36 protein-coding genes and 1 tRNA gene are annotated in these 43,826 nt (G+C 71.9%); 21 read left to right on the top strand and 16 right to left on the bottom strand.

Features of this window, described 5'->3' with window-relative positions; translation table 11 throughout:
• The 4 genes from KOV94_RS20850 to KOV94_RS18235 all read right to left on the bottom strand — a co-directional run.
• Positions 1 to 778, bottom strand: a 778-nt coding sequence (locus KOV94_RS20850) for an SLC13 family permease (protein ID WP_225916967.1), incomplete at its 3' end; no start/stop codon positions are given.
• A gap of 28 nt (positions 779 to 806) precedes the next feature.
• Complete coding sequence (locus KOV94_RS18225; RefSeq protein WP_124343160.1) at positions 807 to 2,015, bottom strand: hypothetical protein; 1,209 nt, start codon at positions 2,013 to 2,015, stop codon at positions 807 to 809.
• A gap of 49 nt (positions 2,016 to 2,064) precedes the next feature.
• Positions 2,065 to 3,528 carry a leucyl aminopeptidase family protein gene (locus KOV94_RS18230; protein ID WP_124343161.1) on the bottom strand — a complete coding sequence of 488 codons (1,464 nt, stop codon included), beginning with the start codon at positions 3,526 to 3,528 and terminating at the stop codon, positions 2,065 to 2,067.
• Between the two features lie 219 nt (positions 3,529 to 3,747).
• Positions 3,748 to 4,656, bottom strand: a complete 909-nt coding sequence (locus KOV94_RS18235; RefSeq protein ID WP_218052818.1) for a cation efflux transmembrane domain-containing protein — start codon at positions 4,654 to 4,656, stop codon at positions 3,748 to 3,750.
• Between the two features lie 205 nt (positions 4,657 to 4,861).
• On the opposite strand from KOV94_RS18235, the gene KOV94_RS18240 reads away from it, so the two are divergent.
• The gene (locus tag KOV94_RS18240) at positions 4,862 to 5,356 is read left to right on the top strand and encodes a hypothetical protein (protein ID WP_124342086.1); all 495 of its coding nucleotides are present in this window, start codon (positions 4,862 to 4,864) and stop codon (positions 5,354 to 5,356) included.
• 364 nt (positions 5,357 to 5,720) lie between these two features.
• Here KOV94_RS18240 and KOV94_RS18245 read toward each other — a convergent pair.
• A tRNA-Leu gene (locus tag KOV94_RS18245) sits at positions 5,721 to 5,797 on the bottom strand.
• 207 nt (positions 5,798 to 6,004) lie between these two features.
• On the opposite strand from KOV94_RS18245, the gene KOV94_RS18250 reads away from it, so the two are divergent.
• Together KOV94_RS18250 and KOV94_RS18255 are read left to right on the top strand one after the other, a co-directional pair.
• Positions 6,005 to 6,697: an ANTAR domain-containing response regulator gene (locus tag KOV94_RS18250; protein ID WP_124342085.1), complete on the top strand. Its 693-nt coding sequence runs from the start codon at positions 6,005 to 6,007 to the stop codon at positions 6,695 to 6,697.
• A gap of 197 nt (positions 6,698 to 6,894) precedes the next feature.
• Positions 6,895 to 8,163, top strand: coding sequence for an ABC transporter substrate-binding protein (locus KOV94_RS18255; protein ID WP_124342084.1), 1,269 nt, complete (start codon positions 6,895 to 6,897; stop codon positions 8,161 to 8,163).
• Between the two features lie 246 nt (positions 8,164 to 8,409).
• Here the strand turns inward: KOV94_RS18255 and KOV94_RS18260 are convergent, their stop codons facing one another.
• Positions 8,410 to 9,177 (bottom strand): endonuclease/exonuclease/phosphatase family protein, encoded by a 768-nt coding sequence (locus tag KOV94_RS18260; RefSeq protein WP_124342083.1) that lies wholly within the window; start codon positions 9,175 to 9,177, stop codon positions 8,410 to 8,412.
• A 57-nt stretch (positions 9,178 to 9,234) separates the two neighbouring features.
• Between KOV94_RS18260 and KOV94_RS18265 the strand changes: the two genes are divergently transcribed.
• The gene (locus tag KOV94_RS18265) at positions 9,235 to 9,876 is read left to right on the top strand and encodes a nucleotidyltransferase family protein (RefSeq protein WP_124342082.1); all 642 of its coding nucleotides are present in this window, start codon (positions 9,235 to 9,237) and stop codon (positions 9,874 to 9,876) included.
• Positions 9,877 to 9,950: 74 nt separating this feature from the next.
• Positions 9,951 to 11,342, top strand: coding sequence for a cellulose-binding domain-containing protein (locus KOV94_RS18270; RefSeq protein ID WP_218052819.1), 1,392 nt, complete (start codon positions 9,951 to 9,953; stop codon positions 11,340 to 11,342).
• A 66-nt stretch (positions 11,343 to 11,408) separates the two neighbouring features.
• Here the strand turns inward: KOV94_RS18270 and KOV94_RS18275 are convergent, their stop codons facing one another.
• From KOV94_RS18275 to KOV94_RS18290, 4 genes are read right to left on the bottom strand one after another with little or no spacing between them, the layout of a single operon-like run.
• Positions 11,409 to 12,290: an ABC transporter ATP-binding protein gene (locus KOV94_RS18275; RefSeq protein WP_225916968.1), complete on the bottom strand. Its 882-nt coding sequence runs from the start codon at positions 12,288 to 12,290 to the stop codon at positions 11,409 to 11,411.
• Positions 12,287 to 13,243, bottom strand: a complete 957-nt coding sequence (locus KOV94_RS18280; RefSeq protein WP_225916969.1) for an ABC transporter ATP-binding protein — start codon at positions 13,241 to 13,243, stop codon at positions 12,287 to 12,289. Before KOV94_RS18280 ends, KOV94_RS18275 begins: the two co-directional genes overlap by 4 nt.
• Positions 13,233 to 14,219 (bottom strand): branched-chain amino acid ABC transporter permease, encoded by a 987-nt coding sequence (locus KOV94_RS18285; protein WP_124342080.1) that lies wholly within the window; start codon positions 14,217 to 14,219, stop codon positions 13,233 to 13,235. Before KOV94_RS18285 ends, KOV94_RS18280 begins: the two co-directional genes overlap by 11 nt.
• Positions 14,220 to 14,231: 12 nt before the next feature.
• Positions 14,232 to 15,665 (bottom strand): branched-chain amino acid ABC transporter permease, encoded by a 1,434-nt coding sequence (locus tag KOV94_RS18290; RefSeq protein ID WP_218052820.1) that lies wholly within the window; start codon positions 15,663 to 15,665, stop codon positions 14,232 to 14,234.
• Between the two features lie 312 nt (positions 15,666 to 15,977).
• Between KOV94_RS18290 and KOV94_RS18295 the strand changes: the two genes are divergently transcribed.
• Positions 15,978 to 16,706, top strand: a complete 729-nt coding sequence (locus KOV94_RS18295; protein ID WP_235843363.1) for a GNAT family N-acetyltransferase — start codon at positions 15,978 to 15,980, stop codon at positions 16,704 to 16,706.
• On the opposite strand, the gene KOV94_RS18300 is transcribed toward KOV94_RS18295, so the two are convergent.
• Positions 16,622 to 17,035 (bottom strand): PaaI family thioesterase, encoded by a 414-nt coding sequence (locus tag KOV94_RS18300; RefSeq protein ID WP_124342077.1) that lies wholly within the window; start codon positions 17,033 to 17,035, stop codon positions 16,622 to 16,624. The two genes, KOV94_RS18295 and KOV94_RS18300, sit on opposite strands and share 85 nt — an antisense overlap.
• Between KOV94_RS18300 and polA the strand changes: the two genes are divergently transcribed.
• Positions 17,034 to 19,802, top strand: a complete 2,769-nt coding sequence (gene polA / locus KOV94_RS18305) for a DNA polymerase I (protein WP_225916970.1) — start codon at positions 17,034 to 17,036, stop codon at positions 19,800 to 19,802. The genes KOV94_RS18300 and polA overlap by 2 nt on opposite strands.
• 99 nt (positions 19,803 to 19,901) lie before the next feature.
• On the opposite strand, the gene KOV94_RS18310 is transcribed toward polA, so the two are convergent.
• Complete coding sequence (locus KOV94_RS18310) at positions 19,902 to 21,179, bottom strand: acyltransferase family protein (protein WP_160142821.1); 1,278 nt, start codon at positions 21,177 to 21,179, stop codon at positions 19,902 to 19,904.
• Between the two features lie 292 nt (positions 21,180 to 21,471).
• Here KOV94_RS18310 and KOV94_RS18315 point away from each other — a divergent pair, with 292 nt between their 5' ends.
• Positions 21,472 to 21,825 (top strand): DUF485 domain-containing protein, encoded by a 354-nt coding sequence (locus KOV94_RS18315; RefSeq protein ID WP_124341750.1) that lies wholly within the window; start codon positions 21,472 to 21,474, stop codon positions 21,823 to 21,825.
• Positions 21,822 to 23,465 carry a monocarboxylic acid transporter gene (locus KOV94_RS18320; RefSeq protein ID WP_124341749.1) on the top strand — a complete coding sequence of 548 codons (1,644 nt, stop codon included), beginning with the start codon at positions 21,822 to 21,824 and terminating at the stop codon, positions 23,463 to 23,465. The genes KOV94_RS18315 and KOV94_RS18320 overlap by 4 nt, the downstream gene beginning before the upstream one ends.
• 60 nt (positions 23,466 to 23,525) lie before the next feature.
• Here the strand turns inward: KOV94_RS18320 and KOV94_RS18325 are convergent, their stop codons facing one another.
• Complete coding sequence (locus KOV94_RS18325) at positions 23,526 to 24,353, bottom strand: class I SAM-dependent methyltransferase (RefSeq protein ID WP_218052821.1); 828 nt, start codon at positions 24,351 to 24,353, stop codon at positions 23,526 to 23,528.
• Positions 24,354 to 24,500: 147 nt separating this feature from the next.
• Between KOV94_RS18325 and KOV94_RS18330 the strand changes: the two genes are divergently transcribed.
• From KOV94_RS18330 to KOV94_RS18375, 10 genes are all read left to right on the top strand, one after another.
• Positions 24,501 to 26,171 carry an ABC transporter substrate-binding protein gene (locus tag KOV94_RS18330; RefSeq protein WP_218052822.1) on the top strand — a complete coding sequence of 557 codons (1,671 nt, stop codon included), beginning with the start codon at positions 24,501 to 24,503 and terminating at the stop codon, positions 26,169 to 26,171.
• 18 nt (positions 26,172 to 26,189) lie between these two features.
• Positions 26,190 to 27,197, top strand: coding sequence for an ABC transporter permease (locus tag KOV94_RS18335; protein WP_124341746.1), 1,008 nt, complete (start codon positions 26,190 to 26,192; stop codon positions 27,195 to 27,197).
• Entirely contained in the window at positions 27,194 to 28,135 is a 942-nt protein-coding gene (locus tag KOV94_RS18340; RefSeq protein WP_124341745.1) for an ABC transporter permease, read from the top strand. Before KOV94_RS18335 ends, KOV94_RS18340 begins: the two co-directional genes overlap by 4 nt.
• Positions 28,132 to 29,886: a dipeptide ABC transporter ATP-binding protein gene (locus KOV94_RS18345; protein ID WP_218052823.1), complete on the top strand. Its 1,755-nt coding sequence runs from the start codon at positions 28,132 to 28,134 to the stop codon at positions 29,884 to 29,886. The genes KOV94_RS18340 and KOV94_RS18345 overlap by 4 nt, the downstream gene beginning before the upstream one ends.
• A gap of 142 nt (positions 29,887 to 30,028) precedes the next feature.
• Positions 30,029 to 31,054, top strand: coding sequence for a 6-phosphofructokinase (locus tag KOV94_RS18350; protein WP_218052824.1), 1,026 nt, complete (start codon positions 30,029 to 30,031; stop codon positions 31,052 to 31,054).
• 239 nt (positions 31,055 to 31,293) lie between these two features.
• Complete coding sequence (gene rpsA / locus KOV94_RS18355) at positions 31,294 to 32,775, top strand: 30S ribosomal protein S1 (protein WP_162351936.1); 1,482 nt, start codon at positions 31,294 to 31,296, stop codon at positions 32,773 to 32,775.
• Between the two features lie 102 nt (positions 32,776 to 32,877).
• Positions 32,878 to 33,507, top strand: a complete 630-nt coding sequence (gene coaE, locus KOV94_RS18360) for a dephospho-CoA kinase (RefSeq protein WP_124341741.1) — start codon at positions 32,878 to 32,880, stop codon at positions 33,505 to 33,507.
• On the top strand, positions 33,504 to 34,142 hold the full coding sequence (pcp, locus tag KOV94_RS18365; protein ID WP_218052825.1) for a pyroglutamyl-peptidase I: 639 nt from the start codon (positions 33,504 to 33,506) through the stop codon (positions 34,140 to 34,142). Before coaE ends, pcp begins: the two co-directional genes overlap by 4 nt.
• Positions 34,143 to 34,325: 183 nt before the next feature.
• Positions 34,326 to 36,431 (top strand): excinuclease ABC subunit UvrB, encoded by a 2,106-nt coding sequence (gene uvrB / locus KOV94_RS18370; RefSeq protein ID WP_124341739.1) that lies wholly within the window; start codon positions 34,326 to 34,328, stop codon positions 36,429 to 36,431.
• A gap of 249 nt (positions 36,432 to 36,680) precedes the next feature.
• Entirely contained in the window at positions 36,681 to 37,688 is a 1,008-nt protein-coding gene (locus KOV94_RS18375; protein WP_124341738.1) for a TerC family protein, read from the top strand.
• Positions 37,689 to 37,778: 90 nt separating this feature from the next.
• Here KOV94_RS18375 and KOV94_RS18380 read toward each other — a convergent pair whose 3' ends face one another.
• A complete protein-coding gene (locus KOV94_RS18380; protein ID WP_124341737.1) occupies positions 37,779 to 38,066 on the bottom strand; it encodes a YciI family protein in 288 nt (95 codons plus the stop codon).
• 68 nt (positions 38,067 to 38,134) lie between these two features.
• On the opposite strand from KOV94_RS18380, the gene KOV94_RS18385 reads away from it, so the two are divergent.
• Positions 38,135 to 39,298, top strand: coding sequence for an acyl-CoA dehydrogenase family protein (locus KOV94_RS18385; protein ID WP_124341736.1), 1,164 nt, complete (start codon positions 38,135 to 38,137; stop codon positions 39,296 to 39,298).
• A gap of 34 nt (positions 39,299 to 39,332) precedes the next feature.
• On the opposite strand, the gene KOV94_RS18390 is transcribed toward KOV94_RS18385, so the two are convergent.
• Entirely contained in the window at positions 39,333 to 40,040 is a 708-nt protein-coding gene (locus KOV94_RS18390; protein ID WP_218052826.1) for an MBL fold metallo-hydrolase, read from the bottom strand.
• Between the two features lie 94 nt (positions 40,041 to 40,134).
• Between KOV94_RS18390 and uvrA the strand changes: the two genes are divergently transcribed.
• Positions 40,135 to 43,008 carry an excinuclease ABC subunit UvrA gene (gene uvrA, locus KOV94_RS18395; protein WP_124341734.1) on the top strand — a complete coding sequence of 958 codons (2,874 nt, stop codon included), beginning with the start codon at positions 40,135 to 40,137 and terminating at the stop codon, positions 43,006 to 43,008.
• Positions 43,009 to 43,074: 66 nt separating this feature from the next.
• On the opposite strand, the gene KOV94_RS18400 is transcribed toward uvrA, so the two are convergent.
• Positions 43,075 to 43,632 carry an OsmC family protein gene (locus tag KOV94_RS18400; RefSeq protein ID WP_218052827.1) on the bottom strand — a complete coding sequence of 186 codons (558 nt, stop codon included), beginning with the start codon at positions 43,630 to 43,632 and terminating at the stop codon, positions 43,075 to 43,077.
• Between the last annotated feature and the right edge of the window lie 194 nt (positions 43,633 to 43,826).

Genomic DNA, 43,826 nt, shown 5'->3' on the forward strand with positions numbered 1-43,826 from the left:
GGAGGTCTCTCGCTACGTCAACAACGGTCGTGGTCAGTACACCTGGGCCGCTGGCGTGTGGCAGATGCTGCAGGGCTACCGCGCGCGTCACGCTGTCATTGCTCTTGGTCATGGCCGAAGCGGCGGGGCAGGTGGTCTTCCCGTTCGTGATCGGTCTCGCTCTGGACGACCACCTGGGTGGATCGAACCGCGGTCTGGTGATCGTCGTGGGTGTCGGCCTGATCACGATGGCCCTCGCTAGACGTCGTCGAGTTCTCGGCGACAGCGTCGCTGCTACCCATGTCCTGGCAAGAGTCGTTGCGACTCCGGGACGTCCTGCGGCGGTGCCACGACGCGCAGGACGAGCAGCCCTGGCACACCCTGGTAGCGGCACATAGCGGCACGACTGGCACCTCGCACGACTCATGCCCTCCAGATGACGGGAATGAGCGCGATGGCGACCACGAACCACGCCACGGTAGTGGCCAGCCCGAGCTTCCAGAAGTCCGAGAACTTGTAGTCGCCCGGCCCGGTCACCATGAGGCCCGGTCACCATGAGGTTTGCGGGGGTGGCGATCGGGGTGAGGAAAGACGCGGCCCCGGCGACTGCGACGAGCATGAGCACCGGAGCGAGCGGGACGCCCGCCTCGTCGGCCATGGCCACCGCGATCGGCACCACGATGAGCACGGTCGCCGTGTTGCTGACCACCAGGCCGAGCAGGAGCGTGAGCAGGAAGATCGCGGCCAGGAGACCGACGCACCCGGCCAGAACGAGGAGGCTGACCGTCGCGTCCGACATGCTTGTCCTTTCCGGCAGCGCTGCCGGGTCAGCGCCCGATGTGGCCCGCGATGATGCTCGTCACGATCACCGACGTGATGGTCACGGTGGAGAAACCCGCCACGATCATCTTCGGCAGGATCTGCCCCTCGATCGCGGCGACCTCTTCGGGCGACTCGCCGGCACCCCGTGCGGCCTCCTGGGACAGGATCATCGTGCCCGGGAAGCCGAACAGCGCCGTCAGGCCGATGGCGATCGACATCGAGACGCTGTACCCGACGAGCTTGCCGGTCACCGCCGCGAAGACCGCGATCCCCGCGAGCCCGCACACGAACGCGAGGAGCAGGGGCACCGCCAGGCTCGCCAGGTCGGACAGCTCGACCGTCGCGAGCGGCCCGAACACCAGGATGAGGATCGCGATCATCATGAGGCCGAGCGAGTCGATGCCCGCCAGGACCGACGGCTTGAAGATCCCCGTGGTGCGCAGCGCGATGCCGAAGATGAGGGCCACCACGAAGGTGTTGAGGACGCCGTCCGTGAGGTTGTTGATCCCGATGGCGGCCAGGACGACCACGCCGACGACGAAGAGCGTGCCGGCAGTGGTCCGGAACGCGTCCGGGAGCCGGCTCGTGCTCGCTGTCGCGGCCTCCTCTGCCTCGTCCACGCTGAGCTCGCCAGGACGGACCTGGGCCTTCACGCGTGACGCTTCCCGACGCAGGATGACCGAGGTCAGGGGGAAGCCGATGAGCCCTTGCAGCGCCACGATGAGCACCGGGAAGATCGCGACGGTGGTCAGGCCGACCCCGAGCGCCGCCTCCTGGATGATGATGACCGAGATCGTCCCGCCGCTGATCGCCCCGACCCCGGCGATCACGAAGTCGAGCGGCTGTGCCGCGACCTCGCCGTACTCGCCGGGTTGGACACCACCACCGAAGACGAGCCCGGCGACGAGCAGGAAGACGGCGATGCCGACGACTGCCGCGATTCCCACGAGCAGCGTCCGCCACTGCTTCTTGAAGTCGTCGAGGCTGATCATCGTGCCGAGGTGCACGATGATGAAGCCCACGACCACGCCCGCCAGCGCCAGGAGCGACGAGCTCGCGAGCAGGTCGTCGGGGAAGACGTTCGTCAGGAAGCCGATCAGGAAGATGATCGAGGCGACGAACAGCGACGAGAGCAGTGACTTCGTCTTCTTCGCGACGAAGTCACTGACGGTCCACACGAGCATGACGACGACGAACGCCACCACCGAGTTCATCGCCGCTCCTCGACCATGTCGGTTGCCTCGTGGGCGGGCCGTGGTGTGGTCACGCCGTGAACCCTGCGGCGGCCGCCAGGATGGTCCGCGCGCCCACACCGGTGCATCCGGGGGTCTGCCAGCCGGCGTCGACCGTGGACCAGGCGGTGCCGGCGATGTCGAGGTGCGCCCACGGAACGCCTTCGGTGAACTCGTGCAGGAACAGCGCCGAGATGATGCCGTCGGGCTGGCCGGTCGGTCCGAGGTTGCGCAGGTCGGCCACCTGCGAGGTCAGCTGCGGACGGTAGCGGTGCTCCAGCGGCACCCTGGCCACCGGCTCGCCGCTCGAGGTGGCGGCGGCTGCGACGGAGGCGACGAGGGCCTCGTCGGAGCCTGTGATGCCCGAGAGCAGCGAGCCGAACGCCCGTGCCACCGCCCCGGTCAGGGTGGCGATGTCCACGATCGCGTCGACGCCGTCCTCCACAGCCAGCGCGAGCCCGTCGCTCATGACGACCCTGCCCTCGGCGTCGGTGTTGACGATCTCGATGGTGCGACCGGAGCGACCGCGCACGACGTCTCCGAGTGCGGTGGCCGTCGCCGACGGCATGTTGTCGGTGCACATGAGGTAGCCGACGACCTCCGCAGTCCCATGCGCCGCGGGCAGGGCGAGCATCGCGGCGAGGATCGCTGCCGCGCCCGACATGTCGTTCTTCATCTGCGCGTGCGAGTCGTCGTTGGGCTTCAGCCCGATCCCGCCCGAGTCGTACATGATCCCCTTCCCGACCAGCCCGAGGCGGCCGGTGGGGGCGCCGGGCGGCACGTAGCGCAGGCGCACGAACCGAGCCTCCTGCTCGCTGCCCGCGTTGATCGCGAGGAGCCCGCCCAGCCGCTCGTCGCGGCACCGCTGCTGCTCCCACACCTCGACCTCGAGGTCTGCCTCGGCGCCCAGGTCGACCGCGATCCGGGCCAGCCGGGACGCGGTGAGGTGGTTGTGCGGGGTGTTGGCCAGGTCCCGGGCGAGCGCGGTCGCCCCGGCGGACGCGACCCCGAGCGCCGCGGCCGCGGCCGTCTCGTCGTGCGCGGCGCCGGTGACCAGTGCCAGGTGCGTCAGCCGGTGGCCCTGGGGCTCGGCGCGCAACGCGTCGTAGCGATAGCGCGCGAGCAAGATCCCTTCGACGACCGCGCGCACGACCTCGCCCGTGACGTCGTCGGGCAGCCGCACGGCCAGGTCGGTGTGCGGCGACGCGGCCCGTGACCCGAGCCCGGCCGCGTCGCGCCAGTCGTCGACCGTGGGTGCGGGACCGGTCCCGGCGAGGACGTGCGACGTCGGGGACGCGACGACGTGCACGCTGCGGACCGAGCCCGAGAAACCCGCTGCACGCAACTCCTCCCAGGACACGCCGTCGGGCAGGGGACCGTCGGGCGCGACCAGCCACACCTGAGGGCGGTCGGGGGGGTCCGCGGTGACGTCGAACCTGACCGACCCGAGCTCACGTGAGGGGCCGATGACGTCGAGGTGGTCGGAGAAGGCCATGCCAGTCCTCAGTCTCGTCGGGACAGACCGCTGCCAACTGGTTCCTGGACGCCCGGCGTGACTCGGTCCGGATCCCGCATCCGCCTCGAACGTAGACCCGGGGGCGCCCTTGTGCTGGTCAACTGGCTGGGCGTGCGCGCTCGGACGTTGATGGGGCCCGAATCGCCGACCGCGCGGGCGTCGGCCGCGGAGCGCAGAGCGCACCGCCGGCCGATCGCGCTAGGCCGCCAGCTCGGGGTCGGTAGTGAGTTCGACGTTGGCCCAGAGCTCGTAGCCGAGCGTCTCGAGTCGTCCGAGGAGTGCGCGGCGGACCCGGTCCTCACCGGAGACGTCCCACCCGCCGGCTGCCACGACGAAGTCGATCTCGACGTAGAGCCGCTCGCCGAGCTTGGTCGCGCGGACGACAGGACTGGGCAGGTCGAACTCGGCGCGAACCTCTTCGACAGCGCGGTCGATCCTGGTGGCGATCTCGGTGGGCGGGGCGGCCTCCATGAGCTCGAGCCCGGCCGCCCGCAACAGCCGCAGGGGGATCGGCACGAGCACCACGCAGGCCAGGAGCACGAGCCCCGGGTCGACGTAGCGCACGACGTCGTCGAGCGACCAGACGGCCAGGAGCAGGGCCACTCCCGCGCCCGCCGCATAGACGAGACTCAGCAGGGCTCCGGCGCGCCACTGGGCGACCTCGGCGACCACGAGGTCGGAGGCGGGCGCGGTGCGCCTGAGCCAGCGGACCAGGCCGATCGAGCAGACCATCGACAGCAGCCCGTAGGCGACGACAGTGGCGGCAGCGACGTCGGAGCCTCCGGCCAGGATGATCGCGACAGCGTCCGCGGCCGCGTAGACGAGCGTCCCGAGCAGCGCGGCGCCCTGGATCGCGATCGCGATCGGGGTCACCGCCTGCCGACCGAACGGGAAGCGGGCGCTCGGCGCGATCGCCGCAGCCCGGGACGCAGCGAGGGACAGCGCGGACAACACGATCCCGAGGAGGACGAAAGCGCCGTCGAAGAGCAGCACCCGGGACTGCGCCACGACGCCCCAGACGAGCGCCGCAGCCCCGATCACAGACGCGCCGACGATCGACCCGACCAGTGCTCGACGCTCGACCTTCTTGGCGTCGACGTCGGCCACGGGAGTCAGCGCCCGAACCGGACCACGGCCGGCGCCGAGGTCACCACCGTCGTCGCGACGACCAGTCGCCGGCCGATCCGCACGGTGCCCCCATCGATGCCTCCTGACCCGTCAACCTACCGATCTCGCCAGGTCGAGGCGGGCTCAACGCGCTACGGTCGATCACAGCGACAGGAACGGCACGGACCACCAGACCGGAGTCCCGATGAACGAGCTGCTCAGCGTCCTCAACTCCGAGGAGCGCGACCTGGTGCGGGAGACCGAACCGGCGCGGATGGATCACCTCGACGAGGACGAGCTGCTGACGCTGCACCAACGGGTCCGCCGCGCACGCAAGAAGTACCAGAAGAACTACCGCCGCCAGGCCGCCGCCGGGGTGCAGGACCACGGCGGCCGCGGGGCCGCACGACCCAAGAACACCCGGGCGGCGCAGAAAGCCGAGATCTTCGAGGACGTGCTCGCCCAGGTCAGCGACCGGTTGGCGGTGCTGGCCAGGGCAGCGGCCGAGGAGCTCAAGCAAGAGCGGCTGGCTGCCGCGCAGGCCGGCCGGTCCACCGGCCCCGCCAGCGAGGGGCCAATGGGCACAGGCTCCGGTCCGGGGGTCGCCCGCGATCATCAGCAGACGACCGGGGGCGCCAAGCGCGACGCCTCGTCCCAGGCCGCCGGCGCGCGACGCCAGGCGGCTCGCGACGGCCGTTGACGGCTGACCGAGGCGAAGGCCTGGCAGAGTGATCGTGCGCCAATGACCTCATGACCACCTCGCTGGACTGAGGGTCGGCTCTGCGACGCGTAGGTGGCAGCGGGTCTCAGGCGGCGAGTGCGACACGAGGGGTGTCGAGGTGTACCCGCCGGCTCACGTGCTCAGGGCTGCTGCCGCGCTCCATGTCTTGGAGACCCGGTGCGCTCGACCGAGTGGGACCCGCGTTGCTGCAGCGATGCGCGCGGCCACGCCTATCCGCCAGGGCCACGCACACGCGATGTGCTGACGGGCGGCCGTCCAGATGCCTCACAGGCCGCCCGGGACGCTCCGGGAGCGCCCTGATGGCTCTGGAGGTGTCCAGATGTGGTGCCCCGAGTGGGATTCGAACCCACACTGGATCGGGTTTGAGCCGAACGCCTCTGCCGGTTGGGCTATCGGGGCCAGGCCGCCAGGATAGACGCGAACCGCACCCGTCCGACCGGGCGTCACCAGCACGCGGACACCGCCGCGACACACGGGCCGACCGCGTCGCGACCCACGACGCACCGCCTCCGTGAGCACCGCCGCCGACGCGCCCACCTGCTGCGGCGTACGTCACAGCGCCGGTTGCCCGCAACCCGCCCACCCACGGCGACTACGCTGTGCACCGTGACCACGGACGAGACCCCCGAGCCCACCGAGGCGACCCCCCTCGACCTGCCGAGCGCGGCCCCGGCGGCGGAGCCCGCCCCCGAGCCCGCGAGCAGCACCACGGGGCGCCCGGCGCGCCGCGCGGTCGTCGCCGAGGACGAGGCCCTCATCCGCATGGACGTCGTCGAGACGCTGCGCGACGCGGGCTTCGACGTCGTCGGCGAGGCCGGTGACGGTGAGCAGGCGGTCGCCCTCGCGACGGAGCTCAAGCCCGACGTCGTCGTCATGGACGTGAAGATGCCGGTCCTCGACGGCATCTCGGCGGCCGAGCGCATCGGCAAGGCCCACCTCGCGCCCGTCGTGCTCCTCACCGCGTTCTCGCAGACCGAGCTCGTCGAGCGTGCGCGCGACGCCGGCGCGATGGCGTACGTCGTCAAGCCGTTCAGCCCGGCCGACCTGCTGCCCGCGGTCGAGATCGCCATCTCGCGGTACGCGCAGATCAGCGCGCTCGAGTCCGAGGTCGCCGACCTCGCCGAGCGGTTCGAGACCCGCAAGCGCGTGGACCGCGCGAAGGGCCTGCTCATGACCAAGATGGGCCTCACCGAGCCCGAGTCGTTCCGCTGGATCCAGAAGACGTCGATGGACCGCCGCCTCACCATGCGCGAGGTCGCCGACGCCGTCATCGAGCAGGTCGGCGGCGGCGCGTCCTGACGCCCGCCCCACGGTCACGAGGCCGGTCGAGCATCACGCTCGGCCGGCCTCGCTTTTGTCACAACTCTGCAACAAACATGCCCTGAGACAGAGACATTCACATCCCGGATACAAAGACTGGTTACCTTCGCGCCACACTGCACCGATCCTCACCAGGGATCGGCGGGACGCAGTACTCGACAAGAGGGGTACCACGCATGATTCGTTCGACACACGCAGTCAGGGCCGCAGCCCTGGCGGGCGCTGCCGCGCTGATCCTCGCCGCGTGCAGCGGCGGGGACGGCGACAGCGGCGACGACGCGACCGACGGCGGCTCCGACTCGGCCGCCGCGCTCAAGATCGGCACGCTGCTGCCGCAGACCGGCTCGCTCGCGCAGCTCGGCCCGCCCGAGATCGCCGGCGTCGACCTCGCGGTCAAGGACATCAACGAAGCAGGCGGGGTCCTCGGCTCGGACGTCGAGGCCGTGCACACCGACTCCTCGGACGCCGAGCACGCCGAGGTCGCCACCCAGTCGGTGCAGGACCTCATCAGCCAGGACGTCTCGGTCATCGTCGGTGCCGCGTCGTCCTCGGTGACGCGCAACGTCATCGACGACATCACCGGCGCCAAGATCGTGCAGATCTCGCCCGCCAACACGGCGACGGACCTGTCCGGCACGAACGACTTCTACTTCCGCACCGCCCCGCCGGACACCGTCCAGGGCTCTGCGCTCGCCAACCTGATCCTCGGGGACGGCGCCGTGAACCCCGGCATCCTCGTCTTCAACGACGACTACGGCACGTCGCTGCGCGACGTCGTCGAGAAGGTCGTCACGGACTCGGGCGCGACCCTCGCGTACGGCTCCGCCGGCCAGGAGTTCGACCCGAACGAGACGAACTACACCTCGATCGTCAGCAACGCGCTGGCGGCCGGGCCGGACGCGATCGCGATCATCGCGTTCACCACGCAGACGCCGCTCATCATCAGCGAGCTGGCCGCGCAGGGCTACGACATGTCGAAGGTCTACTTCGTCGACGGCAACCTCACGCAGTTCGGCGAGGAGTTCCAGGCCGGTCTGCTCGAGGGTGCCCAGGGCACCCTGCCCGGTGCGTTCCCGAGCGAGGAGTTCCAGGCCCGGCTCGCCGAGGTCAACGACTCGCTGAGCGACTACTCGTACGCCGCCGAGTCGTACGACGCCACGATCCTCGCCGCGCTCGCCGCGGTGAAGGGCGGCGACACCGACGGTGAGACCATCCAGGCCAACCTGGCCGCGGTCTCGGGTGCCGACGGTGGCGAGAAGTGCGACACGTTCGCCGACTGCGTCAAGCTGCTCGACGACGGCAAGGACATCGACTACGAGGCCGTCTCGGGCGTCGGTCCGTTCAACGCGGACAACGACCCGTCGTCCGCGTACATCGGTGTCTACACCTTCGGTGCGGACAACAAGTACACGTTCACGAAGTCGGAGTTCGGCGAGGTCGGCTGAACGCAGACCTGACGGGCGCTCGCCCGTCGGACGTGACCGAGGGGTCGGTGCGGCACGAGCCGCGCCGGCCCCTCGGCCGTTCCTCGCGCCCGCGCGTCCTGCTGGGCCGTCCTGTGCGCCCGGAGGCCGCCTCGCTCCGACCAGCACGCCCGGTGGCCTCGATGCGACCTCCAGCGCGTCCCGTGGGCCGTCAGGACCCGTCAGGACCCGTCAGGGCTCGTCAGGGCGGGCCAGGGTCCTCCCGGCTCAGGCGGGCAGCGCGACGTCCAGGACGAGGGCGCGGTGGTCGGAGAGGCCGGTGTCGACCGAGACGGCCGGCCGGGACACGTGGAGCGGCCCGTCGGCGAGCACGTGGTCGAGCTGGCGCTCCGGGACGCCCACGGGGTACGTCGGGACGGTCGCCAGCGGCCGCATGCCGGTCGCACGCTGCGGCCGGTCCGGCTCGAGGTTGAGGTCGCCCATGAGCACGAGAGGGCGGGGGAGCGGCTGCACCTGCCCCACGAGGTGCCGCAGCTGCCGGACGTTCCAGCCGGGGATGAACGTGAGGTGGGTCGCGACCACGGTCAGCGTGAACGCGGGCCCGTCGACGACCGCGGCGAGCGCCGCGCGCGGCTCGTCCCGCACGAGCGTCGGCCACCGTTCCCCGGGCCACCGCACGGGAGCGCGGCGACGCAGCGTGGGAAGCGTCAGGACGCGCCACTCGCGGACCGGGTGCCGGCTCAGCAGCGCGATGCCGTACCGGGCGGCCGACGGCTCGCGGTCGCCCGTCGCCGCCGTCCAGAGGCCCGGCTCGCCGTGCAGCGTCGCGACGAACCGGTGGTGGGGCGCTCCCATCGCGTCGGCCGCGACGACCGTGAGGTCGGCGCCGTGCGAGCGGGGCTGGTCGCGGTCGACCTCCTGGAGGGCGAGCACGTCGGCGTCGAGGCCGCGCACCGCGGCGGCGAACCGGTCGAGGTCGACCTCGCCGTCGACGGTGGACCGGCCGTGCAGGATGTTGAAGGTCGCGAGTCGCACCCTCGCGATTCTTGTCGTCGACCTGCGGGTCTGCGCGGCGGGATGAAGGATGGCCCGATGACGGTGCAGGGAGCCCTCGAGAACCCGCCGGACGACCGCACGGCGCTGCAGGACGGCCTGCGGCTCGTCGCGGTGGCGCTGACGGACGCGCAGATCCCGTTCGCGCTCGTCGGCGGGTACGCGTCGTGGGCGCGCGGCGCGCCCGAGCCGAGCCACGACGCGGACTTCGCCGTGACGGAGGAGGACGTCGACCGGGCCAAGGCCGCGATCGCGGCCGCGGGGCTGGTCGTCGAGCAGCCCGCGGAGAACTGGCTCTTCAAGGCGTTCCACCACGGGCAGCTGGTGGACGTGCTGTTCCGGATGGTCGGTCAGCCGGTGACGCGCGAGCTGCTGGAGCGCAGCGACGAGCTCGAGGTGCTGGCGGTGCGGATGCCGGTGCTGGGCGCCACCGACATCGTGTCGGCGAAGATGCGGGTGCTCGGCGAGCACGCGTGCGACTTCGGACGGCTGCTGGCGATCGTCCGCGCGCTGCGGGAGCAGATCGACTGGGACCGGGTCCGTCAGGACGTGCGCGACCACCCGTACGGCAAGGCGTTTCTGTTCCTCGCCGACGAGCTGGGCATCACCGGGCTGCCGCACGGAGACGTCGACGTCGAGCCCGGACGCACGGACGCGGCGGGGTCGTCCGACCCGGCATGACACGCGGGACGCGCCGACGAAAGCGGACCTGAAAGGGTTCAGGCCGGAGACGGAAGCGCTTCGACGTCACTAGCGTGCCGCTCCTGCACCCGCTGCGACCGCACGCGCGACGCCGGTCGCCCGACGTCTGGAGCGTCATGCCGCACCTTCGACCCACCCGCCCACGGGCCACCGCCCGCGCCGTCACGGCCGGGGCCGTCGCCCTGCTCGCCGCCGCAGGCGCCGTCGTGCCCGGCACCTCCGCCTCGGCCGTAGCGGGCTGCACCGCCCGCTACGCGGTCGCGTCGTCGTGGGGCACCGGCTTCACCGGCGACCTCGCCGTCACCGTCGACCGACCCGTCGACGGCTGGCAGCTCACCTGGACGTTCACCGCCGGGGAGAACCTCGTGCAGGGCTGGAACGCCGACCTCACGACGAGCGGCACGGCGGTCACCGCCCGCGCGCCCGCCTGGAAGCAGCGCCTCGCGGCGGGGGAGACGTGGACCGTCGGCTTCAACGCGACGCACAACGGCCGGACGCCGCCACCCGCGGACGTCCGGCTGAACGGGGTCGCGTGCACGGTGGCCGGCCAGCCCACCCCGACCACGTCACCCACCCCGACACCGACGCCGACAGCGACGCGCACCCCCACGCCCACGCCGACCGTCACGCCCGGCCCCACGCCCTCGCCGACCCGCACGCCGACGCCCACGCCCACCCCGACGACGGCGCCGACCGTCTGGAACCCGCCGGCCGCGCTCGTCACACCCCTCGACGAGGTGTGGCGGCACCAGGAGCAGACGTACAACAGCGGCAACCTCTACGGCTTCCGCAACTACGGCTGGGACCAGGTGGTCGCGAACGGCGGGTACCTCAACGTGTGCGTGCGGTGGGACTCCACGAGGACGGTCACGGCGGCGCAGCGCGACCGCATCCACGCGCAGTACGAGGCCCAGTACCGGAAGTGGTTCGCGACGCTCCTGAACGCCGACGGGACGCGCTGGAACGGCTGGCCGTACCCGGAGGTCGACATCCGGGTCGTCGGCTGGGCGGTGCGCGACCGGTCGCTGCTGCAGTGGACCGACGCGTCCGTCGACGTGTACGTCGGGGACATCCGCGAGAACGCCCCGCAGTGTCCGGAGTCGCTCGGGCGGTTCTTCCACCAGGACGGCCGGTACCCGGGCGGGGCGGAGCGGCACTACGACCAGTCGTTCTGGCTGACCGACGGGTTCGGCGGCGGCGCGGGCGGGGACTGGGGCCAGCGGATGGGCACCGAGTACTTCCTCGGTGCGCTCGACAGCCCGGACGTGACGATCCTGCAGCACGAGATCGGGCACACGTTCGGCCTGGACGACTTCTACGACTGGACCCCGACGGGCGTGCAGCGGTTCGTCATGCGCGCAGGGTCGGCCGCCGCCATCACGGAGTTCGACGCCTGGATGTTCCGCGACTGGTGGCGGCACCTGAAGCCGCGCTACGGGCTCTGACGCGCCGCGGCCCGCGGGGGAGGAGTCCCTGCCCCGCGGGCCGCGGACGTCGCGACGGGATGCCCGTCAGGCGGGCGTCGCGGGACCCGCGTCGTCCGTTCGGCGTGCCGCGCTCTCGACGTCCGTCGCGAGCGTGCCGAGGTACAGCTGGATGACCTTCGGGTCGTGCATGAGGTCCCGGCCGGGCCCGGAGTACGCGTTGCGGCCCTGGTCGAGCACGTACCCGCGGTCGCAGATCTGCAGCGCACGTCGGGCGTTCTGCTCGACGATGACCACGGACACGCCCGCCTTGTTGATGCGCCGCGTCCGCAGGAACGTCTCGTCCTGCTTGACGGGCGACAGGCCGGCGGACGGCTCGTCGAGCAGCAGGACCGTCGGCTCCATCATGAGCGCGCGCGCCATCGCGACCATCTGCCGCTCGCCGCCCGACAGGGACCCCGCCCGCTGCTTGCGGCGCTCGCCCAGGGTCGGGAACAGGTCGGCGACGAAGGCGAACCGCTCGTTGAACTTCCGGGGCGCCTGGTAGGCCCCCATCTGCAGGTTCTCCTCGATCGTGAGCGAGGGGAACACGTTGTTCGTCTGCGGCACGAACCCGACGCCGCGCCGCACCAGGTGGTCGGCGCGCAGGTTCGTGATGGCCTCGCCGCCGAGCGTGACCGACCCCGAGCGGACGGGCACGAGCCCGAACAGCGACTTGAGCAGCGTCGACTTGCCCGCGCCGTTCGGCCCGATGATGCCGACGAGCTCCCCGGGGTGCAGCACGAGGTTGCACCCGTTGAGGATGTCGACGCCCGGCAGGTACCCGGCGACGAGGTCCGTCGCCGCGAGCAAGGGCTCGCCGGGAGGCGCACCGCGGTGCAGCGCGGCCCGGTCGCCGACGGCGACCGCCGTGTCGGCCGGGGCGGCGTCGTGGTCGTCCCGGGTGACGGCGTCCATCGCGTCGCTCATCGCGACCCCTCCTCGTCCTCGGCCCGGAGCTGCTCGAGCACGGCGTCGTCGAGGAGCGCGTCGTCCCCGAGGTCGGTGTCGTGGTGCGCGCCGAGGTAGGCGTCGATCACGGCGGGGTTCTGCATGACCGACTCGGGCGGCCCCTCGGCGACGATGCGGCCTTCGGTCATGACGATCACCCAGTCGGAGATGTGCCGGACCATGTGCATGTCGTGCTCGACGAACAGCACGGTCGTGCCGTCGTCGCGCAGCGCCTGGATGTGCCCGAGCAGCGACTGGGTGAGCGCGGGGTTCACGCCCGCCATGGGCTCGTCGAGCATGATCATCCGGGGCTTCGCCATGAGGGCGCGCGCCATCTCGAGCAGCTTGCGCTGGCCGCCCGACAGGCTGCCGGCGAAGTCGTCGCGCTTGGTGTCGAGCTTGAACCGCGTGAGGAGCTCCTCGGCCTGCGCCGTGATCTCCTGCTCGCGGCCGCGCCACAGCGGCGCGACGAGCGCGGCGAACAGGTTCTCGCCGGGCTGCTGCGTGGCGCCCAGCCGCATGTTCTCGATGACGGTCATGCGGTTGAGGGCCTTGGTGAGCTGGAACGTGCGGACCATGCCGGCCCGCGCGACGCGTGCGGCGGGGACGCCGCCGAGCGACTTCCCGTCGAACGTCCAGCGCCCGCTGTTGGGCTTGTCGAAGCCGGTGAGCAGGTTGAACAGGGTCGTCTTGCCGGCGCCGTTCGGGCCGATGAGGGCCGTGATGGCACCGCGCTGGATCTCGACGTGGTCGACGTCGACGGCGTTGACGCCGCCGAAGTGCCGGCGGACGTCGTCGGCGACGAGGATCGGGTCGGGCTTGCGGGCGCCGGGCTCGTGCGGGACGTCGCGCAGCGCGGCGACGGCGGCGTCGCGCGCGGCGGTCGACGGCGTGGCGACGGGCGGCACGGCGGCAGAGGGCTCAGTGGGCATTGATCGCGAGCTCCTTCTTGTCGCCGAGGATGCCTTGTGGTCGGAAGATGATCAGCAGCATCAGCGTGACGCCGACGATGATCCAGCCGAACTGCTCGATCTGCTCGTTGCGCAGGACCGTCGTCGGGACGACCTCGCGCATCGTGATCTTGATGAACGCGAGCACGGCCCAGAAGATGATCGAGCCGAGCACGGGCCCGAACACCGTCGCGGCGCCGCCGAGCAGCAGGATCGTCCAGACGAAGAACGTCATGGAACGGCCCATCGAGTCGGGTTGGACGGCGCGTGGCAGCACGTACAGGATGCCCGCGACCGCACCGATCACGCCGCCGAGCACGAGCGACTGCATCTTGTAGCTGTAGACGTTCTTGCCGAGCGAGCGCACGGCGTCCTCGTCCTCACGGATGCCCTTGAGCACGCGGCCCCACGGGGAGCGGATGAGCAGCCACACCAGCAGGCAGGCGAGCAGGACGACGGCCCAGCCGACGATGCGCAGCCACCAGCTGTTCGACGCGTTGACCGCGTACTCGAACGGCCCGATCGCCCAGTTCCCGTCGGGGAACGGTGAGGCGTCCTGGAACGTGTGCTTGTACTGGTTGCCGCGCAGGCCGCTCGACGCGCCCGTGAGGTCCGTGAGGGCGGTGGAGCGCCCGACGAGGCGCACGATCTCGGCGGCCGCGATCGTGACGATCGCGAGGTAGTCGCCGCGGAGCTTCAGGGTGGGGATGCCGAGGATGAGCGCGAACACGGTCGCGGCGGCGATGGCGACGAGCACCGCGGCCCACAGCGGCCAGCCCGCGATCGTGGCGATCGCGAAGCCGTACGCGCCGAGGAGCATGAAGCCCGCCTGGCCCATGTTGAGCAGGCCGGTGAGGCCGAAGTGGATGTTGAGGCCGATCGCGGCGAGCGCGTACGCGGCGGTCGTCGGCGCGAAGAACTCGCCGAGGACGATCGGGAGGATGCGTGACCAGTCCATGGTGTGTCTCCGTTATCCGACGCGCGTCGCGCGGCCGAGGATGCCCTGCGGCCGGACCAGCAGGACGAGGATGAGGATCACGAGCGCCGACGCGTAGCGCATGTCGGTCGGGATCCAGAGGCTCGACAGCTCGACGACGAGGCCGATGACGATCGATCCGGCGAGCGCCCCGAACGCGGCACCGAGGCCGCCCAGGGTGACGGCCGCGAACATGAGCAGCAGCATCGCGCCGCCCGAGTACCACGACGTCGCGCCGAAGTAGAGGCCGACGAGCACGCCGCCGAGCGCCGCGAGCCCCGCGCCGATGACCCACACCAGGCGGATCGTGCGGTTGACGGAGATGCCGGACGCCGCGGACAGGGCCGGGTTGTCGGAGACGGCGCGCGTGGCACGCCCGGCCCGGGTCCGCAGCAGGAAGTACGCGACCCCGGCCAGCGCGATCACGGCGATGAGCATCGACCAGAGCGTGGTGACGGTGAGGCGCACCGGTCCGAGCGTCACGGACGTCGGGGTCTCGGTGACGATGCGCAGCGGACCGGCCCCGAAGAAGAACTGGTACACGTACGAGATCGCCATCGACAGACCGATCGTCACGATCATCTGCTGGATCATGCCGACGCCGCGCCGACGCAGCGGCCGCCACAGGATCGCGTCCTGCAGCCACCCCGACGCCGCACCGAGGAGCACCGCGATGATCGCCGAGGGGATCAGCGGGAGCCCGACGAGCTGCGTGCCGACGTACGCGAGGATGCCGCCGAGCGACACCTGCTCGCCGTGCGCGAAGTTGCTCAGGCCGGTCGTCCCGTAGATGAGCGAGAGGCCGACGCTCGCGAGCGCGAGCAGCGTGCCGAACACCAGCCCGTTGACGGTGAGCTGCGCGACGCGCGACGCGGTGATGCCGCCGCCTCCCGTCGAGGACGACTGCGTGCCGCCGTCGTCGGTGCCCGGGGTCGGCGTCGGGCCGTCGCTCGGCTCGTCACCGCCGCCGGACCCGCCCGCGGCGGGCTCCCCGAGCGGGAACAGCGCCGCCGCAGAGGCGCCGAGGCCCACCTGCACGGTGCGCGGGTTGTTGCCGGGGTCGCGCAGCACCTCGCCCGCGGGGATCGTGGCGACGTCGAGCGTGACGACGTACTCGCCGGGCTCCGTGACCGGGATGGACCAGCGTCCCGTGGCGTCCGACGTCGCGGTGAGCTCGCCGGCGGGGCCGACGGCCTGCACGACGGCACCCGTGACGGGGTCGCCCGCCGACGTGCGCAGCGTGCCGACGATGCAGCCGGTCGCCGCGTCGGCCACGCAGGCCTGCGTCGCGGCCGCGACGGGCGCGCCGCCCCGGGCGGGCGGGGCGACCAGGAGCATCGCCGCGGCGACGAGGAGCAGGAGCAGGGGGGCGGCGGTTCGCCGGGCTTGCAGCAAGAGGGCGCTGCGGTCCAGTGCGCGTGATCGCACCTGGGACCTCCGTCCAGTTCGGGTCGTGCGCGAGCAGTGGCTCGGCGGCGCTGTCGAGCGTGCGTCGTCCAGCCGGGTGGCAGGACGATAGGGAGGGATTGTGTCTTGTTCATTACGTGAACGCGAGAGCCGGTGCCGATCGAGTGATCCGTGTCGCGGTCGTGCTGGGCGTCCGTCCAGGTCCGGCTTCACCCGGGACCTCCGGGGACTAGGCAGGTGGCGACCCCCTGCGCCATGATCGGTTCCGGTGCCGCCTGGGCAGGACGGTACCGCCCGACCGGATCCCCTCGTCCCGTCTGGAGGCTCGCCGCCGTGCGCCCAGGAACCGACGTCCGTGCCGCCTGCCCGGACGACCTCGAGGATCTCGTCGCCGTCTGCCTGGCGGCGCGACGCGAGGCCGCCGTGGGCGCGCAGCTGTGCACCGACGACGCCGACCGCCTCCGCGACCAGCTGGGAGCGCTCCGAGGCGCACCCGGCGGGCTCGTCCTCCTCGGCTCCGTGGACGGCGTCCCGAGCGGGCTGCTCCTCGCCCGCGTCGTCGGCCCCGGACCGTTCACCGACGTCGTCAGCATGAACCTCGAGGCCGTCTACGTCCTGCCCGACGCGCGCCGCCGCGGCCTCGGCCACGCCCTGCTCGCCGAGGCCGTCGCGCACGCCGAGCAGGTCGGCGCGACCGAGCTCTACGCGCTCCCGCTGCCCGGCGCGCGCGGCATGCAGCGCTTCCTGGCCCGGCTCGGCTTCGCCCCCGCGGCCGCGCACCGCGTCGTCACGACCTCGGCGCTGCAGCGCCGCCTCGCGCACGACCTCGCGCCCGCGACCCACACCGGCGTGCCGCGCCGCGCAGGATCGCGCGGCATCGAGGACCTCATCGCGCGCCGCCGCCAGGGCCGCATCCGCGCGACCGGGTTCGTCGAGCCCGTGCCGTCCGTCCCGACGCCTCGCGTCGACGCCGCCGCTCAGCGCCGCGCGTCGATCAGCATGCAGGTCACGCGCGCGGTGCAGACGCGCCGCCCGTCGCCGTCCTCGACGACCACCTCGTAGCTCGCGAGGCTCGACCCGAGGTGCAGCGCGGTGGCCGTCCCGGTGACCACGCCCGACCGCGCCGACCGGTGGTGCGTCGCGTTGATCTCGATGCCCACCGCCGCGCGCCCCGCACCCGCGTGGACCTGCGCCGCGTAGGACGCGAGCGTCTCCGCCAGCACCGCCGACGCGCCACCGTGCAGCAACCCGTACGGCTGCGTGTTCCCCGCGACCGGCATCGCGCCGACCGTGCGGTCCGCGGACAGCTCGAGCACCTCGATCCCCATCCGCTCCAGCAGGGTCCCGGTGACGGGCGGCATCGCGGCGAGCGCGTCGGTGGTGTCGGACATGGCAGATAGGTTGGCACCCGTGAGCGACGCACAGCCAGCCGCCCTGTCCACGACCGCCCCGGCCGCACCCGCCGGGCCCGCGCGGCTCCTGCTCATCGACGGGCACTCGATGGCCTACCGCGCGTTCTTCGCGCTCCCCGTCGACAAGTTCGCGACCTCCACCGGCGACCCGACCAACGCCGTCTTCGGGTTCACCTCGATGCTCGCCAACCTCCTGCGCGACGAGGAGCCCACCCACGTCGCCGTCGCGTTCGACCTCGGCCGCACGACCTTCCGCACGCAGCAGTACGAGGCCTACAAGGGCAACCGCGACGCCACCCCCGAGCCCTTCCGCGGCCAGGTCGACGTGATCCGCCGCGTGCTCGACACCATGCACATCCCCGTCATCACCAAGCCCGACTACGAGGCCGACGACGTCCTCGCCACGCTCTCGCGGCAGGCCCGCGCGCAGGGCATGCAGGTCCTCGTCATCACCGGCGACCGCGACGCCTTCCAGCTCGTCAACGACGACGTCACCGTGCTCTACCCCGTCAAGGGCGTCTCCGAGCTCGCACGCATGACCCCCGCCGCCGTCGAGGCCAAGTACGGCGTCCCGCCCGAGCGCTACCCCGACCTCGCCGCCCTCGTCGGCGAGTCCAGCGACAACCTTCCCGGCATCCCCGGCGTCGGTCCCAAGACCGCCGCCAAGTGGATCGGCCAGTTCGACGGCCTCGAGGGCATCCTCGACAACGCCGACAAGGTCACCGGCAAGGCCGGTGAGGCACTGCGCGACAACCTCGACCAGGTCCGCCTCAACCGCCAGCTCAACCGCCTCGTCGACGACCTCGAGCTCCCGCTCGGCCCCGAGGACCTCGCCGCCCGCCCCTGGGACCGCCACGCCCTCCACACCATCCTCGACGAGCTCGAGTTCCGCACCCTGCGCGACCGCCTCTTCGCGATGCTCCCCGACGAGAGCGAGAAGCCCGCCGCCGTCGCCGCCGCAGCCCTCGACCTCGCCGTCCTCGGCGCCGGCGACCTCGCCGAGTGGCTCGCCGGACGCGCCGACCGGATGCTCGGCCTCGACGTCCGCGGCTCCGGCGCACCCGCCGGAGGCGACGCGTGGGGCGTCGCGCTCGCGGACGACTCCGGCCAGGCCGCCGCGTTCGACCTCGCCGAGATCGACCCGGCCGACGAGACCGCGCTCGCCGCGTGGCTCGCCGACGCCGACCGGCCGAAGGTCGTGCACGCCGCGAAGGAGGCGTGGCACGCGCTGCGCGGTCGTGGCATGGAGCTCGCGGGCGTCACGTTCGACACCGAGCTCGCGGCGTACCTGTGCCAGCCGGACCGGCGCGCGTACGACCTCGCGGACCTCGCGATCGGGTACCTGCGGCGTGAGCTCGGCGCGCAGGAGGCGGAGGTCGGCGGCCAGGGCGCGCTGGACCTCGAGCTCGACGGCACCGACGAGGGGCGCCGCGCCGCGGTGCGCGCCTCCGCGGTGCGCGACCTCGCCGACGTGCTCGCGGGCGACCTCGCGGACCGCGGCGCGGAGCGTCTGCTGCACGAGCTCGAGCTGCCGCTCGTCGACGTCCTGGCGCGCATGGAGCGCACGGGCATCGCGACCGACCAGCCGTACCTGTCGTCGCTCGAGAAGTCGTTCGACGGCCAGGTGCAGGGCGCCGCGGCCGACGCGTACGCGGTCATCGGCCGCGAGGTGAACCTCGGCTCGCCGAAGCAGCTCCAGGAGGTGCTGTTCGACCAGCTCGGCATGCCGAAGACCAAGCGGATCAAGACGGGGTACACGACCGACGCCGCGTCGCTCACCGACCTGTTCGCGCGCACGCAGCACCCGTTCCTCGAGCACCTGCTGGCGCACCGCGACGCGATCCGCCTGCGCCAGACGGTCGAGGGGCTCCTCCGGTCGGTCGCGCCCGACGGTCGCATCCACACGACGTTCCAGCAGACGATCGCCGCGACGGGACGCCTGTCGTCGGCGGACCCCAACCTGCAGAACATCCCGATCCGCACCGAGGCGGGCCGCCAGATCCGCCGCGCGTTCGTGGTCGGCGAGGGCTACGAGACGCTGCTGACGGCGGACTACTCGCAGATCGAGATGCGGATCATGGCGCACCTCTCGGGCGACGAGGGGCTCATCGAGGCGTTCCGGTCGGGGGAGGACCTGCACTCGTACGTCGGGTCGCGCGTGTTCGGCGTGCCCACGGACGAGGTCACGTCGGCGATGCGGTCGAAGATCAAGGCGATGAGCTACGGCCTCGCGTACGGGCTGTCGTCGTACGGGCTGTCGCAGCAGCTGTCGATCGAGGTGTCCGAGGCCGCGGGGCTCATGCAGGACTACTTCGCGCGCTTCGGCGGGGTGCGCGACTACCTCACGGGCGTCGTCGACGTCGCGCGCACGACGGGCTACACCGAGACGATCCTGGGCCGCCGCCGCTACCTGCCGGACCTCACGAGCGACAACCGGCAGCGTCGCGAGGCCGCGGAGCGCATGGCGCTCAACGCGCCGATCCAGGGCAGCGCGGCGGACCTCATCAAGGTGTCGATGCTCGGTGTCGACCGGGAGCTGACCCGGCGCGGGCTGGCCTCGCGGATGCTCCTGCAGGTGCACGACGAGCTCGTGCTCGAGGTCGCCGCGGGGGAGCGCGACGAGGTCGAGGCGCTCGTGCGCGAGCAGATGGCCGCTGCGGGCGACGCCGCGCAGGGCGGCCCGCTGGACGTGCCGCTCGACGTGAGCGTCGGTGTCGGTGCCAGCTGGCACGACGCCGGCCACTGACGGGCGAGGGGCGGGCGTCGGGCCGGCGCGTCCCGCGACAGCGGGCGGCAGGCGCCGTCCGCTCGCGGGGGTGGCTCGGCAGGTCAGCGGGTCAGCGGGTCAGCGCGTGGCGGTGCGCTCGGCGAGCGCCGCGTTGTCCGCGGACGCGCCGGACGGGTGCGCCGCGTCCGTCCCCGTCGGCGCGGCGGACTCCGGTCGAGCGTCCGGCGCCGGCGCTGCCGCGGCCGTCGCGGGCCGGTCGAGCACGGTGGCGGCGCGGCGGCCGACCCGTCGTGAGAACGCGTGCGCGCGCCGCTCGACCAGCTGGTAGAAGACGACCGCCGCGACCAGCGAGGTGACGGTGCCGATCGCCGCGGCCTTCTTGCCGGGGCCGACGACGTAGAGCCACAGCACCAGCAGGGGCAGGTGCACGAGGTACAGGCTGAACGAGATCGTGCCGAGGTAGACGAACGGCCGCGACGAGACCAGGGCGCGCAGCGGCGGCCACGTCTGCACGAGGACGATGAGCAGGACGATGCCCGCGACGACCACGGGGACGAGCAGGTTGCGCGCGGCCATGCCGGTCCAGGTCGGCACGGGGGTCGCGGCGAGGGGGCGCCCGACGAGGTAGGCGGACGTCATCGCGAGAACCGCCGCGACCGCGAGGCCGACTCCGGCGGCCCAGGCCCACCATCGGCGCCGGGCGAGGAAGGCGGTCCACCGCTCGACGCGGTCCCAGCCGTGCGCGAGCACGGTGCCGACGAAGAACATCGGCAGGTACGAGAGGGCGCCGTCGGAGTAGCGCCAGCCGAGGTAGCAGGCCACCGCGGCGACGACGCCGGTGATGACGGGCCGCGTGCGGACGAGCAGGACGTAGAGCGGCAGGAGGAGCGAGAACACGATCTCCCACTGCAGCGACCACAGGACGCCGAGCGACGACGTCGTGCCGCCGACGAGCGTCATGTCGTGCAGCACGCTCGACATCGGGTAGTCGACGGCCGTCGCCTGGGGCTGCGTGGGCCCGGGGACGTGCGGGTAGAGGTACGTCGTCCACGCGAGCAGCACGGCGATCGCGACGGGCAGGTACAGGCGGACGAGCCGGCTGGGGTAGTAGCCCGCCCACGAGAACCCGGGACGCATCGTCATCCGCGTGAGCACGAACCCGGAGAGGACGAAGAAGAGCCACACGGCCTCGGCGCCGAGCCACACGACGTGGAGCGGCGTGTCGACGAGGAGCCGCGCCGCCCAGTGGTGGACCTCGCCGAGCTGAGCCCCCAGGAGGAGGGTCGCCGAGTTGAGCGTCAGCGCGTGGAAGAGCAGGACCGAGAGGGCGGCGAGCCCGCGCAGCGCGTCCAGCTCGGGACGGCGGCCGCGGGGCGGGTCCGGAGGCGTGGGCACCGCAGCACTGTAGGGCGTCCGCGACGCCCGCCCGCGACGCCCGCAGGGGGTGCAGCGGGGCGGATGGTCGGCTCCGGCGACGACCTGGTCGCCTCGCGGCGGCGACCGCGCGCGGGGTCCGCGCCAGAGGTGCTGGTGAGGGCGACGGATTCCCCCGGACCAGGGTCGGGACGAACTTTCGACGGACTTTCGACGATCCAGACGAAAACACCGCTAGTGGACGAGCGTGATCTGGGCCACAGTGGGCGCCTGTGGCAACGCCGCCACGTCCGACGTCCCCCGGGAGGCGCGCATGACCGACACGTTCAGCGACAGCCCAGAGACCGACTACCAACGCGTCCAGCGCAGCGCCGAGTTCCAGGCGCTGCGCCGTCGCTTCCGGAACTTCGTGTTCCCGATGACGGCCCTGTTCCTCGTCTGGTACTTCCTCTACGTCCTGCTCTCCACCTACGCGCACGACTTCATGGGCACGCGCGTGTGGGGCAACATCACCGTCGGCCTGCTGTTCGGGCTCGGCCAGTTCGTCTCGACGTTCGCGATCACGATGATCTACGCGCGGTGGGCGAACAACCGCCAGGACGCCGTCGCCGAGCGCCTCCGCCGGCACATCGAGGAAGGCACGCTCGACAGCGGTGAGGTCGCGTGAGCGCCGTCGTCCGCACCGCGACCGAGCAGGTCGGCGAGCCGATCGTCAACATCGCGATCTTCGGTGCCTTCGTCCTGGTGACGCTGGTCATCGTGTTCCGCGCGTCGCGCAACAACCGCACGGCCGCCGACTACTACGCGGCCGGTCGCTCGTTCACCGGTCCGCAGAACGGCACGGCGATCGCCGGCGACTACCTGTCCGCGGCGTCGTTCCTCGGCATCTGCGGGGCGATCGCGATCAACGGCTACGACGGGTTCCTCTACTCGATCGGGTTCCTCGTCGCGTGGCTCGTCGCGCTCCTGCTGGTCGCGGAGCTGCTGCGCAACACGGGCCGGTTCACCATGGCGGACGTCCTGTCGTTCCGGCTGCGTCAGCGTCCGGTCCGGATGGCGGCGGCCCTGTCGACCCTCGCGGTGGTGTTCTTCTACCTGCTCGCGCAGATGGCCGGCGCGGGCGGCCTCGTCGCGCTCCTGCTGGGCATCGACGACCGCGCCGCGCAGGGGGTCGTCATCGCCGTCGTGGGCGCGCTGATGATCCTCTACGTGCTCGTCGGCGGCATGAAGGGCACCACGTGGGTGCAGATCATCAAGGCGGTGCTGCTCATCGCGGGCGCCGGCGTGATGACGCTGTGGGTGCTGTCGAAGTACGGGTTCAACCTGTCCGACCTGCTGCAGGGCGCGATCGACCAGGCGGGCGAGGGCGGTGAGGCGCTCATCGAGCCGGGCAAGCAGTACGGCGCGAGCGCGATGAGCCAGCTCAACTTCGTGTCGCTGGCCCTCGCGCTGGTGCTCGGCACGGCGGGTCTGCCGCACGTGCTCATGCGCTTCTACACGGTGCCGTCGGCCAAGGAGGCCCGGCGGTCCGTCGTGTGGGCGATCTGGCTCATCGGCATCTTCTACCTGTTCACGCTCGTCCTCGGGTACGGCGCAGGCGCGCTCGTGGGGCCGGAGACGATCACGTCCGCACCGGGCGGCGTGAACTCGGCGGCGCCGCTGCTCGCGTACGAGCTCGGCGGCACGATCCTGCTCGGCATCATCTCGGCGGTCGCGTTCGCGACGATCCTCGCCGTGGTCGCCGGGCTCACGATCACCGCCGCGGCGTCGTTCGCGCACGACATCTACGCCAACTGGCTCAAGCGGGGCGAGGTCAAGCCCGACGGCGAGGTCCGCGTCGCGCGCATCACGGTCGTCGTGATCGGCATCCTCGCGATCATCGGCGGCATCTTCGCCAACGGCCAGAACGTCGCGTTCCTCGTCGCGCTCGCGTTCGCGGTCGCGGCCAGCGCGAACCTCCCGACGATCCTCTACTCGCTGTTCTGGAAGAGGTTCAACACGGCGGGCGCGCTGTGGAGCATGTACGGCGGCCTGATCTCGTGCATCCTGCTCATCGTCATCTCGCCGGTCGTGTCGGGCAAGGTCGACCCGAAGACGGGGGCGAGCCTGTCGATGATCCGCGACACGAGCATCGACTTCCACCTCATCCCGCTCGAGAACCCGGGGATCATCTCGATCCCGCTCGCGTTCCTCCTCGGGATCCTCGGGACGCTGCTCAGCAAGGAGAAGCCGCACCCCGAGAAGTTCGCCGAGATGGAGGTCCGCTCCCTCACGGGCGCGGGTGCCGAGAAGGCGACGGTGCACTGACCGACGACGGCCCGGGGCTGCGGGAGCTCGTCCGCACCCCGGGCCGCCGTGCGCGGTCCGTCAGCGCAGGCGCGTGACGAAGATCGCCGTGCCGGGCAGCTGCGCGCCGCGCACGGGACCCCAGCCGCCCCAGACGCGCTCGTGCCCGGCGGGCCACTCGGGCTCGACGAGCCGTTCGAGAAGAAACCCCGCGCCGGTCAGCTCGGCGACGTGGTCGCCGACCGTGCGGTGGTACTCGGCGTACAGGACCCGGCCCGACGCACCGGTCTCGACGTACGGCCGGCGGTCGAAGTACGAGCGCGTCGCCGTGAGGCCGTGCGCGGACGGGTCGTCCGGGAACGCCCACCGCAGCGGGTGCGTCACGGCGAACACCCACCGCCCGCCGGGCCGCAGCACGCGCGCGACCTCGGCGTGGACCCGCTCCGCGTCGGGCACGAACGGGATCGCGCCGAAGGCCGTGAAGGCGGCGTCGAAGGAGTCCGCCGCGAACGGCAGCGCGCGGGCGTCCGCCTGCACGAGCGGCGTGCGCGTGCCCTCCGCCGCGTCGTACCGCAGCCCGCCCGCGAGCATCCCGTGCGACACGTCGGTCGCGACGACGTGCGCGCCGCGCGTGCCCAGCCAGCGCGCGCACTGGGCCGCACCGGCGCCGACCTCGAGCACGCGCCGACCGGTCACCTCGCCGAGCAGCCCGGCGTCCTCCTCGCGCAGGCCCTCCGGGCACCACACGAAGTCGGCAGGCCCGAGGAACGCGCCGTGCTCGTCCAGGTACTCCTCGGCGTTGGCGTCCCACCACCCGCGTCCCGCGGCCCCACCCTCGGCGTCGGGGAGCTCGCGGTAGCCGGCGTCGGCGAGCGGGTCGGGCTCGGCCGGGTTGTAATTTCCAGACATGTCGCTAGTGTCGCCCGCGACCAGTGAACGTACTGGCACGTAACGAGCAGGTACTCCCGCGTAACAACGTGGTCACGTGGGCCGCCTAGCCTCTGGGCCGTTCCGGCGCCCGGCGTGCCGGTACCCCGTCGACGAAGGGTGGTCGTGGTGAAGTCCTGGAAGCTGGTGGCCGTCTCGACGGTCGGAGCACTCGCGCTCACGGCGTGCGCCGCGAGCGATCGTGACTCCGACGGAGGCTCGACCGACGGCGCGAGCGGCGGTGGACGCGACACGTTCATCTTCGCCGCGTCCTCCGACCCGGCGGGGCTCGACCCCGCCTTCGCGAACGACGGCGAGTCGTTCCGTGTCGCCCGGCAGATCTTCGAAGGTCTCGTGGGCACCGAGCCGGGCACCGCCGACCCGGCCCCGCTCCTCGCGGAGTCGTGGGAGGTGAGCGACGACGGCCTGGACTACACCTTCCAGCTCAAGGAGGGCGTGAAGTTCCAGGACGGCACCGACTTCGACGGCGACGCGGTGTGCTTCAACTTCGACCGGTGGAACAACTTCACCGGCGTGCTGCAGTCCGAGTCGCTGTCGTACTACTGGCAGAAGGTCAACGGCGGTTTCGCGACGAGCGACGTCGAGACCCTCAACGGCACCGGCAAGTACGAGAGCTGCGAGGCGCCCGACGCGTCGACCGCGGTCGTCCACCTCAAGAGCCCGCTGCCCGAGCTCATCTCGGCGCTGTCGCTCCCGTCGTTCTCGATGCAGTCGCCCACGGCGCTCGAGGAGTACGACGCCGACAACGTCACCGGCGAGGGCGACGCACCCGTCCTGCCCGAGTACGCGAACGCGCACCCCACGGGCACGGGCCCCTACACGTTCGACTCCTGGAGCCCGGGCGAGGAGGTCGTGCTCGTCGCGAACGAGGACTACTGGGGCGAGCAGGGCCAGATCAAGCGGATCGTCTTCCCGATCATCTCCGACGCCACCGCGCGGCGGCAGGCCCTCCAGGCCGGCGACATCGACGGGTACGACCTCGTCGGTCCCGCGGACGTCGAGGCGCTCAAGAGCGACGGCTTCCAGATCGTCAACCGCGAGCCGTTCAACATCCTGTACCTCGCGATGAACCAGGCGAAGCCCGAGCTCGCGGACCTGCGCGTCCGGCAGGCCATCGCGTACGCGATCAACAAGGAGGCGCTCGTCGCCCAGACGCTCCCCGAGGGCACCGAGGTCGCGACGAACTTCGTCCCGCCGTCGGTCTCCGGCTGGAACGCCGACGTCGAGACGTACGACTACGACCCGGACAAGGCCAAGGCGCTGCTCGCCGAGGCCGGCCAGTCGAACCTCACGCTCGACTTCAACTACCCGACCAACGTCTCGCGGCCGTACATGCCGACGCCCGAGCAGGTCTTCACGGCGATCAAGGCGGACCTCGAGGCCGTCGGCATCACCGTCAACGCCGTGCCGGACCCGTGGAACCCGGAGTACCTGGACAAGATCCAGGGCACCCCGGACCACGGCCTGCACCTGCTCGGCTGGACCGGTGACTACAACGACACCTACAACTTCATCGGGGTCTTCTTCGGCGGGCCCTCGAACGAGTGGGGCTTCGACGACCCCGCGATCTTCCAGGCGATCAACGACGCCCGGTACGTCGCGGACATCGACGAGCAGAAGGCCGCGTACGAGGCCGCGAACGCCGAGCTCCTGGAGTTCCTGCCCGGCATCCCGCTCGCGCACCCGGTCCCGTCACTCGCGTTCAAGGACGACGTCAAGGGCTACCCGGCCTCGCCGGTCCAGGACGAGGTCTACAACGTGATCACGCTCGGCAGCTGAGAGAGACCGCACCACTCGATGACCCGACTGATCCTGCGGCGCCTCGCGCTGCTCGTCCCCACCCTGCTCGGGTTGTCGGTCCTGCTGTTCCTGTGGGTGCGCGCTCTCCCGGGAGGTCCTGCCACGGCCCTCCTGGGGGAGCGCGCCACCCCGGAGGCGGTGGCCCGCGTCAACGAGCTCTACGGCTTCGACAAGCCGCTGATCCAGCAGTACGTCACCTGGCTCGGGCAGCTCCTCCAGGGCAACTTCGGCGTCTCCACCCGGACCGGCCGGCCGGTCCTCGAGGAGTTCACCAACCGGTTCCCCGCGACGATCGAGCTCACCGTGGTCGCGCTGATCGTCGCCGTCGGGGTCGCGATCCCGCTCGGCTACGTCGCGGCCCGCCGCCAGGGTCGTCCGCTCGACCACCTCACGGTCGTCGCGTCGCTCATCGGCGTGACGATTCCCGTCTTCTTCCTCGCGTTCCTGCTCAAGTGGGCGTTCGCGGTCAACCTCGGCTGGTTCCCGTCCACCGGACGGCAGGACCCGACGATGATCGCGACGCACCCCACGGGGTTCTACGTCCTCGACGGGATCCTCACGCGGGAGTGGGACGCGAGCTGGGACGCGCTCATGCACCTCGTGCTCCCCGCGATCGCGCTCGGGTCGATCCCGCTCGCGATCATCGCCCGCATCACGCGGTCGTCCGTCATCGAGGTGCAGGACGCGGACTACGTCCGCACCGCCCGCGCCAAGGGCCTCGGACCGGACCGCCTGCGACGACGCGTCATCCTGCGCAACGCGATGCTGCCCGTCGCCACGACCATCGGCCTGCAGGTCGGCCTCCTGCTGTCCGGCGCGGTCCTGACGGAGACCGTGTTCGCGTTCCCCGGCATCGGGAGCTTCCTCGCGAACGCGATCTTCAACCTGGACTACGCCGTCCTGCAGGGCTTCATCCTCATCATCGCGGTGGTGTACGCACTCGTGAACCTCGTCGTCGACGTCTCGTACGGCTTCATCGACCCGCGCACCCGGGCGACGCGATGAGCGCGCCCGAGGTCTACGAGGTCCCCAACGCACCGCTGGGCCAGGGGCGCGCGACCGACGAGGCGCGCCTCGCGGGCGCGTCCCACTGGCGCCTCGCCGCGCGGCGCCTGCGCCGCAACCCGGGCGCGATCGTCGGCGCGGCGATCGTCGTGGTGTTCATCCTCGTCGCGGTGTTCGCGCCGCTCATCGCGCCGTACGACGCGGGCGAGCTGCCGGGTCGCGCCGAGGTCCGCCCGACGTACATCCCCGGACCGTCGGACGAGTACCTGCTCGGCCTCGACCGGTACGGCGCCGACCTGTTCTCGCAGCTCGTCTGGGGCGCTCGGGCGTCGCTGCTCATCGGTGTGCTGTCGACGCTGTTCGGCCTGCTCGGCGGGCTCGTCCTGGGCGCGCTGTCCGGCGGGCTCGGCGGCGCGACCGACAACGTCATCATGCGGTTCGTCGACCTGCTGCTCGCGGTCCCGAGCCTGCTGCTCGCGGTGTCCATCGCGGCGATCGCGGGTCAGACCCCTGCGGCCGTCGTCATCGCGATCGGCGTCGTGCAGGTCCCGATCTTCGCGCGGCTGCTGCGCGGCTCGATGTTCGCGCAACGTGGGCAGGACTACGTGCTGGCCGCGCGGTCGCTGGGTCTGAGCAAGCGGACCGTGACGATGAGCCACGTCCTGCCGAACAGCGTGTCGCCCGTCATCGTCCAGGCGACGCTGCTGCTCGCGACCGCCGTCATCGAGGCCGCGGCCCTGTCCTATCTGGGCCTCGGCGGCGGCTCGCCGACCACCGCCGAGTGGGGGCGCATGCTCACCTCGGCCCAGAACGAGCTCGAGATCGCGCCGCGGCTGGCCCTGTGGCCGGGCGCGTGCATCGCGGTCACGGCGCTCGGGTTCACGTTGTTCGGCGAGGCGCTGCGCGAGGCGCTGGACCCCCGGTCGAGGAAGCGGTGAGTGACGTGGCAGGTCTCTTCGGCGGCGAGCCGCTGCTCTCCGTGCGCGACCTCGAGGTGCAGTTCCGCACCGACGCGGGGTCGACCACCGCGCTGCGCGGCGTCAGCCTCGACGTCCACCCCGGCGAGACCGTCGCGGTCGTGGGGGAGTCCGGCTCGGGGAAGTCGACGACGGCCGCGGCCGTGCTCGGCCTGCTCGCGGCCAACGGCGCGGTCACGGGCGGCGAGATCCTCTTCGACGGCCAGGACGTCGTGCGTCTGAGCGCGGCGGAGATGTCGCGCCTGCGCGGTGCGCAGATCGGCCTCGTCCCGCAGGACCCGATGTCGAACCTCAACCCCGTCCGCCGGGTCGGCTCGCAGATCGTCGAGGCGCTCGAGGACAACGACGTCGCCCGCGGGTCGGCCGCGCAGGCGCGCACCGTCGAGCTGCTCGAGGAGGCCGGCCTGCCCGACGCGGCACGACGCGCGCAGCAGTACCCGCACGAGTTCTCGGGCGGTATGCGGCAGCGTGCGCTCATCGCGATGGGCCTGTCCGCGCGACCCCGCCTGCTGGTCGCCGACGAGCCGACGTCCGCGCTCGACGTCACCGTCCAGCGCACCATCCTCGACGGCCTCACCGCGCTCACCGCACGCCTCGGGGTCGCCGTCCTGCTCATCACGCACGACCTCGGGCTCGCGGCCGAGCGGGCCGACACGGTCGTCGTCATGTACCGCGGGGAGGTCGTCGAGAAGGGCCCCGCCCGGCAGATCCTGCAGAACCCGCAGCACGAGTACACGCGCCGCCTCATCGCCGCCGCGCCGTCGCTCGCGTCGCGGCGCATCGCGATCGCCAAGGAGACCGGGGACGCCGACGTCGCGGCCGAGGACCTGCTCGCGCCGTCGCTCGGCGAGGGCGTCACGACCGCGACCGCCGACGCGCCCGCCGCGGCGGACGCCGGCGCGCGGCCCGACACCATCGTCGAGGTCGAGCACGTGACCAAGGTGTTCAAGCTGCGCGGCCGCGGCCTGTTCAGCCGGTCCACGGACTTCACGGCCGTCGACGACGTGAGCTTCACCGTGCCGCGCGGCCGGACCGTCGCGCTCGTGGGGGAGTCCGGGTCGGGCAAGTCGACCGTCGCGCGCATGATGCTCGGCCTCACCGAGCCCACGTCGGGCACGATCCGGTTCGACGGCGTCGACGTCGGCTCGGGCCGCGACCGCGCCGCCGAGGTGACGTTCCGTCGCCGCGTGCAGCCGATCTTCCAGGACCCGTACGCGTCGCTCGACCCGCTGTTCACCATCTACCGGACCATCGAGGAGCCGCTGCGCGCCCACCGCATCGGCACCCCCGCCGAACGCCGCGACCGCGTGCACGCCCTCATGGAGGACGTCGCGCTCCCGACCGAGCTGCTGCGCCGCTACCCGGGCGAGCTCTCGGGCGGCCAGCGGCAGCGCGTCGCGATCGCCCGGGCACTCGCGCTCGAGCCCGAGCTCGTGGTGTGCGACGAGGCGGTGTCGGCGCTCGACGTCGTCGTGCAGGCCCAGATCCTGCACCTGCTCGCCGACCTGCAGTCGCGCCTGGGCCTGTCCTACCTCTTCATCAGCCACGACCTCGCCGTCGTGCGGCAGATCGCCGACGTCGTCTGCGTCATGGAGAAGGGGCGGGTCGTCGAGCAGGGCACGGCCGACGACGTGTTCGACGACCCGCAGACGGCGTACACGCGCACGCTGCTCGACGCGATCCCCGGCCGGACCCTCGAGCTCGGCGTCTGACCGCCCGCGTACCGTCGGGCCGGCGACACGGACCGGGACCGAAGGCACGGGTGACGCGCCTGGTCACGGCTAGGCTGACGTGCGCGGCAGCCCGACGGAGCGCTGACGTCGTCCCCCACCCGTCGTCTGTCAGGAGTCACCCGTGCGTGTCGGTCTGCTCACCGGAGGCGGCGACGTCCCCGGGCTCAACGCCGCGATCCGCGCCGTCGTCAAGCACGGCGAGGGGCAGTACGGCCACTCGATCATCGGTTTCCGCAACGGGTGGAAGGGCGTCGTCGACGGCCTGTCGATCCCGCTGACCCGCAGCCACATCCGCAACGTCCTGCCCGTCGGCGGCACGTTGCTCGGCACGGCCCGCTTCCACCCGCACAAGGGCGACGGCGGTATCGACGCGGTCCTCGCGACGCTCGAGGCCGAGCGCATCGAGGCGCTCATCTGCATCGGCGGCGACGGCACGCTGCACGCCGCGAGCAAGATCGCCGAGGCGGGCGTCCGCATCGTCGCGATCCCGAAGACGATCGACAACGACGTGTGGGGCACCGACCAGTCGATCGGGTTCGACACCGCCGTCTCGATCGCGACCGAGGCCATCGACCGCATCCACACGACGGCCGAGTCGCACAACCGCGTGATGATCGTCGAGGTCATGGGCCGGCACGCGGGCTGGATCGCCGCGACCGCGGGCATCGCCGGGGGAGCCGAGCTCGTGCTCGCCCCCGAGGCGCCGTTCGATATCGACCGCATCGAGCGGTTCCTCAAGCACCGCCATCGCGCGCACGCGAGCTTCTCGATCGTCGTCGTCGCCGAGGGCGCGGTGCCCGCGGAGGGCACGTCGATGCGTTACGAGACCCAGGTGGGCAAGTTCGGTGAGATCGTCGCGGGCGCGATCGGCGAGCGGCTCAAGTCCGAGATCGAGCAGCGCACGGGCTTCGACACGCGCGTCACGGTGCTCGGCCACGTGCAGCGCGGCGGGACGCCGTCGCCGACCGACCGCATCCTCGGCTCGCGCTTCGGCGTCGCGGCGATCGACGCGATCACCGAGGGCCGCTCGGACGTCATGACGGCGCTGCGCGGCGAGAAGGTCGAGCTGGTCCCCTTGAGCGAGATCGCGGGCAAGGTCAAGCACGTGCCGGACGAGCTGCTGTCGGTCGCCCGGGCTCTCGCCTGACGGCCGAGGGGTCCGCCGCGTCCGCTCCCTCGCGGGCCGAACGCGGTGGGCGGGACGCGCTTTGACCTGCCCGCAAGCACCCCGATAAGGTGGACGGCGGTGCCGCGCGCCTTCCTCCAGGTCCGACCTCGCCACCCGGGATCTCGTCCCGGCGGTGGAGATCGCCCCTCGCAGGGCCGGCGACCAGCACCGACATCCTGTCCGCACAACTTCCTGTCCGCAACGGAGCCCATCCCTACATGAGCATCTCCACCCCCGCGAAGCCCGCCACCCCGCAGGTCGCGGTCAACGACATCGGCTCGGCCGAGGACTTCCTCGCCGCGATCGACGCCACCATCAAGTACTTCAACGATGGCGACATCGTCGAGGGCACCATCGTCAAGGTCGACCGCGACGAGGTCCTGCTCGACATCGGTTACAAGACCGAGGGCGTCATCCCCTCCCGCGAGCTGTCCATCAAGCACGACGTGGACCCCGGTGAGGTCGTCAAGGTCGGCGACGAGGTCGAGGCCCTGGTCCTCCAGAAGGAGGACAAGGAAGGCCGGCTGATCCTGTCCAAGAAGCGGGCGCAGTACGAGCGCGCGTGGGGCACGATCGAGAAGATCAAGGAGGAGGACGGCGTCGTCACCGGCACCGTCATCGAGGTCGTCAAGGGTGGCCTCATCCTCGACATCGGTCTGCGCGGCTTCCTCCCCGCCTCGCTCGTCGAGATGCGTCGCGTCCGCGACCTCCAGCCGTACGTCGGCAAGGAGATCGAGGCGAAGATCATCGAGCTCGACAAGAACCGCAACAACGTCGTCCTGTCGCGCCGTGCCTGGCTCGAGCAGACGCAGTCCGAGGTCCGCTCCACCTTCCTGCAGACGCTGCAGAAGGGCCAGGTGCGCCCCGGTGTCGTCTCCTCGATCGTCAACTTCGGTGCGTTCGTGGACCTCGGCGGCGTCGACGGGCTCGTGCACGTCTCCGAGCTGTCCTGGAAGCACATCGACCACCCGTCCGAGGTCGTCGAGGTCGGCCAGGAGGTCACGGTCGAGGTCCTGGACGTCGACTTCGACCGCGAGCGGGTCTCGCTGTCGCTCAAGGCGACGCAGGAGGACCCGTGGCAGGCGTTCGCCCGGACGCACGCCATCGGCCAGGTCGTCCCCGGCAAGGTCACGAAGCTCGTCCCGTTCGGTGCGTTCGTGCGCGTCGAGGACGGCATCGAGGGTCTGGTCCACATCTCGGAGCTGGCCGTGCGGCACGTCGAGATCCCGGAGCAGGTCGTCCAGGTCGGCGACGACGTCTTCGTCAAGGTCATCGACATCGACCTCGAGCGTCGCCGCATCTCGCTGTCGCTCAAGCAGGCCAACGAGGGCTTCGACCCGGCCTCGGAGGACTTCGACCCCGCGCTGTACGGCATGGCGGCCGAGTACGACGAGCAGGGCAACTACAAGTACCCCGAGGGCTTCGACCCGACCACCAACGAGTGGCTCGAGGGCTTCGAGTCGCAGCGCGAGACGTGGGAGGCCCAGTACGCGGCCGCGCACGAGCGCTGGGAGGCGCACCGCAAGCAGGTCGCCGAGGCCGCGAAGGCCGACGCGGAGGCTGCGACGTCGGGCGACGGCGGCAGCACCGGCGGCGGCGCCGTGCCGTCGACGTACTCGTCGTCCACCGAGGAGGCCACCGGCACCCTCGCGTCCGACGAGGCGCTCGCCGCTCTGCGCGAGAAGCTCACGGGCAACTGATCTCGTCCGGGGCCCGTCCCCGGTGAGTCCTTCGACGGGCCGGTCACCTGCGGGTGGCCGGCCCGTCGGCGTACCCGGCGACCGTCCGGCAGGATGGGGCGCATGCAACGCATCGGGTTGACCGGAGGCATCGCGGCCGGCAAGTCCGTGGCCGCACGACGGCTGCGCGAGCTGGGTGCGGTGGTGATCGACTCCGACGAGCTCGCGCGCGAGGCCGTCGCCCCCGGCAGCGCCGGCCTCGACGCGGTGGTCGCGGAGTTCGGCGACGGGGTGCTCGCTGCGGACGGGACGCTGGACCGGCCCGCGCTCGCGTCGATCGTGTTCGCCGACGCGGACGCACGGCGCCGGCTCGACGGCATCGTCCACCCGGTCGTCCGGAGGCTCGCCGCGGAGCGCGAGGCCGCGGCCGCGGTCGTCGACCACGGGGCGGTCGTCGTGCACGACATCCCGCTCCTCGTCGAGACCGGCCAGGCGGACTCCTTCCACGTCCTCGTCGTCGTGCACGCGCCCGCCGTGCTGCGCGTCGAGCGGCTCGTGCGGCTGCGCGGGATGTCGCGTGAGGACGCCGAGCAGCGCGTCGCCGCGCAGGCCGCCGACGACGAGCGGCTCGCGGTCGCGGACGTGGTGCTCGACGGCACCGGGAGCGACGACGACCTGCGGACCCAGGTCGACGACCTGTGGGACCGGCTCGCCGTCGAGCGCGCCGACGAGCTCGCGGCCGAGACCCCGTGACGCGCGTCCTGCTGACGGGGTTCGAGCCGTTCGACGGCCACCCCGTCAACGCGTCGTGGGACGCGGTCGCGCTCGTGCGGGACGCGTGGGACGAGCCGGACGTCGACCTCGTCGTGCGTCGGCTCCCCGTGTCGTTCCGCCGGGCACGTCAGGAGCTGCGTGCCGCGGTCGCCGAGCTGTCGCCCGACGTGGTCGTGTGCGTCGGCGAGGCCGGCGGGCGCGGCGCGGTCGGCCTCGAGCGGGTCGCGGTCAACGTCATCGACGCGCGCATCCCCGACGCCGACGGGTCGGCACCCGTCGACGTGCCCGTGATCGCCGGTGCCCCGGCGGCGTTCTTCTCGTCGCTGCCGGTCAAGGCGTGCGCCGCCGCGGTCGCTCAGGAGGGCGTGCCCGTCGAGGTGTCGAACACCGCGGGCACCTACGTGTGCAACGCGACGTCCTACGCGCTCGCGCACCTGCTCGACGGCCGCGACGGCGTGCGCGGCGGGTTCGTGCACGTGCCGCGGGACCCGCACGAGGCCGGCGACGGCCCCGGGCTCCCGGTCGAGGACTCCGCGCGCGCGGTCGCGGCGGTCGTCCGCACGGCGGCGCGCGTGCACCACGACGTGCGGGTCACGGCGGGCGCGGAGGCCTGACGCTCGGTCGGGTGCGTTCGTGGCCCCGCGTCGCTCCGGTGGTGCCGGTCGGCACGCCGGGCGTCGTGGCTCCGGCCGCTCCCGTGGCGCGCGCGACCGGCGCTCGCGTGCCGCGCGGGACCGCGTGCTCGCGCGTGGGGGAGGGGCCCGGCGCGTGTCGGTGGTGCCCCGTACCGTGGAGGCATGCGTCCCGTCACCGAGCTCCAGCGGACCGTCGCGCCCTTCCGGGTGGTGTCCGAGTTCCAGCCGTCGGGCGACCAGCCGACGGCGATCGCCGACCTCGCCCGGCGCATCAACGCGGGGGAGAAGGACGTCGTCCTGCTCGGCGCGACCGGCACCGGCAAGTCCGCCACGACCGCGTGGCTCATCGAGCAGGTGCAGCGCCCCACGCTGGTGATGGCCCCGAACAAGACGCTCGCCGCGCAGCTCGCCACCGAGTTCCGCGAGCTGCTGCCGAACAACGCCGTCGAGTACTTCGTCTCGTACTACGACTACTACCAGCCCGAGGCGTACATCGCGCAGACGGACACCTACATCGAGAAGGACTCGTCGATCAACGACGAGGTCGAGCGCCTGCGGCACTCGGCGACGAGCTCGCTGCTGACCCGGCGCGACGTCGTCGTGGTCGCGTCGGTGTCGTGCATCTACGGCCTGGGCACGCCGCAGGAGTACGTCGACCGGATGGTGACGCTCGAGGTCGGGCAGCAGATCGACCGGGACCAGCTGCTCCGCCAGTTCGTGCAGATGCAGTACACGCGCAACGACCTCGCGTTCACGCGCGGCACGTTCCGGGTGCGCGGCGACACCGTCGAGATCATCCCGATGTACGAGGAGCTCGCCGTCCGGATCGAGTTCTTCGGCGACGAGATCGAGGCGATCGCGACGCTGCACCCGCTCACGGGCGACGTCGTCCGCGGCGAGCAGCAGATGATGATCTTCCCGGCGACGCACTACGTCGCCGGCCCGGAGCGCATGGAGCGCGCGATCCACGGCATCGAGCTCGAGCTCGAGGCGCGTCTCGCCGAGCTGGAGAGCCAGAACAAGCTGCTCGAGGCGCAGCGGCTGCGCATGCGCACGACGTACGACATCGAGATGATGCGCCAGATCGGCTCGTGCTCGGGCATCGAGAACTACTCGCGGCACATCGACGGCCGGACGGCCGGCTCGGCACCGAACACGCTGCTCGACTTCTTCCCCGAGGACTTCCTGCTCGTCATCGACGAGTCGCACGTGACGGTCCCGCAGATCGGCGCGATGTTCGAGGGCGACATGTCGCGCAAGCGCGCGCTCGTCGAGCACGGGTTCCGCCTGCCGAGCGCGACCGACAACCGGCCGCTGCGGTGGGAGGAGTTCGTCGAGCGGATCGGGCAGACCGTCTACCTGTCCGCGACGCCCGGCGACTACGAGCTGTCGATGTCCGACGGCGTCGTCGAGCAGATCATCCGGCCGACCGGTCTGGTCGACCCCGAGGTCATCATCAAGCCGACGAAGGGCCAGATCGACGACCTCCTGGGCGAGATCCACGACCGCGTCGAGAAGGACGAGCGCGTCCTCGTCACGACCCTGACCAAGAAGATGGCCGAGGACCTCACGGACTACTTCCTGGAGAAGGGCGTCCGGGTGCGGTACCTGCACTCGGAGGTCGACACGCTGCGCCGCGTCGAGCTGCTGCGCGAGCTGCGGCTCGGCGAGTACGACGTCCTGGTCGGCATCAACCTGCTGCGCGAGGGCCTGGACCTGCCCGAGGTGTCGCTCGTCGCGATCCTCGACGCCGACAAGGAGGGCTTCCTGCGGTCCGGGAAGTCGCTCATCCAGACGATCGGGCGCGCCGCGCGCAACGTGTCGGGGCAGGTGCACATGTACGCCGACAAGATGACGCCCGCGATGACGCTCGCGATCGACGAGACGAACCGCCGCCGCGAGAAGCAGATCGCGTACAACACCGAGCGCGGGATCGACCCGCAGCCGCTGCGCAAGAAGATCGGCGACATCACCGACCTGCTCGCGCGCGAGGACGCCGACACCGCCGAGCTGCTGGGTGGCGCCGGTCGGCAGGCGAGCCGCGGCAAGGCGCCCGTCCCCGGCTTCGGGTCGAAGGGTGCGCCGCGTGACGAACGGACGCGGCTCACGGGTGCGGCGGCGGGTGAGCTCGCGGGGCTGATCCAGGAGCTCACGGACCAGATGCACGCCGCGGCCGGCGAGCTGCAGTTCGAGCTCGCGGCGCGCCTGCGCGACGAGATCTCGGGGCTGAAGAAGGAGCTGCGGCAGATGCAGGCGGCGACGGCCTGACGCGCGGCCTCGGGCCGGCACGGCCGCGGCGGAGCTGTGCATGCGTACGCATGTGACGCTCGGCACATCCGGCGCGCGCGGATGACCCCGGGACTTTCGTCACCTACGCTGACAGCCTGAAGGGGAGTACCCCACGAGCGAGCGTGTCGTCAGCACGGGACCCAGCGGTCCCCGGGGCGCTCGGCCCGGAGCAGCGGGTGGGGGAGACCTTCGGTACCCGACGTCGTTCCCGTACCGGAGGTTGTTCCTGTGGACGTTGCTGTGTGGGTCTGGATCGTCACCGCTGTCGCGGTGGTGGGCCTCATCTTCTTCGACTTCTTCGCGCACGTGCGGACCCCGCACGCTCCCACCTTCCAGGAGTCCGTGCGCTGGTCGATCTTCTACATCGTGCTCGCGATCCTCTTCGGGATCGGTCTGGGCATCGTGACCGGCTGGGACTTCGGGTCCCAGTACTTCGCGGGCTACATCACCGAGAAGTCGTTGTCGGTCGACAACCTCTTCGTCTTCCTCATCATCATGACGAAGTTCGCGGTGCCACGTGAGTACCAGCAGAAGGTCCTGCTGGTCGGCGTCGCGATCGCGCTCGTGCTGCGCACGCTGTTCATCCTCGCGGGCGCCGCGGCGATCGAGCAGTTCTCCTGGGTCTTCTACATCTTCGGCGCGTTCCTCGTGTACACCGCCGTGAAGCTCGCCCGCGAGCACCACGACCCCGACCACCCCGAGGACGAGAAGGTGGGCGACGGCGTCGCCGTGCGCTGGTTCAAGCGCGTCGTCCCGACGACGGACGAGTACCACAGCGACAAGCTGACCGTCCGGATCGACGGCAAGCGGTTCTTCACGCCGATGCTCGTCGTGATGATCGCCATCGGCTCGACCGACATCCTCTTCGCGCTCGACTCGATCCCCGCGATCTACGGGCTCACGCAGGAGCCGTACATCGTGTTCACGGCCAACGCGTTCGCGCTGCTCGGCCTGCGCCAGCTGTACTTCCTCATCGGCGGGCTGCTCGAGCGCCTGGTCTACCTCTCGCAGGGCCTCGCGGTGATCCTCGGGTTCATCGGCGTCAAGCTGGTGCTGCACGCGCTGCACGTCAACGAGCTGCCGTTCATCAACGGCGGCGAGCCCGTCACGTGGGCGCCGGAGATCCCGATCTGGCTGTCGCTCACGTTCATCCTCGGCACCCTCGCCGTCGCGACCGTCGCCAGCCTGGTGAAGACGCGCAACGACGCCCGCGCGGTCACGTCGACCGACGCCTGACACGCACGACGACGCCCCGGTCCTCCGCGCGGAGGGTCCGGGGCGTCGTCGTCTGCGCGCCGACGTCGTCGACCCGCGGTGGGACTCGTGTCAGGACGCGCTCCACGGACCGAGGACGACGTCCCACGTGCGCACCGCGGTCGCGGCGACGATCCCCTCGCGCGCGAACGGGTCGGCGGCGAGCAGTGCGTCGAGGGCGGCCCGGTCCTTCGCCCGGAACACCAGGAGAGCGCCCGGGTCGCCGTCCGTGTAGGGGCCCGAGCCGAGCAGCAGACCGTCGTCGGCGAGCGACCGCAGGTACTCGCGGTGCTCGGGTCGGACGCGGTCGCGCACGTCGACGCGCTCGTCGTAGGTGTAGGACACGGCGTAGGTCGGCATGCGCCCATCCTGCACCGGCGTCGCGACCCACGGTCGGTGGGTCCGCCGGACGGTGGCAGAGTGGCCGCATGGCCCGCACGCTCCGCACGCTCCTGACCGACGACCTGCTCGACCGCGTCGGGGAGCGCGCGTCGGGGCACGACCGCGACAACACGTTCCCGCACGACGACCTCGAGGACCTGCGCGCGGCCGGCTACCTCGCGGCGTTCGTGCCCGAGCGGCTCGGCGGGGCGGGCCTGTCGCTCGAGGAGGTCGCGCGCGAGCAGGTCCGCCTCGCGGCGGCGGCGCCGGCGACGGCTCTCGCGGTCAACATGCACCTCGTGGTCACGGGCCTCGCGGCGCTGCTCGTCGAGCGGGGCGACGACGCGTTCACGTTCGTCCTGACCGACGCCGCCGCGGGAGAGGTGTTCGCGTTCGGCAACTCCGAGGCGGGCAACGACCTCGTGATGTTCGGGTCCCGGACGCGCGCCGAGCGGCAGCCCGACGGCGGCTACCGCTACTACGGCACCAAGATCTTCACGTCGCTCTCGCCGGTGTGGACGCGCCTCGCGACCTTCGGTCTCGACGACAGCGACCCGGACGACCCGCGTCTGGTGCACGGGGTGGTGGCCCGCGAGGACGGCGGCACGACCGCGAAGGACGACTGGGACACCCTCGGCATGCGCGCCACGCAGTCGGCGACGACCGTGCTCGACGGCGCGCTCGCGCCCGCGGACCGTGTCTACCGGCGGCTGCCGCCCGGTCCGAGCGGCGACCCGTTCGTCTTCGCGCTCTTCGCGGTGTTCGAGATCCTGCTCGCGGCCGTCTACACCGGGATCGGGCGTCGCGCGCTCGAGCTCGGCGTCGCCGCGACACGCCGTCGCACCTCGATGAAGCACGACGGGCGGGCCTACTCGCAGGACCCGGACATCCGCTGGAAGGTCGCCGACGCGGCGCTCGCCCAGGACGGCGCCGAGCTGCAGGTGTTCGCCCTCGCGCGCGACGTCGACGAGCAGGCCGAGCACGGCGCCCGGTGGTTCGCGCAGCTGGTCGGGCTCAAGGTGCGGGCGACGGAGACGGCGCGCACCGTCGTCGACCTCGCGATCCGCGTGTCGGGTGGCGGCTCGTACTTCTCCGGGAGCGAGCTCGCGCGGCTCTACCGCGACGTCCTCGCCGGGATGTTCCACCCGTCCGACGACGAGTCGGCGCACGCGACGGTCGCGACGTCCGTCCTGGGACCGCTCGAGGACTGAGCGGAGGCATCACCCGGGCCGGGACGTCGTGCGGTCACCAGCCGCGGTCGCGCCACGCGTCGAGGTACGGACGCTCCGCGCCGAGCGTCGTGTCGCGGCCGTGGCCGGGGTAGACCCACGTGTCGTCGTCGAGCCGGTCGAACAGCCGCGTCGTGACGTCCGTCAGCAGCCGGTCGAAACGGGCAGGATCACCGCCGGTGTTGCCGATGCCGCCGGGGAAGAGCGAGTCGCCGGTGAAGACGTGCGCGCGACCGGGGACCGCGTCGGCCTCGGACACCCGCTCGGGCTCGCGGTAGACGAGCGCGACCGAGCCGTCGGTGTGGCCGCGCAGCGCGACGACCTCGAGCGTGACGTGACCGACCAGGACGACGTCGCCGTCGCGGAGGGTGCGGTCGACGGGGACACCCGTGGCCGCTGTGATCTCCGCCGCATCCGCGGCCCCCGCCGCCACCGTCGCGCCCGTCACGGCGACGACCGACGCGAGTGCCCGGTGGTGGTCGGGGTGCCGGTGCGTCGTCACGACCGTGTCGAGGCGCGCCGCGCCCGAGCCCTCGCGGACGAGCGCGAGCAGGCGGTCGGGCTCGTCCGCGGCGTCGACCAGCAGCTGCGCGTGCTGACGGCGGCACGTGACCAGGTACGCGTCGTTGTCCGTCGGGCCGACGCTGACCTTGCGGATCTCGACCTCGTCGAGGACCCGCACGTCGGTCGGGCCGCCGGACCGCGCCTCGCCGGTGTACGTCATGGGCCCATCGTGCCCGCCGCGACGGGGTCGGCGCGTGTTCGCTCGGGTCGAACACGTGTGCGACGTGTCGGTGGGGCGACGTAGACTTCCCGCCGTGAACGATCGACTGGTGGTGCAGGGCGCCCGCGAGCACAACCTCCGCAACGTCGACCTCGACCTCCCGCGCGACAAGCTCATCGTGTTCACGGGTCTGTCGGGCTCGGGGAAGTCCTCGCTCGCGTTCGACACCATCTTCGCGGAGGGGCAGCGGCGATACGTCGAGTCGCTGTCCGCGTACGCGCGCCAGTTCCTCGGGCAGATGGACAAGCCCGACGTCGACTTCATCGAGGGCCTGTCGCCCGCGGTGTCGATCGACCAGAAGTCGACCAACCGCAACCCGCGGTCGACGGTCGGCACCATCACCGAGGTGTACGACTACCTGCGTCTGCTGTTCGCGCGCGCGGGCACGCAGTACTGCCCCGAGTGCGGCGAGCGCGTGACCGCGCAGACGCCGCAGCAGATCGTCGACCGGCTGCTCGAGCTGCCCGAGGGCACGCGGTACCAGGTGCTCGCGCCGGTCGTCCGCGGTCGCAAGGGCGAGTACGCCGACCTCTTCAAGGAGCTCCAGGGCAAGGGCTTCTCGCGGGCCCGCGTCGACGGCGAGGTCGTCCAGCTCACGGAGCCGCCGACGCTCGAGAAGAAGCTCAAGCACGACATCGAGGTCGTCGTCGACCGCCTGGTGTCGCGCGAGGGAGTCCAGCGCCGCCTCACGGACTCGGTGGAGACCGCGCTCGGTCTGGCCGGCGGTCTGCTCGTCGTCGAACTTGTGGACGCCGACGCGGACGACCCGCACCGCGAGCGTCGCTTCTCCGAGAACCGCGCGTGCCCCAACGACCACGTGCTCGCGCTCGACGAGATCGAGCCGCGCACCTTCTCGTTCAACGCGCCGTACGGCGCGTGCCCCGAGTGCACCGGCATCGGGTCCCGGCTCGAGGTCGACCCCGACCTCATCGTCCCGGACGAGGACCTCTCGCTCGACGAGGGTGCCGTCGCGCCGTGGGCGCAGATCTCGAGCGAGTACTTCGCGCGGGTGCTCGGTGCGCTCGCCCAGGACATGGGCTTCTCGACGAGCGTCCCGTGGCGCGCGCTGCCGAAGCGTGCGAAGGACGCGGTGCTGTACGGCCAGAACCACGAGGTGAAGGTCCGCTACAAGAACCGCTGGGGTCGCGAGCGGTCGTACTCCACCGGGTTCGAGGGTGTCGTGACGTTCCTCGAGCGCCGCCACTCCGAGACGGAGTCGGACTGGAGCAAGGAGAAGTACGAGGCCTTCATGCGCGAGGTCCCGTGCCCGGTCTGCAAGGGCGCGCGCCTCAAGCCCGAGGTGCTCGCGGTCCGCGTCGGTGGCAAGTCCATCGCCGACGTCTGCACGCTCCCGATCCGGGAGGCGCGGACGTTCCTCGACGGGCTCGAGCTCGGCGAGCGGGAGCGGGCGATCGCCGCGCAGGTCCTCAAGGAGATCCAGGCGCGCCTCGGCTTCCTGCTCGACGTCGGCCTCGACTACCTCTCGCTCACGCGGCCGGCGGCGACGCTGTCCGGCGGCGAGGCCCAGCGCATCCGGCTCGCGACCCAGATCGGGTCGGGCCTCGTGGGCGTCCTGTACGTCCTCGACGAGCCGAGCATCGGGCTCCACCAGCGCGACAACCGCCGGCTCATCGACACGCTCACGCGCCTGCGCGACCTGGGCAACACGCTCATCGTCGTCGAGCACGACGAGGACACGATCCGCACCGCCGACTGGATCGTCGACATCGGCCCGGGCGCCGGTGAGCACGGCGGCCGCGTCGTGCACTCCGGCGACTTCACCGGCCTGCTCAAGGCCAAGGAGTCGGTCACCGGCGCGTACCTGTCGGGCCGCCGGTCGATCCCGATGCCCGTCGAGCGTCGCAAGGTCGACCGGGAACGGCAGCTCACCGTCGTCGGCGCGCGCGAGCACAACCTGCAGGGCATCGACGTGTCGTTCCCGCTGGGCACCCTGACCGCCGTCACCGGCGTCTCGGGCTCGGGCAAGTCGACGCTGGTCAACTCGATCCTCTACACGGTCCTCGCCAACGAGCTCAACGGCGCCCGGCAGGTCGCCGGACGGCACAAGCGCGTCACCGGGCTCGAGCACCTCGACAAGGTCGTGCACGTCGACCAGGGCCCGATCGGCCGGACCCCGCGGTCGAACCCCGCGACGTACACCGGTGTCTGGGACCACGTCCGCCGGCTGTTCGCCGAGACGACCGAGGCCAAGGTCCGCGGCTACACGCCCGGCCGGTTCTCGTTCAACGTCAAGGGCGGCCGCTGCGAGGCGTGCTCCGGCGACGGCACGCTCAAGATCGAGATGAACTTCCTCCCGGACGTCTACGTCCCGTGCGAGGTGTGCCACGGCGCGCGCTACAACCGCGAGACGCTCGAGGTGCACTTCAAGGGCAAGACGGTCGCCGACGTGCTCGCGATGCCGATCGAGGAGGCCGCCGAGTTCTTCGCCGCCGTCCCGGCGATCTCCCGCCACCTGCGGACGCTCGTCGACGTGGGTCTCGGCTACGTGCGGCTCGGGCAGCCCGCGCCCACGCTGTCCGGTGGCGAGGCGCAGCGCGTCAAGCTCGCCGCCGAGCTCCAGCGGCGGTCGACCGGCCGGACGATCTACGTGCTCGACGAGCCGACCACGGGTCTGCACTTCGAGGACATCCGCAAGCTGCTCGGCGTGCTGCAGTCGCTCGTCGACAAGGGCAACAGCGTCATCGTGATCGAGCACAACCTCGACGTCATCAAGAACGCCGACTGGATCGTCGACATGGGCCCGGAGGGTGGCAGCGGTGGCGGCACGGTCGTCGCCGAGGGCACGCCGGAGCACGTCGCGGGCGTCGCGGCGAGCCACACGGGCCGGTTCTTGGCCGAGGTGCTCGAGGCCGAGGTCGACCAGGAGCGCGAGCGCGCGACCGCGTGACGCACCGTCGTCGTCGCACGACCGCAGCGCGGCGCGAGGCGTCCGTCGGCGCGGTCGGTGTGCGCGTCAGGTCCCTGGTGCGGAGGCGGGGGCGGGAGCGTCGGTCGGCGCTGCGGCCGTCCGGGCAGGTGCGAACCGGACGGTCGTCGGCTCGTGGCGGACCGGGAAGTTGACCGAGCGGGCGATGAAGCAGTGCTCGTGCGTCGCGTGGTGGAGTCGTCCGAGCACCTCGTCGGTGACGGGCGAACCGTCGGGGAGGTGGCGTCCGTGCGCGACGGTCACGCGCGGTCGCAGCACGACCTCGGTGAACTGGCCGTGGCCGGCGGCCTCGACCCGCATGGTGCCGACCGCCTCGTCGCGGTACGCGACCACGACGACGCCCTCGACGGCCGCGAGGTGCAGGAACCACAGCATGTGGCACTGCGCGATCGACGCGACGAACAGCTCCTCGGGCGAGTAGCGGCCCGGGTCGCCGCGGAACGCCGGGTCGGACGACCCCGGGAGCGGCGGCTTGGAGCCGATCTGCACGTCGTGGTCCCGGGAGTAGGACGTGTAGCTCGCGGTGCCGCGCGTGCCGGCGCCGGTCCAGGTCACGTCGATCGCGTACGTGTGCAGGGGGCCCATCCGGTCACCGTAGCCGTACGCACGGCGACGCGCCCCGACGCCGACGGACGGACGGTCGGGTGGCCGGCACCGGTCCGGCACGGAGCCTCACGGCGACGGTGCGGGCTGCGCGGACGGTGCGGGCTGCGCGTGCTGTGCGGGCTGCGCGGACGGTGCGGGCTGCGCGTGCTGTGCGGGCTGCGCGGACGGTGCGG

This window comes from Cellulomonas algicola (assembly GCF_019024305.1).
Classification (GTDB): domain Bacteria; phylum Actinomycetota; class Actinomycetes; order Actinomycetales; family Cellulomonadaceae; genus Cellulomonas; species Cellulomonas algicola.

What these genes read in the sequence shown, in the direction of transcription:
- KOV94_RS18225 (WP_124343160.1), bottom strand. Translation starts at nt 2,015, where the DNA reads ATGAACTCGGTGGTGGCGTTCGTCGTCGTCATGCTCGTGTGGACCGTC.
- KOV94_RS18230 (WP_124343161.1), bottom strand. Translation starts at nt 3,528, where the DNA reads ATGGCCTTCTCCGACCACCTCGACGTCATCGGCCCCTCACGTGAGCTC.
- KOV94_RS18240 (WP_124342086.1), top strand. Translation starts at nt 4,862, where the DNA reads ATGAACGAGCTGCTCAGCGTCCTCAACTCCGAGGAGCGCGACCTGGTG.
- KOV94_RS18255 (WP_124342084.1), top strand. Translation starts at nt 6,895, where the DNA reads ATGATTCGTTCGACACACGCAGTCAGGGCCGCAGCCCTGGCGGGCGCT.
- KOV94_RS18265 (WP_124342082.1), top strand. Translation starts at nt 9,235, where the DNA reads ATGACGGTGCAGGGAGCCCTCGAGAACCCGCCGGACGACCGCACGGCG.
- KOV94_RS18275 (WP_225916968.1), bottom strand. Translation starts at nt 12,290, where the DNA reads ATGAGCGACGCGATGGACGCCGTCACCCGGGACGACCACGACGCCGCC.
- KOV94_RS18280 (WP_225916969.1), bottom strand. Translation starts at nt 13,243, where the DNA reads ATGCCCACTGAGCCCTCTGCCGCCGTGCCGCCCGTCGCCACGCCGTCG.
- KOV94_RS18285 (WP_124342080.1), bottom strand. Translation starts at nt 14,219, where the DNA reads ATGGACTGGTCACGCATCCTCCCGATCGTCCTCGGCGAGTTCTTCGCG.
- polA (WP_225916970.1), top strand. Translation starts at nt 17,034, where the DNA reads ATGGCAGATAGGTTGGCACCCGTGAGCGACGCACAGCCAGCCGCCCTG.
- KOV94_RS18300 (WP_124342077.1), bottom strand. Translation starts at nt 17,035, where the DNA reads ATGTCCGACACCACCGACGCGCTCGCCGCGATGCCGCCCGTCACCGGG.
- KOV94_RS18315 (WP_124341750.1), top strand. Translation starts at nt 21,472, where the DNA reads ATGACCGACACGTTCAGCGACAGCCCAGAGACCGACTACCAACGCGTC.
- KOV94_RS18325 (WP_218052821.1), bottom strand. Translation starts at nt 24,353, where the DNA reads ATGTCTGGAAATTACAACCCGGCCGAGCCCGACCCGCTCGCCGACGCC.
- KOV94_RS18335 (WP_124341746.1), top strand. Translation starts at nt 26,190, where the DNA reads ATGACCCGACTGATCCTGCGGCGCCTCGCGCTGCTCGTCCCCACCCTG.
- KOV94_RS18340 (WP_124341745.1), top strand. Translation starts at nt 27,194, where the DNA reads ATGAGCGCGCCCGAGGTCTACGAGGTCCCCAACGCACCGCTGGGCCAG.
- rpsA (WP_162351936.1), top strand. Translation starts at nt 31,294, where the DNA reads ATGAGCATCTCCACCCCCGCGAAGCCCGCCACCCCGCAGGTCGCGGTC.
- coaE (WP_124341741.1), top strand. Translation starts at nt 32,878, where the DNA reads ATGCAACGCATCGGGTTGACCGGAGGCATCGCGGCCGGCAAGTCCGTG.
- uvrB (WP_124341739.1), top strand. Translation starts at nt 34,326, where the DNA reads ATGCGTCCCGTCACCGAGCTCCAGCGGACCGTCGCGCCCTTCCGGGTG.
- KOV94_RS18380 (WP_124341737.1), bottom strand. Translation starts at nt 38,066, where the DNA reads ATGCCGACCTACGCCGTGTCCTACACCTACGACGAGCGCGTCGACGTG.
- KOV94_RS18385 (WP_124341736.1), top strand. Translation starts at nt 38,135, where the DNA reads ATGGCCCGCACGCTCCGCACGCTCCTGACCGACGACCTGCTCGACCGC.
- KOV94_RS18390 (WP_218052826.1), bottom strand. Translation starts at nt 40,040, where the DNA reads ATGACGTACACCGGCGAGGCGCGGTCCGGCGGCCCGACCGACGTGCGG.
- KOV94_RS18400 (WP_218052827.1), bottom strand. Translation starts at nt 43,632, where the DNA reads ATGGGCCCCCTGCACACGTACGCGATCGACGTGACCTGGACCGGCGCC.